Origin of the sequence: Micromonospora sp. NPDC023888 (genome assembly GCF_040639415.1) — a bacterium.
In the GTDB taxonomy this organism is placed as follows: Bacteria; Actinomycetota; Actinomycetes; order Mycobacteriales; family Micromonosporaceae; genus Micromonospora.
Genome location: NZ_JBEZZW010000001.1, coordinates 230,687 through 287,332 on the forward strand (window position 1 = coordinate 230,687; position 56,646 = coordinate 287,332).

At 72.6% G+C, this 56,646-nt stretch carries 53 protein-coding genes (2 of these 53 only partly in view); 29 read left to right on the forward strand and 24 right to left on the reverse strand.

Annotation, left to right across the window (positions count from 1 at the left end; genetic code table 11):
• The 3 genes in view from AB0F61_RS01010 to AB0F61_RS01020 are tightly spaced (at most 48 nt apart) and all read left to right on the forward strand, a layout consistent with a single transcriptional unit that may run on beyond the window.
• Window positions 1-358 carry the end of a sulfurtransferase gene (locus tag AB0F61_RS01010; protein WP_357801868.1) on the forward strand. It extends 503 nt beyond the left edge of the window, so only the last 358 of its 861 coding nucleotides appear in the window; its start codon lies off the left edge, out of view; it ends in the stop codon at window positions 356-358.
• A 48-nt stretch (window positions 359-406) separates the two neighbouring features.
• Entirely contained in the window at window positions 407-1,588 is a 1,182-nt protein-coding gene (locus AB0F61_RS01015; RefSeq protein ID WP_357801870.1) for an acetoin utilization protein AcuC, read from the forward strand.
• A 24-nt stretch (window positions 1,589-1,612) separates the two neighbouring features.
• Window positions 1,613-4,168 carry a GNAT family N-acetyltransferase gene (locus tag AB0F61_RS01020; protein WP_357801873.1) on the forward strand — a complete coding sequence of 852 codons (2,556 nt, stop codon included), beginning with the start codon at window positions 1,613-1,615 and terminating at the stop codon, window positions 4,166-4,168.
• Between the two features lie 3 nt (window positions 4,169-4,171).
• On the opposite strand, the gene AB0F61_RS01025 is transcribed toward AB0F61_RS01020, so the two are convergent.
• Both AB0F61_RS01025 and sigB read right to left on the reverse strand, forming a co-directional pair.
• Complete coding sequence (locus AB0F61_RS01025) at window positions 4,172-4,579, reverse strand: VOC family protein (protein ID WP_357801876.1); 408 nt, start codon at window positions 4,577-4,579, stop codon at window positions 4,172-4,174.
• A gap of 113 nt (window positions 4,580-4,692) precedes the next feature.
• Window positions 4,693-5,697: an RNA polymerase sigma factor SigB gene (gene sigB / locus AB0F61_RS01030; RefSeq protein WP_357801878.1), complete on the reverse strand. Its 1,005-nt coding sequence runs from the start codon at window positions 5,695-5,697 to the stop codon at window positions 4,693-4,695.
• A gap of 242 nt (window positions 5,698-5,939) precedes the next feature.
• On the opposite strand from sigB, the gene AB0F61_RS01035 reads away from it, so the two are divergent.
• Entirely contained in the window at window positions 5,940-6,728 is a 789-nt protein-coding gene (locus AB0F61_RS01035; RefSeq protein ID WP_357802091.1) for a sporulation protein, read from the forward strand.
• A 126-nt stretch (window positions 6,729-6,854) separates the two neighbouring features.
• Here the strand turns inward: AB0F61_RS01035 and dtd are convergent, their stop codons facing one another.
• Both dtd and AB0F61_RS01045 read right to left on the reverse strand, forming a co-directional pair.
• Window positions 6,855-7,277, reverse strand: coding sequence for a D-aminoacyl-tRNA deacylase (gene dtd, locus AB0F61_RS01040; RefSeq protein WP_357801881.1), 423 nt, complete (start codon window positions 7,275-7,277; stop codon window positions 6,855-6,857).
• Complete coding sequence (locus tag AB0F61_RS01045; protein ID WP_357801883.1) at window positions 7,277-8,761, reverse strand: methyltransferase; 1,485 nt, start codon at window positions 8,759-8,761, stop codon at window positions 7,277-7,279. The genes dtd and AB0F61_RS01045 overlap by 1 nt, the downstream gene beginning before the upstream one ends.
• A 95-nt stretch (window positions 8,762-8,856) precedes the next feature.
• On the opposite strand from AB0F61_RS01045, the gene AB0F61_RS01050 reads away from it, so the two are divergent.
• Window positions 8,857-9,447, forward strand: coding sequence for an HhH-GPD-type base excision DNA repair protein (locus AB0F61_RS01050; protein ID WP_357801885.1), 591 nt, complete (start codon window positions 8,857-8,859; stop codon window positions 9,445-9,447).
• Between the two features lie 9 nt (window positions 9,448-9,456).
• On the opposite strand, the gene AB0F61_RS01055 is transcribed toward AB0F61_RS01050, so the two are convergent.
• A complete protein-coding gene (locus tag AB0F61_RS01055; protein ID WP_357802094.1) occupies window positions 9,457-9,768 on the reverse strand; it encodes a hypothetical protein in 312 nt (103 codons plus the stop codon).
• Window positions 9,769-9,770: 2 nt separating this feature from the next.
• Window positions 9,771-10,070, reverse strand: a complete 300-nt coding sequence (locus tag AB0F61_RS01060) for a hypothetical protein (RefSeq protein WP_357801886.1) — start codon at window positions 10,068-10,070, stop codon at window positions 9,771-9,773.
• 104 nt (window positions 10,071-10,174) lie between these two features.
• Here AB0F61_RS01060 and AB0F61_RS01065 point away from each other — a divergent pair, with 104 nt between their 5' ends.
• Entirely contained in the window at window positions 10,175-10,534 is a 360-nt protein-coding gene (locus AB0F61_RS01065; RefSeq protein ID WP_030337423.1) for a DUF3099 domain-containing protein, read from the forward strand.
• A 27-nt stretch (window positions 10,535-10,561) separates the two neighbouring features.
• On the opposite strand, the gene AB0F61_RS01070 is transcribed toward AB0F61_RS01065, so the two are convergent.
• Together AB0F61_RS01070 and AB0F61_RS01075 are read right to left on the reverse strand one after the other, a co-directional pair.
• Entirely contained in the window at window positions 10,562-11,461 is a 900-nt protein-coding gene (locus AB0F61_RS01070) for a PfkB family carbohydrate kinase (protein ID WP_357801888.1), read from the reverse strand.
• Window positions 11,458-12,393 (reverse strand): pseudouridine-5'-phosphate glycosidase, encoded by a 936-nt coding sequence (locus AB0F61_RS01075; protein ID WP_357801890.1) that lies wholly within the window; start codon window positions 12,391-12,393, stop codon window positions 11,458-11,460. Before AB0F61_RS01075 ends, AB0F61_RS01070 begins: the two co-directional genes overlap by 4 nt.
• An 88-nt stretch (window positions 12,394-12,481) precedes the next feature.
• On the opposite strand from AB0F61_RS01075, the gene AB0F61_RS01080 reads away from it, so the two are divergent.
• From AB0F61_RS01080 to AB0F61_RS01090, 3 genes are all read left to right on the forward strand, one after another.
• Complete coding sequence (locus AB0F61_RS01080; protein WP_007456912.1) at window positions 12,482-12,700, forward strand: DUF3039 domain-containing protein; 219 nt, start codon at window positions 12,482-12,484, stop codon at window positions 12,698-12,700.
• 40 nt (window positions 12,701-12,740) lie between these two features.
• Complete coding sequence (locus AB0F61_RS01085; protein ID WP_357801893.1) at window positions 12,741-13,403, forward strand: trimeric intracellular cation channel family protein; 663 nt, start codon at window positions 12,741-12,743, stop codon at window positions 13,401-13,403.
• Window positions 13,404-13,592: 189 nt separating this feature from the next.
• Window positions 13,593-15,326: a DEAD/DEAH box helicase gene (locus tag AB0F61_RS01090; protein WP_357801895.1), complete on the forward strand. Its 1,734-nt coding sequence runs from the start codon at window positions 13,593-13,595 to the stop codon at window positions 15,324-15,326.
• A 1,210-nt stretch (window positions 15,327-16,536) separates the two neighbouring features.
• On the opposite strand, the gene AB0F61_RS01095 is transcribed toward AB0F61_RS01090, so the two are convergent.
• Window positions 16,537-16,770, reverse strand: a complete 234-nt coding sequence (locus tag AB0F61_RS01095; RefSeq protein ID WP_030337431.1) for a hypothetical protein — start codon at window positions 16,768-16,770, stop codon at window positions 16,537-16,539.
• 245 nt (window positions 16,771-17,015) lie between these two features.
• Entirely contained in the window at window positions 17,016-18,626 is a 1,611-nt protein-coding gene (locus tag AB0F61_RS01100) for an RNA polymerase sigma factor (protein WP_357801898.1), read from the reverse strand.
• Between the two features lie 288 nt (window positions 18,627-18,914).
• Here AB0F61_RS01100 and AB0F61_RS01105 point away from each other — a divergent pair, with 288 nt between their 5' ends.
• Window positions 18,915-19,736, forward strand: a complete 822-nt coding sequence (locus AB0F61_RS01105) for an inositol monophosphatase family protein (RefSeq protein WP_357802096.1) — start codon at window positions 18,915-18,917, stop codon at window positions 19,734-19,736.
• 37 nt (window positions 19,737-19,773) lie between these two features.
• On the opposite strand, the gene AB0F61_RS01110 is transcribed toward AB0F61_RS01105, so the two are convergent.
• A complete protein-coding gene (locus AB0F61_RS01110; protein ID WP_357802097.1) occupies window positions 19,774-20,289 on the reverse strand; it encodes a LytR C-terminal domain-containing protein in 516 nt (171 codons plus the stop codon).
• A gap of 432 nt (window positions 20,290-20,721) precedes the next feature.
• On the opposite strand from AB0F61_RS01110, the gene AB0F61_RS01115 reads away from it, so the two are divergent.
• Both AB0F61_RS01115 and AB0F61_RS01120 read left to right on the forward strand, forming a co-directional pair.
• Window positions 20,722-21,018 (forward strand): DUF4193 domain-containing protein, encoded by a 297-nt coding sequence (locus tag AB0F61_RS01115; RefSeq protein ID WP_007075406.1) that lies wholly within the window; start codon window positions 20,722-20,724, stop codon window positions 21,016-21,018.
• A gap of 116 nt (window positions 21,019-21,134) precedes the next feature.
• The gene (locus AB0F61_RS01120; RefSeq protein WP_357801901.1) at window positions 21,135-21,992 is read left to right on the forward strand and encodes a hypothetical protein; all 858 of its coding nucleotides are present in this window, start codon (window positions 21,135-21,137) and stop codon (window positions 21,990-21,992) included.
• Window positions 21,993-22,010: 18 nt separating this feature from the next.
• Here the strand turns inward: AB0F61_RS01120 and AB0F61_RS01125 are convergent, their stop codons facing one another.
• Window positions 22,011-22,538, reverse strand: a complete 528-nt coding sequence (locus AB0F61_RS01125) for a DUF3093 domain-containing protein (RefSeq protein ID WP_357801902.1) — start codon at window positions 22,536-22,538, stop codon at window positions 22,011-22,013.
• A 91-nt stretch (window positions 22,539-22,629) separates the two neighbouring features.
• Here AB0F61_RS01125 and dut point away from each other — a divergent pair, with 91 nt between their 5' ends.
• The 4 genes from dut to AB0F61_RS01145 all read left to right on the forward strand — a co-directional run bounded on the left by dut (window position 22,630) and on the right by AB0F61_RS01145 (window position 25,058).
• On the forward strand, window positions 22,630-23,166 hold the full coding sequence (gene dut, locus AB0F61_RS01130) for a dUTP diphosphatase (RefSeq protein ID WP_357801905.1): 537 nt from the start codon (window positions 22,630-22,632) through the stop codon (window positions 23,164-23,166).
• Between the two features lie 25 nt (window positions 23,167-23,191).
• Window positions 23,192-23,854, forward strand: coding sequence for a DUF3710 domain-containing protein (locus AB0F61_RS01135; protein WP_357801907.1), 663 nt, complete (start codon window positions 23,192-23,194; stop codon window positions 23,852-23,854).
• A gap of 114 nt (window positions 23,855-23,968) precedes the next feature.
• Window positions 23,969-24,349, forward strand: a complete 381-nt coding sequence (locus AB0F61_RS01140) for an OB-fold nucleic acid binding domain-containing protein (RefSeq protein WP_357070298.1) — start codon at window positions 23,969-23,971, stop codon at window positions 24,347-24,349.
• 25 nt (window positions 24,350-24,374) lie between these two features.
• Window positions 24,375-25,058: a DUF3159 domain-containing protein gene (locus AB0F61_RS01145; protein ID WP_357801910.1), complete on the forward strand. Its 684-nt coding sequence runs from the start codon at window positions 24,375-24,377 to the stop codon at window positions 25,056-25,058.
• A gap of 40 nt (window positions 25,059-25,098) precedes the next feature.
• Here AB0F61_RS01145 and AB0F61_RS01150 read toward each other — a convergent pair whose 3' ends face one another.
• Both AB0F61_RS01150 and AB0F61_RS01155 read right to left on the reverse strand, forming a co-directional pair.
• Window positions 25,099-25,788 carry a TrkA family potassium uptake protein gene (locus AB0F61_RS01150; protein ID WP_357558898.1) on the reverse strand — a complete coding sequence of 230 codons (690 nt, stop codon included), beginning with the start codon at window positions 25,786-25,788 and terminating at the stop codon, window positions 25,099-25,101.
• Window positions 25,789-25,791: 3 nt separating this feature from the next.
• The gene (locus AB0F61_RS01155) at window positions 25,792-26,457 is read right to left on the reverse strand and encodes a TrkA family potassium uptake protein (protein ID WP_357801913.1); all 666 of its coding nucleotides are present in this window, start codon (window positions 26,455-26,457) and stop codon (window positions 25,792-25,794) included.
• Window positions 26,458-26,621: 164 nt separating this feature from the next.
• Here AB0F61_RS01155 and AB0F61_RS01160 point away from each other — a divergent pair, with 164 nt between their 5' ends.
• The 3 genes from AB0F61_RS01160 to dxs all read left to right on the forward strand — a co-directional run bounded on the left by AB0F61_RS01160 (window position 26,622) and on the right by dxs (window position 32,048).
• Window positions 26,622-28,700: an APC family permease gene (locus AB0F61_RS01160; protein WP_357801916.1), complete on the forward strand. Its 2,079-nt coding sequence runs from the start codon at window positions 26,622-26,624 to the stop codon at window positions 28,698-28,700.
• A gap of 43 nt (window positions 28,701-28,743) precedes the next feature.
• Complete coding sequence (locus AB0F61_RS01165) at window positions 28,744-29,967, forward strand: TRAM domain-containing protein (RefSeq protein ID WP_357802100.1); 1,224 nt, start codon at window positions 28,744-28,746, stop codon at window positions 29,965-29,967.
• A 134-nt stretch (window positions 29,968-30,101) separates the two neighbouring features.
• Entirely contained in the window at window positions 30,102-32,048 is a 1,947-nt protein-coding gene (dxs, locus tag AB0F61_RS01170; protein WP_357801919.1) for a 1-deoxy-D-xylulose-5-phosphate synthase, read from the forward strand.
• Window positions 32,049-32,126: 78 nt separating this feature from the next.
• Here the strand turns inward: dxs and AB0F61_RS01175 are convergent, their stop codons facing one another.
• Window positions 32,127-33,281 carry a hypothetical protein gene (locus tag AB0F61_RS01175; RefSeq protein WP_357802103.1) on the reverse strand — a complete coding sequence of 385 codons (1,155 nt, stop codon included), beginning with the start codon at window positions 33,279-33,281 and terminating at the stop codon, window positions 32,127-32,129.
• 194 nt (window positions 33,282-33,475) lie between these two features.
• On the opposite strand from AB0F61_RS01175, the gene AB0F61_RS01180 reads away from it, so the two are divergent.
• Complete coding sequence (locus AB0F61_RS01180; protein ID WP_357801922.1) at window positions 33,476-35,566, forward strand: hypothetical protein; 2,091 nt, start codon at window positions 33,476-33,478, stop codon at window positions 35,564-35,566.
• The gene (locus tag AB0F61_RS01185; RefSeq protein WP_357801924.1) at window positions 35,566-37,356 is read left to right on the forward strand and encodes a hypothetical protein; all 1,791 of its coding nucleotides are present in this window, start codon (window positions 35,566-35,568) and stop codon (window positions 37,354-37,356) included. Before AB0F61_RS01180 ends, AB0F61_RS01185 begins: the two co-directional genes overlap by 1 nt.
• On the opposite strand, the gene AB0F61_RS01190 is transcribed toward AB0F61_RS01185, so the two are convergent.
• Window positions 37,357-39,252 (reverse strand): hypothetical protein, encoded by a 1,896-nt coding sequence (locus AB0F61_RS01190; RefSeq protein ID WP_357802105.1) that lies wholly within the window; start codon window positions 39,250-39,252, stop codon window positions 37,357-37,359.
• A gap of 120 nt (window positions 39,253-39,372) precedes the next feature.
• Here AB0F61_RS01190 and AB0F61_RS01195 point away from each other — a divergent pair, with 120 nt between their 5' ends.
• From AB0F61_RS01195 to AB0F61_RS01215, 5 genes are all read left to right on the forward strand, one after another.
• Window positions 39,373-40,650, forward strand: coding sequence for a PQQ-binding-like beta-propeller repeat protein (locus AB0F61_RS01195; protein ID WP_357801926.1), 1,278 nt, complete (start codon window positions 39,373-39,375; stop codon window positions 40,648-40,650).
• Window positions 40,647-41,927, forward strand: a complete 1,281-nt coding sequence (locus AB0F61_RS01200) for a PQQ-binding-like beta-propeller repeat protein (RefSeq protein ID WP_357801929.1) — start codon at window positions 40,647-40,649, stop codon at window positions 41,925-41,927. Before AB0F61_RS01195 ends, AB0F61_RS01200 begins: the two co-directional genes overlap by 4 nt.
• Before the next feature lie 85 nt (window positions 41,928-42,012).
• Window positions 42,013-42,681, forward strand: coding sequence for a response regulator transcription factor (locus AB0F61_RS01205; protein WP_357801932.1), 669 nt, complete (start codon window positions 42,013-42,015; stop codon window positions 42,679-42,681).
• Window positions 42,678-43,853, forward strand: coding sequence for a HAMP domain-containing sensor histidine kinase (locus AB0F61_RS01210; protein ID WP_357801934.1), 1,176 nt, complete (start codon window positions 42,678-42,680; stop codon window positions 43,851-43,853). Before AB0F61_RS01205 ends, AB0F61_RS01210 begins: the two co-directional genes overlap by 4 nt.
• 160 nt (window positions 43,854-44,013) lie before the next feature.
• Window positions 44,014-44,409, forward strand: a complete 396-nt coding sequence (locus tag AB0F61_RS01215) for a VOC family protein (RefSeq protein WP_357801937.1) — start codon at window positions 44,014-44,016, stop codon at window positions 44,407-44,409.
• A 75-nt stretch (window positions 44,410-44,484) separates the two neighbouring features.
• On the opposite strand, the gene AB0F61_RS01220 is transcribed toward AB0F61_RS01215, so the two are convergent.
• The 5 genes from AB0F61_RS01220 to AB0F61_RS01240 form a co-directional block, all read right to left on the reverse strand.
• Window positions 44,485-45,273 carry a hypothetical protein gene (locus tag AB0F61_RS01220; RefSeq protein WP_357801940.1) on the reverse strand — a complete coding sequence of 263 codons (789 nt, stop codon included), beginning with the start codon at window positions 45,271-45,273 and terminating at the stop codon, window positions 44,485-44,487.
• Between the two features lie 170 nt (window positions 45,274-45,443).
• On the reverse strand, window positions 45,444-47,504 hold the full coding sequence (locus AB0F61_RS01225; protein ID WP_357801943.1) for a 3-hydroxyacyl-CoA dehydrogenase NAD-binding domain-containing protein: 2,061 nt from the start codon (window positions 47,502-47,504) through the stop codon (window positions 45,444-45,446).
• Window positions 47,501-48,724, reverse strand: a complete 1,224-nt coding sequence (locus tag AB0F61_RS01230; protein WP_357801946.1) for a thiolase family protein — start codon at window positions 48,722-48,724, stop codon at window positions 47,501-47,503. Before AB0F61_RS01230 ends, AB0F61_RS01225 begins: the two co-directional genes overlap by 4 nt.
• Window positions 48,725-48,882: 158 nt before the next feature.
• Complete coding sequence (locus AB0F61_RS01235; RefSeq protein WP_357801949.1) at window positions 48,883-50,202, reverse strand: ribonuclease D; 1,320 nt, start codon at window positions 50,200-50,202, stop codon at window positions 48,883-48,885.
• 175 nt (window positions 50,203-50,377) lie between these two features.
• Entirely contained in the window at window positions 50,378-50,950 is a 573-nt protein-coding gene (locus AB0F61_RS01240) for a DUF3000 domain-containing protein (RefSeq protein ID WP_357801950.1), read from the reverse strand.
• 136 nt (window positions 50,951-51,086) lie between these two features.
• On the opposite strand from AB0F61_RS01240, the gene hemE reads away from it, so the two are divergent.
• From hemE to hemQ, 3 genes are read left to right on the forward strand one after another with little or no spacing between them, the layout of a single operon-like run.
• On the forward strand, window positions 51,087-52,184 hold the full coding sequence (hemE, locus tag AB0F61_RS01245) for a uroporphyrinogen decarboxylase (protein WP_357801953.1): 1,098 nt from the start codon (window positions 51,087-51,089) through the stop codon (window positions 52,182-52,184).
• A 3-nt stretch (window positions 52,185-52,187) separates the two neighbouring features.
• Window positions 52,188-53,600 (forward strand): protoporphyrinogen oxidase, encoded by a 1,413-nt coding sequence (gene hemG, locus AB0F61_RS01250; RefSeq protein ID WP_357801956.1) that lies wholly within the window; start codon window positions 52,188-52,190, stop codon window positions 53,598-53,600.
• On the forward strand, window positions 53,597-54,298 hold the full coding sequence (gene hemQ, locus AB0F61_RS01255) for a hydrogen peroxide-dependent heme synthase (protein WP_357801958.1): 702 nt from the start codon (window positions 53,597-53,599) through the stop codon (window positions 54,296-54,298). The genes hemG and hemQ overlap by 4 nt, the downstream gene beginning before the upstream one ends.
• A gap of 63 nt (window positions 54,299-54,361) precedes the next feature.
• On the opposite strand, the gene AB0F61_RS01260 is transcribed toward hemQ, so the two are convergent.
• From AB0F61_RS01260 to AB0F61_RS01270, 3 genes are all read right to left on the reverse strand, one after another.
• On the reverse strand, window positions 54,362-55,474 hold the full coding sequence (locus AB0F61_RS01260) for a lytic polysaccharide monooxygenase (RefSeq protein ID WP_357801960.1): 1,113 nt from the start codon (window positions 55,472-55,474) through the stop codon (window positions 54,362-54,364).
• A 119-nt stretch (window positions 55,475-55,593) separates the two neighbouring features.
• Window positions 55,594-56,049: a GNAT family N-acetyltransferase gene (locus tag AB0F61_RS01265; RefSeq protein WP_357801963.1), complete on the reverse strand. Its 456-nt coding sequence runs from the start codon at window positions 56,047-56,049 to the stop codon at window positions 55,594-55,596.
• 19 nt (window positions 56,050-56,068) lie between these two features.
• On the reverse strand, window positions 56,069-56,646 hold the 3' portion of the coding sequence (locus AB0F61_RS01270) for a DMT family transporter (protein WP_357801965.1). It continues 364 nt past the right edge of the window; 578 of the gene's 942 nt are visible here — the last part of the coding sequence; its start codon lies beyond the right edge, outside the window; the stop codon is at window positions 56,069-56,071.

The following is a 56,646-nucleotide window of genomic DNA, read 5'->3' on the forward strand; positions in this document are numbered from 1 at the left end:
GGACGACGCGGTGCTGCTCGACGTGCGGGCGGCGCCCCGCTACCGGGGCGAGGTCGAGCCGATCGACCCGGTCGCCGGGCACGTGCCGGGGGCGGCGAACCTGCCCGCCGGAGAGTACGTCGGCCCGGACGGGCGCTTCCCGGCCGCCGAGGCGCTGCGTGAGCGGTTCGCCGCCGTGGGGGTGACCGGGGCGCGGGGCGTCGGGGCGTACTGCGGCTCCGGGGTGACCGCCGCGCAGGCGGTGCTCGCGCTGCACCTGGCCGGCCGCACCGATGCGGCGCTCTACGTTGGATCGTGGAGCAACTGGGTGGCCGACCCGGCGCGTCCGATCGCCTCCGGGCCGACACCTGGGCGCTGACCAGCGCGTGCGGTGGGTCGGGGATGGTCCTCGTGCGACGATGGGCTCATGTCCGACGACACGGTGGTGGTGTGGGACGAGTCGCTGCTCGCCTACGACATGGGTGACCATCCGCTCGACCCGGTCCGGGTGGAGCTGACCGTCGCGCTGGCCCGGGAGCTGGGCATCCTGGCCCGGCCCGGGGTGCGGATGGTCAAACCGGAGCCGGCCGACGACGCCCTGCTCACCCGGGTGCACGACCCTGCCTACCTGGCCGCGGTGCGGGCCGCGCCCCGCGATCCGCTCTTCGCCGGGTACGGGCTGGGCACGTCCGACAACCCGATCTTCGAGGGGATGCACGAGGCCAGCGCGCTGATCGCCGGCGCGACGGTGGCCGCCGCGGAGGCGGTCTGGCGTGGTGACGCCCGGCGAGCGGTGAACGTGGCCGGTGGCCTGCACCACGCGATGCCCGCCCGCGCGTCCGGCTTCTGTGTCTACAACGACCCCGCGGTGGCCATCGCCCGCCTGCTCGACCTGGGCGCGGAGCGGATCGCGTACGTGGACGTCGACGTGCACCACGGCGACGGTGTGCAGCAGATCTTCTGGAACGACCCCCGGGTGCTCACGGTGAGCGTGCACGAGACCCCGCTGGCGCTCTTCCCGGGCACGGGTTTCCCGGACGAGACGGGCGGGCCGGGCGCGCAGGGCACCGCGGTCAACCTGCCGTTGCCGCCGGGCGTCGACGACGCCGGCTGGCAGCGGGCGTTCCACGCGATCGTGCCGTCGGTGCTGCGCGCGTTCCGGCCGCAGGTGCTTGTCACCCAGTGCGGCGCCGACGGGCACCGACTGGATCCGCTCGCCGACCTCAACCTGACGGTGGACGGGCAGCGGGCCACCTACCTGGCGTTGCGCGCGCTCGCCGACGAGTTGTGCGACGGTCGGTGGGTGGCCACCGGCGGCGGCGGGTACGCGCTTGTCGAGGTGGTGCCCCGGGCCTGGAGTCAGCTACTGGCCGTGGCCACCGGCGACCCGATCGATCCGGCCACGCTCACCCCGCCGGCCTGGCGGGAGCTGGTCGCCTCCCGTCGTCTGGGCCGGGAGGTGCCGCTGCGGATGACCGACGACGCGGACCCGTCGTACGAGCCGTGGCAGCCGACCGGCGAGCCGAACGCGGTGGACCGGGCGGTCGCGGCGACCCGCAAGGCGGTCTTTCCGCTGCTCGGGCTCGATCCGTACGATCCGCGGGACTGAGCCGGGCGGGGGAGGGCTGCGCCGGTGACGACAGTGGACCAGCCGGTGGACGTGCTGCTCAGCGACGGCAGCACCGTCCAGTTGCGGCCGATCGAGCCGGCTGACGCGCCGGGCATCGTGGCGATGCACAGCCGGTTCTCCGAGCGCACCCGCTACCTTCGGTATTTTTCCCCGTACCCGCGCATCCCGGAACGGGACCTGATCCGGTTCGTCACCGTCGACCACCACGACCGGGAGGCGTTCGTGGTGCTGGCCGCCGACCGGATCGTCGCGGTCGGCAGGTACGAGCGGCTCGGCCCGCAGGCGCCGGACGCGGAGGTGGCCTTCGTGGTGGAGGACGCCTACCAGGGCCGGGGCATCGGTTCGGTGCTGATGGAGCACCTGGCCGACACCGCCCGCCGCAACGACATCATGAGCTTCGTCGCCGAGGTGTTGCCGACCAACGGGACGATGTTGCGGGTCTTCGCCGACTTCGGTTACCAGGTCCAGCGCGAGTACGCCGACGGTGTGGTGCACCTGAGCTTCCCGATCGCGCCCACCGACGCCACGCTTGAGGTGCAGCGTGGCCGGGAGCACCGCACCGAGGCCCGCTCGATCGCCCGGCTGCTCGCCCCGCGTGGCATCGTCGTCTACGGTGCCAGCGCCACCGGCCAGGGCGTCGGCGCGGCGGTGCTCGGGCATCTGCGCGACGGCGGTTTCACCGGCACGGTGGTGCCGGTGCATCCGAGCGCGTCGACAGTGGCGGGCCTGCCCGCGTACCGGTCGGCGGTCGACGCGGGCACGCCTGTGGACCTGGCGGTGGTGGCGGTCCCGCCGGAGGCGGCGACCGCTGTGGTCGCCGACGCCGCCGCCGCGGGGGTGCACGGTCTGGTGGTCATCTCGGCCGGCTTCGCCGAGGCCGGGGCCGAGGGCGCGGCCACGCAGCGGGCGCTGGTCCGCGCGGCGCACGCCGCCGGCATGCGGGTGGTCGGCCCGAACTGTCTCGGCGTGGCGAACACCGACCCGACGGTACGCCTCAACGCCACCCTCGCCCCGGCGTTACCGCCGGCGGGCCGGGTGGGCATCTTCAGTCAGTCCGGCGCGTTCGGGGTGGCGCTGCTCGCCGAGGCGGACCGGCGTGGCCTCGGCTTGTCCAGCTTCGTCTCGGCCGGCAACCGGGCCGACGTCTCCGGCAACGACCTTCTGCAGTACTGGCAGGACGATCCCGGCACCGACGTGATCATGTTGTATCTGGAGACCTTCGGCAACCCGCGCAAGTTCGCCCGGCTGGCCCGGCGGATCGGCCGGGCCAAACCTGTCGTCGCGCTCGCCTCGCCGGCCCGCCCGGTGGGGGTCGGTGACACCGCCGGGCCGGACGAGGTGGCGGTGGCCGCGCTCTTCGCCCAGTCCGGGGTGATCCGGGTGGATACCGTGCCGGAACTGCTCGACGTGGGTGTGCTGCTGGCCGACCAGCCGTTGCCGGTCGGCGGCCGGGTCGGTGTGGTGGGCAACTCCTCGGCCCTGACCGGCCTGGCCGCCACCGCCTGCGTCGGGCATGGCCTCACGGTGGCCGACGGTTATCCCCGCGACGTCGGGCCGAGCGCCGGTGCCGCCGAGTTCGCCGCCGCTCTCGCCGAGACGGCCCGCGACGACCAGGTGGACGCCCTGGTGGTGGTCTTCGCCCCGCCGCTGCCCGGCCAGCGGACCGATGTGGACGCGGACGTGACCGCCGCCCTACCGGCGGCCCTCGCGCTGGGCAAGCCGACAGTGGCGACGTCTCTGGCCGGGCGGCTGTCGCCGGGGGTGCCCGCGTACGGGGGAGTGGAGGAGTCGGTGCGGGCTCTCGCCCTGGTGCACCGGTACGCCGAGTGGCTACGCCGCCCGCCCGGGGTCGTACCCGAGTTGTCAGGTATCGACCGGGTCGCCGCGTCTGCCGCGTTCCGTCCCGACGCCACCGACCCCGGGGCGCTGCTGGCCGCGTACGGGATCGACGTGGTGGCGTCGGTGCCCGTCGACTCGGTCGACGCTGCGGTCGACGCGGCGGCACTGCTGGGCTACCCGGTGGCGCTCAAGGCGGCTGCCCCCGGGCTGCGGCACCGGCTCGACCTCGGCGCGGTCCGGCTCGACCTGCCCGACGAGCCGGCTCTGCGCCGGGCGTACGCCGAACTGGCCGCTGCCTTCGGCGCGGACGCGCTGATCCAGCCGATGGTCCCGCCCGGGGTGGCCTGCGTGGTGGAGCTGGTGGAGGATCCGGCGTTCGGGCCGGTGGTCGGCTTCGGTCTCGGTGGGGTCGCCACCGAGCTGCTGGGCGATCGGGCCTGGCGGGCGGTGCCGCTCACCGACACCGACGCGGCCGAACTGGTCGACGAGCCGCGGGCGGCGCCGCTGCTGCGCGGGCACCGGGGTGCCGCGCCGGTCGACCGCAAGGCCCTGGCCGACCTGTTGCTGCGGGTGGGTCAGCTCGCCGACGAGCAGCCCCGCGTGCGGTCGTTGACCCTCAACCCGGTGCTCGCCCGTCCGGACGGCATCGCGGTCCTGCACGCCCAGCTCCAGGTGGGCGGCGTTGCCGCCCGCCCGGACACCGGCCCCCGCCGCCTCTGAGAGTCAGGGCCGGCTGGAAATCTGTTGGACGCCCCACGAGTTGCCGTCCGGGTCGGTGAAGAAGACGAAACCGACGTTGTCCAGCGGGTCCGGCACCGACCGGGGATTCTGACCCACCACCTGGATCTCGCTCACCGGCACACCTCGCTCGACCAGTTCCTCGCGGGCCCGCCTCAGGTCGGGCACCACCAGTTGCAGGCCCTTGAGTGAGCCCGGTGGCATGTCCGGGACGACACCCTTGCCGATCACGATGGAGCAGCCGGAGCCGGGCGGGGTCAACTGGATGATCCGCGCCTCGTCGCTGATCACCGTGTCGTGATCCACTGTGAAGCCGAGCTGGTCGGCGTAGAACGCCTTCGCCCGGTCCAGGTCGGAGACCGGCACGATCACCACTTCCAACGTCCAGTTCATTGTCGCTCTCCTCGTTTCGAGCACCGATGGCCGCAGTGGGGCGAGTCGCCGCACCATCACAGCACGGAAGGCCCCGGCGAACCGCCAGGACCTTCCGTGGGAACCGGGGTGCGTCAGCAGGCGTACGCCTCCAGGCGCTGCGCCCGCTCCGGGGCACGCAACTTCAGCAGCGTCACCTTCTCGATCTGCCGGATCCGCTCCCGCGACAGGCCGAACTCGCGGCCGACCTCGTCGAGCGTGCGCTGCCGGCCATCGTCCAGACCGAACCGCAACCGGATGACCGCCTGCTCCCGCTGGGACAGGGTGGCGAGCACGATGCTGACCTCGTTGCGCAGCTCGCCCTGGGCGGCGGCGTCGACCGGCTCGGTGCGCGGGTCCACCGAGGCCACGAAGTCGCCGAGCGCGCTCTCCCCGTCGTCGCCGACGGCCTGGTCCAGGCTGACCGGCTCCCGGTCGTAGGAGATCAGCTCGATGACCTGGACCTCGGGGATCTCCAGGGCGCGGGCGACCTCGGCGACTGTCGGTTCGCGGCCCAGCGTCACCGCCAGCTCGCGGCGGGCCCGGACCATCCGGTTGACCTGCTCGACCATGTGCACCGGGATGCGGATGGTGCGGGCCTGGTCGGCCATGGCCCGGGTGATCGCCTGCCGGATCCACCAGGTGGCGTACGTGGAGAACTTGTAGCCCTTGGCGTAGTCGAACTTCTCCACCGCCCGGATCAGGCCGAGGTTGCCCTCCTGGATCAGGTCGAGGAACGCCATGCCACGGCCGGTGTAGCGCTTGGCGATGCTGACCACCAGCCGCAGGTTCGCCTCCAACAGGTGGTCCTTGGCCGCCCGGCCCTCCGCGACGACGAGTTCCAGGTCGGCCCGCAACTCCTCGGAGACCGGGGTGCAGGTGCGCAGCTTCTCGTCCGCGAACAGGCCGGCCTCGATCCGCCGGGCCAGGTCGACCTCCTGGGCGGCGGTCAGCAGCTTCGTCCGGCCGATCCCGTTGAGGTACGCCCGGACCAGGTCGGTGGAGATGCCACGCTCGTCGGTGGCGTCCAGGTCGGCGAGGACCTCGGAGGTCCCGTCGGTGTCGGTCGTGGTGGCCGGGCGCATCCGGTGTTCCGTCATCTGCAGGACCATCTCTGTCTCTCCCCGTTTCCACGTCTGTGCCGTGTCTCCGGCCCAGTGGTGCCGGTGTGAGACACAGCTTGGCGGGCGGGGCGTAAAACGGGAGTGAGGCGATCGGGCACCCGACAGGAATTGGGTCGGATCGTTGGTGCGGAGTGTCGTCCCGGTCTGTGCTTGCCCGCCACGGCTACGTTGCGGACGGTCGGCCACCTCGGTCGGCACGGTCACAGTTGGAGGACGGTGTGGTCTTCAAGCGGCTCATGAAGGCGATGGGGGTCGGCGGCCCGTCGGTGGAGACGGTGCTGGCCGACCTGAACTGCCGCCCGGGCGGCCAGTTGGAGGGCCGCATCCAGGTGGTCGGCGGTGACCACCAGGTCGACATCGACCACGTCGCCCTCGGCCTGGTCACCCGGGTCGAGGTCGAGAGCGGCGACAACGACTACGACACCACCCAGGAGTTCCACCGCCAGCAGGTCACCGGCGCGTTCCGGCTGGAGCCGGGGCAGCGCCACGACATCCCGTTCCGTTTCGACGTGCCGTGGGAGACACCGGTCACCGAGCTGTACGGGCAGCACCTGCACGGCATGACGATGGGGCTGCGTACCGAGCTGGAGGTTGCCCGCGCGGTCGACAAGGGCGACCTGGACGCGGTGTCGGTGCACCCGCTGCCCGCTCAGGAACGACTACTGGACGCGTTGCTGCGGCTGGGTTTCCGGTTCGCACGCGCCGATGTGGAGCGTGGGCACATCTACGGCGTACGGCAGACGTTGCCGTTCTACCAGGAGATCGAGTTCGGCCCGGCGCCGCAGTACGCCCGCTCGATCAACCAGTTGGAGGTCACCTTCGTCGCCGACGCCCACCAGATGCAGGTGGTGCTGGAGGTCGACAAGCGCGGTGGTGTCTTCACCGAGGGTCGGGACGCCTTCGGCCGGTTCACCGTCGACCACGCCACCGCCGATCGCACCGACTGGACCGCCGAACTGGACAACTGGCTCCGCCAGTCCCTGTCCCGCCGAGGCCTCTTCTCCTGACCCCACCCCACCCCACCCCACCCCGCCCCGCCCGCCGCCTGTCCGGTGATCATGAGGTTGACCGGCGATTCGATCTTCAAAGGACCCGTCAACCTCATGATCAACCAGGGGTCAGGGGTGGGTGGGTCAGAGGTCCAGGAGGAGGGTTCGGGGGCCGATGTTGGTGCTTTCCACCAGCATGTGGGTGCGGAAGCGACCGGTCTCCACCTTCGCTCCTCGTTCGCGTAGGGCGTCGACCACCGCTGTCACCAGTGGTTCGGCCACCTCGGCGGGGGCGGCCGCCGTCCAGCTCGGCCGGCGGCCCTTGCGCGCGTCGCCGTAGAGGGTGAACTGGCTGACCACGAGGATCGGCGCGCCGGTGTCGGCGGCGGACCGTTCGTCGTCCAGGATGCGCAGCTCATGCACCTTGCGGGCCATCGTCCGAGCGGTCTCCGCGGTGTCGGTGTGGGTCACCCCGAGCAGCACCAGCAGGCCGTTCTCGATCGCGCCGACCACCTCGCCGTCCACCGTCACGCTGGCCCGCCCGACGGTCTGCACCACCGCACGCATCAGGCGGTCACCGCCTCGATGAAGCCGCGCTCCAGCAGGTGCGCCACGATCGGGCCGGCGGCCTCGGCCATCTCGTCGGGCTCGACGTCGTGCGCGGCGGCGAGCAGGGCGAGCTGGTCACGCAGCGGCAGCCGGCCGTCGGCGCCACCGACAAGCGCCAGCACCAGTGGGTCGATCTCCTCGGTCCAGCGCAGGCCGTGCGGCATCGCCAGGACCTGCCGGTCCACCGCCCAACCCTCGTCACCCATGGTGGCCTCCTGCCGTAGCTGGAGACCCTCGGCGGCCCGGTAGCGCTCGGCGAGCAACGCCTCGGTGTCGCGTACCCGGAGAAAGTCCTGGCGGTCGAACCAGGCGGCGACCTGGTCGCCCAGCGGTGGCTGCACCCGCTGGCGCAGGTCCTCCACCCGGACCACCGGGTCGGCGTGTCCGCCTCGGCGCAGGGACACGATGCCGAAGCCGATCCCCTCCACCTTGTGCGCGTCGAACCAGTCCAGCCAGGCGGCCATCCGCTGCGGGTCGGCGGTCTCGCCGACGTCGGTGAGCCACAGGTCGACGTAGGCCATCGGGTCGGCCACCTCGCGCTGGATCACCCAGGCGTCCAGGCCGGTCCCGGCGAACCAGTCGGCCACCCGCTCGTCCCACGCCTCGCCGGCGACGTGCACCCAGTTCGCCAGGTACTGCATGGTGCCGCCCTCGGTGAGCAGGCCCGGGGCGGCGGCGGCCAGTTCCGCGCCGATCGCGTCACCGACCCGACCGGAGTCGCGGTAGACGTGCGTGGTGGTGCCCGGACCGACAACGAACGGCGGGTTGCTCACCACCAGGTCGAACCGCCGGCCGGCCACCGGGGCCACCAGGTCACCGCGGAGCAGCTCCCAGTCCTGCCCATTGAGGGCGGCGGTGGTCGCGGCGAAGCGCAGCGCCCGCTCGGAGAGGTCGGTGGCGGTCACCGACCTGGCGTGGGTCGACAGGTGCAGGGCCTGCACGCCGGAGCCGGTGCCCAGGTCCAGTGCGGTGTCGACCGGCCGGCGCATGGTCGCGCCGATCAGGGTCTGGGTGGCCCCGCCGATGCCGAGGACGTGCTCGGCGTGCAACGGGCGACCCGGGCGGGCACTCGCCGACACGTCGGCGAGCACCCACCAGTCCTCGCCGTACGGCTCCAGGTCGACGCCGGCACGCAGGCCGTCGCCGTACCGCTCGACCAGCCCGCCAGCGAGGGCCTCCGCCAGGCCCAGCGGTGCCAGCGCGGCGACCACCGCCGACTCCGGCTCGGTCTGGTCGCAGATGAACATCCGGATCAGGGTGCCGAGCGGGTCGCCGTCCTCGGTGGCGCGCAGCGCGGCCCGGTAGTCGTTGCGGGCGACCGCGGCGGTCGCCTGGGCGCCCAGCCGCTCGGCGATGCCCTGGCTGGTGAATCCGGTCCGGGTCAGCGCGGTGCGCAGGGCGTCGACGCCGGCGGGGGAGAGCAGCATGTCGTGTTCGTCCACCCCGACATCCTGCCTGCCGTCGCGTCCCGGGTCAGCGTCACCCGCCGGAAGGTGTCGGAGCGTCGGTGTCCGCCCGACTCGGTACGCCAGGCAGGATGGTCCGCATGACGCTCGTGCTGCCCATCGACCCGGAGGCCAACCGGCTGCTGGAGCGCAGCCCGCTGGCGCTGCTCCTCGGCATGGTCCTTGATCAACAAGTTCCGATGGAGAAGGCGTTCTCCTCGCCGTACGTGCTGGCGCAGCGGCTCGGCCATGAGCTGGACGCGGCGGAGCTGGCCGGGTACGACCCGGAGGCCCTGGTCGCGCTCTTCGCCCAGCCGCCCGCGCTGCACCGGTTCCCGAAGGCGATGGCGGCCCGGGTGCAGGAGGTCTGCCGGGTGCTGGTGGAGCGCTACGACGGTGACGCGGCACTGCTCTGGTCGGAGGTCGCCGACGGGCCGGAGCTGCTGCGCCGGGTCTCGGCGCTGCCCGGCTTCGGCAGGCAGAAGGCGCAGATCTTCGTGGCCCTGCTCGGCAAGCGCTTCGGGGTGACCCCGCAGGACTGGCGGAAGGCGGCCGGTGACTACGGCGACCCGGGCGCGTACCGGTCGGTGGCCGACGTCACCGACGTCGACTCGCTGCGTCGGGTGCGGGAGTTCAAGCAGCAGATGAAGGCGGCGGCCAGGGCGAAGGCCACCGACGGCTGACCCGTGTGCTCAGGCGGCGGTGGGATGCGCCAGCGAGGCCAGCGCACGCCGGACGTCGGCCAGCGAGACGGTCGCCGAGTCGTCCAGGTCGGCCAGGCCGGCCTCGATCCACTGGCGCATCAGCGTGGTGACCCCGATGCCCCGGGCGTCGGCGGCGGCCCGCACCCGCTCGTAGGTGTCCAGCGGCAGCCGGACCGATCGGCTCACCATCGGCACGTCGGTGTCGGGAGTGGGAAGATCCACCCCCGGGCCCTCGTCGATCAACTCGGCGATCCGGTCGCCGCCGTTGTGGAACTGCTTGGTCGCGTCGTCACGGTGCATCGTCACGGCCTCCTCGTCTCCCGAGATCTCCGCACGGCCTCGTCGTAGCGCTTGGACTCGACGTCGCTCAACTCGCGGGCGGAGAGGATGTCCCAGTCGTTGTCGGTGCCATCGGCCTCGGCGAGCAGCACCGCCAGTCGGCGGCCCCGACGGGCAACGGCGTAGACCACCATGACGTCGTCGCCCAGGTGGCGGATGACCCGTCGGGCGCTGTGCAGCGCCTCCCAGACTTCCCCGGGCGTGACGTCGTAGACCCTCAGGTTGGACAACGCCTCGTCGGTGAAGCTGAACCTGCTGCCCACGTCGCGGAGCGTACCACGCGCGTAACACGCAATGGGATGAGTCGAATTTCGCTGATCACGGGTTTGCGGTGACAGGATGGGGCGTAATCCCCTCGAGGAGGTCCATGGTGAAGCGGCAGGCCTACCAGCCGATTCTGATCACCGACGCCTCGCGCAGCCAGGACGATCAGCTCAACAGTCGCCAGCGCCGTTATGTCCTGATGATGGGCATCCGGGTGCTGTGCATCATCGTCGGCGCGATCCTGGTCGGTGCGAACGCCCCACTGCTCTGGCTGTGGCTGCCGCTGTGCGGCCTCGGCATGGTGCTCATTCCCTGGCTGGCCGTGCTGCTCGCCAACGACCGGCCGCCCAAGGAGGAGCACCGGCTGGCCAACCGGTTCCACCCTCGGCAGCAGGACGACACCCCGCCGATGAGCCTCACCGCCGAGGAGCGCCCGCACAAGGTCATCGACGTCGAACCCTGACCCGCGAACGGGCCAGGGTCCGAGCGGTCACGGCTGCGGCCGTGCGCCAATCGTGGAGACGGCGAGCGCCCCCAGGTCGGTGGCACGGTTCAGCGCCACGGTCGGGGTGGCGCCGGCGAGCCAGGCGGTGAGCAGGCCGGCCGCGAAGGCGTCGCCCGCCCCGGTGACGTCGCGCACCGCCACCCGCCGGGCCGGAGCCACCCAGACGGCCGCGCTGCGGTCGACCCAGACCGCGCCGGCCGCCCCCCGCTTCACCACGACCCGCCAGGCCGTCGCCGACAGCGCCCGCCCCTGCGCCGCCGGGTCCAGCCCGCCGGCCAGCACCGTGGCCTCGTCCGCGTTGACAAGCAGCAGGTCGACATCGCGTACCCAACTCAGGAACGCCGCAGCGCCCACCCGCCGCAGCGGCGCCGCGGAGGCCGCGTCGACGCTCGTGGTGAGCCCGCGCTCGCGGGCGGCGGCCAACGCCCGCAGCCCGGCGTCGCGCGACCCGGCGTCCAACAGGGTGTACGCGGACAGGTGCAGATGCCCGGCGTCGGGCACCGCCGCGAGGGCCCGCTCGACGTGCGCGACGCTCAGCCGCAGGTTCGCGCCCCGCTGGCTGACCATGGTGCGCTCGTCGTCGGCGGCCAACACCATCACCGTGCCGGTCGACACGTCCTCGACCCGCTCGATCGCGCAGTCGACACCCGCCCGCTCCAGCTCGGCGACCCGGTCCCGCCCGGCGTCGTCGTCGCCGACGGCGCCGACGAGCGTGACGTCCACCCGCTGCGCGGCGACCCAGGCGGCGGTGTTGGCCGCCTGACCGCCGCCGCCGATACTGATCGCGGCTCCGGTGTCCGAGCCGGCCGCGAGCGGCCCGGACAGCACGGCGACCACATCGGTGATCACGTCCCCGACGACGACCACCCGGGCCGGTCGGGTCATACCGCGGCGGCGGTGTCGCGGGCGGCCGCGGCCACCGCGATCCGCGCGGCCAGGTCCGCGTTGCGCAGGATGATCCGGACGTTGACGGCGAGGCTCGCGCCCTCGGTGGCCGAGTGGAAGTGCGCGAGCAGGTACGGGGTGACGGCCTTGCCGGTGATCCCGTCCCGCTCCAGCAGGGCCAGACCGTCGGCGAGCGTCCGGTCGTGCAGCTCCGGGTCGAGCTGTTCGTCGACCGGCAGCGGGTTGGCGACGAGCAGCCCGCCGGTGTGCAGCGCGTGCGCGTCCCGGGCGGCGAGCACGTCGGCGACCTGCTCCGGCGAGTCCACCGACCAGTCCAGGTCGAAGCCGGCATCGGTGCGGTAGAAGCCGGGGAACCGGCGGGTGCGGTAACCGAGCACGGCGACCCCGAGGGTCTCCAGGCGCTCCAGCGTCGCACCCACGTCGAGGATCGACTTGACGCCGGCGCAGACCACCACGATCGGGGTCTGGGCCAGGGTGACCAGGTCGGCCGACTCGTCGAAGGTGTGCGCGGCCTCCCGGTGCACCCCGCCCAACCCGCCGGTGGCGAACACCCCGATCCCGGCAGCGGCGGCCACGGCGCTCGTCGCGGCAACGGTGGTGGCGCCGTCCACGCCGGTCGCCGCAGCCACCGCGAGGTCGCGCACGGAGAGCTTCGTCACTCCGTCGACCGTGGCCAGTCGGGTCAGCTGCGCGTCGTCCAGGCCGACCACCAGCTTGCCGCCGATCATGCCGATCGTCGCGGGAACGGCACCGGCGTCCCGGACCGCCCGCTCGATTTCCCTGGCCACCCGCAGGTTCTCCGGCCGGGGTAGCCCGTGCGAGACGATGGTGCTCTCCAGTGCGACGACGGGTCGGCCGTCGCGCAGGGCTTCGGCGACCTCGGTGCCGTAGCTGAGGTGAAAGTCAGTCACACGGGCACCGTACGGGGTCGGGCTCCGGCCGGCCTCAGGTGGACCCGGCCGTGATGACCTGCCAAACTTGACGGTTGGAGGTGCAGACGTGAGCACAGAGGTTCTCGAGCGTCCAGAACTGAAGGACGCCGACACCGGTCCCGAGATGTTCCACTACGTCCGCAAGGAGAAGATCGCCGAGAGTGCCGTCATGGGCACCTTCGTCGTCGCGCTCTGCGGCGAGACGTTCCCGGTCACCAAGGCGGCCAAGCCGGGTTCGCCGGTCTGCCCCAAGTGCAAGGAGATCTACGACTCGTACCGCGAGTGAACCCCGGCCGGTCTCCCGGCCGGCGACGTAGCCTGCGGCGGTGACCACCTCCACCGCCCTGCTCCTCGCCGACCTGACCGGCGTCGCGGTGTTCGCCGCCTCCGGGGCCTCGGCGGCTGTGGCCAAACGGCTCGACCTCTTCGGCGTCGCGTTCGTCGGGTTCGTGGCCGCCCTCGGCGGTGGGATCTTCCGGGACCTGGTCATCGACGAGGTGCCGCCGCTGGCCTTCGCCGACTGGCGGTACGCGGCCACCGCCGCGATCACCGCTTTGGCCGTCTTCTGGCTGCACCCACAACTGACCCGACTGCGCACCACAGTGCTGGTGCTGGACGCGGCGGGCCTCGCGCTGTTCACCGTCACCGGCACGCTCAAGGCGCTCGACGCCCGGGTGCCGGCCGTCGGCGCGTGCCTCATCGGCATGCTCACCGCGATCGGCGGCGGGCTCGCCCGCGACCTGCTCACCGCCGAGATTCCCGTCGTCCTGCGCCGGGAGATCTACGCGCTGGCCGCGCTGGCCGGGTCGGTCACCGTGGCGCTGCTGTACGTCACCGGGCAGACCGGACCGGCGCCGCTCACCGCCGCCGCCGTCCTGGTCTTCGGGCTGCGCCTGATCGCACTGCGTCGACGCTGGTCCGCGCCGGTGGCGACGCTGCGCCCGCCGCGTACCGGTGGGGCGGATCCGCGCACCGACCGGGAGTGGTGAGACGGTCGGGCCGCTGATCGGTTGGGTACGGGACTGTGACAGGCGTGGCGTCGCCTGGGCCGTGGGGCCCGCGCTGGTTATGCTGAGTCGGCCTTCGCGGCAGCTTCTGCGCGGAGGCGTTTTCATGGGCGGCGGGACTCGTGGCCCTCGCCCGGGGTCCGCCATCGTGCGGTCGGAGAGGAGCTTCGCGTGGCAGCCCGGACGCCGGTGCTCGAGACGTTCCCGGCACTACGCGCCTGGCAGCGCAAGGCGCTGGTGGAATACCTGCGTCGGCGTACCGACGACTTCACCGCGGTCGCCACGCCAGGTGCCGGCAAGACCACCTTCGCCCTGCGGATCGCGGCCGAACTGCTCGCCGACGGCACCGTCGAGGCGGTCACCGTGGTCGCACCGACCGAGCACCTGAAGAACCAGTGGTCCGACGCCGCGGCCCGGGTGGGCATCCAACTCGACGCCGCCTTCCGCAACGCCGACCTGCACTCCGCGGCCGACTTCCACGGCGCGGTGGTCACCTACGCCCAGGTGGGCATGGCCCCACAGGTGCACCGCCGGCGCACCATGACCCGGCGCACCCTGGTCATCCTCGACGAGATCCACCACGCGGGCGACTCCCGGTCCTGGGGTGACGGCGTGAAGAACGCCTTCGAACCCGCCGTACGCCGGCTGATGCTCACCGGGACACCGTTCCGCTCCGACGACAACCCCATCCCCTTCGTCAGCTACGAGCGGGGCGGAGACGGGCTGCTGCGCTCCCGCGCCGACTCCGTGTACGGCTACTCCGACGCGCTGCGCGACGGCGTGGTCCGGCCGGTGCTCTTCCTGGCGTACTCGGGAGAGACCCGGTGGCGGACGAACGCGGGGGAGGAGTTGGCCGCCCGCCTCGGCGAACCCATGACGCAGGACCTGGTGGCGCAGGCCTGGCGGACCGCCCTGGACCCGGCCGGGGACTGGATGCCACAGGTGCTGCGGGCGGCCGACGCCCGACTCACAGTGCTCCGCAACGCGGGGATGGCCGACGCCGGTGGCCTGATCATCGCCACCGACCAGCAGACCGCCCGCTCGTACGCCAAGTTGATCGAGCAGGTGACCGGCGAGAAGGCCGCCGTGGTGCTCTCCGACGACCAGGGCGCGTCCGCCCGGATCGCGACGTTCGCGGCGTCCGACCAGCGGTGGCTGGTCGCGGTGCGGATGGTGTCCGAGGGGGTGGACATCCCCCGGCTCGCGGTCGGGGTCTACGCCACAAGCGCCAGCACGCCGCTCTACTTCGCCCAGGCCATCGGCCGGTTCGTCCGGGCCCGTCGGCCCGGGGAGACCGCGTCGGTGTTCCTGCCCAGCGTGCCGCACCTGCTCGGCCTGGCCAGCGAGATGGAGACCGAGCGGGACCACGTGCTCGGCAAACCCAAGGAATCCGACGGCTTCGACGACGACCTGCTGGAACGGGCGCAGCGCGACGACCAGGCCAGCGGCGAGCTGGAGAAGCGGTTCGCCGCGCTCTCGGCCACCGCCGAGCTGGACCAGGTGATCTTCGACGGCGCGTCGTTCGGCACCGCCGCCCAGGCCGGCACCCCCGAGGAAGAGGAATACCTCGGCCTGCCCGGCCTCCTCACCGCCGACCAGGTTTCCCTGCTGCTGACCAAGCGGCAGGCCGCCCAACTCGCCGCCCAACGCCGCCGTACCGCCGACGCGGCCGCTCAGCCGGCCGCTGCGCCCACCGCGGCACCTCCGGCACCCATGAGCGCCGCCCAGCGTCGCGTGGCCCTCAGGCGCCAACTGAACGCTCTGGTGGCCGCCCGACACCACCGCACCGGCCAGCCGCACGGCAAGATCCACGCCGAGCTGCGCCGACTCTGCGGTGGCCCGCCGAGTGCCCAGGCCACCATCGAGCAGCTAGAGGAACGCATCGCCACCGTCCAGACCCTCTAGACCCGCCATTCCGTAGCAGGCTGTGTCGTGGCGCCGTGTGGCGTGCGTCCGTGCTGGCGGTGCTCTGCGCCCGCGCGTGCGCGTGGTGTCTGTTGCGTGCGGGGGTCTCCTCGGCGGTGGTCTGTGCCCGTGCGTGGGGTGGTCTGTGCCCGTGCCTGCGGGGTGCACGTGGGTGCGGTGCTCTGCGCCCGTGCGTGCGGTGGTCTGCGCCCGTGCGTGCGGTGGTCTGCGCCCGTGCGTGCGGTGCTGCGCCCGTGCGTGCGGTGGTCTGCGCCCGTGCGTGCAGGTCGGCCTGCGCCCGCGCATGTGGTTGGTCTGCGTTCGCCCAACGAGGTGTGCCCGGCTTGAGTGCAGTGCGGTCTGCGCCCGTGCGTGCAGTGCGATCTGCGTTCGCGCACGTGGTGTGGTCGGGGTCCGTGCGTGCGACGTGATCCACTCGACTTTCTTGAAAACTCGGTGTTCGAGTCAGGTCGAAGGCGCGATTTCAGTGAACCCGAGTGGATCAACGAGGCCTTGGGCGGTGCAGAGGAGGATCGCCTGCCCGAAACGGCCGGGGATGCCCCGTGCGGGCATCTCGATCTCAAGATCGCGCTGTATCCAGGTCGTGGTGGGGCTCGGCGCGTCGCTGAGACGACTACATCCTGGTTCGAGCGTGACCTTGACGGCCGGTGGAGCCCAGACCTCGCTTCCGGTGTCTCGGGGCGGTGTTCGACGTCAAGATCCGCGCAGGATCAGGGATGTTGCTGTCTCCCGCGTGTCGGAGGCAGCAACATCGGGGAAGTTGCTCGGATCTTGGCGCAGGGCGCAGGGCGCAGGGCGCAGGGCGCAGGGCGCAGGGCGCAGGGCGCAGGGCGCAGGGCGCAGGGCGCAGGGCGCAGGGCGCGCGGGGCGCAGGGCGCAGGGCGCGCGGGGCGTGCGGGGCGCAGGGCGTGCGGGGTGCGAGGCGTGCGGGGCGCAGGGCGCAGGGCGTGCGGGGTGCGAGGCGTGCGGGTGCGGGGCGTGCGGGGCGCAGGGTGTGGGGCGTGCGGTGCATAGGTCGTGCGGGGCGCGGCAGGGCGTGCGGTGCGCAGGTGGGTGCGGGGTGCGGGGCGTGCGGTGCGCAGGGCGTGCGGTGTGCAGGGCCTGCGGGGCGTGCGGGGTGCGTTGGACAGGAAAAGCCGACCGGAGGTCCCCTCGGGGGACCTCCGGTCGGCTATGTCGGTTAGCGGATTTAGTTCGCCATCAGATCGGCGCCACGCCAGCTGAAATCGGGCTCCGTTGCGAACCGCTCGGTGATCTTCACGAGATCCTCCGCGTACTTGTTCGCGTGGTGCCCGCAGAACACCAGCTCGCTCCCACCCGCCAGAGTGATCCGGAGCTTCCCGGCAGCATTGCAGCGGTCGCACCGTTCATCGGCGGCTGGGGGTGCCACCGTCTCGGGCGGCGGCGTGAGGGTCGGGGTCATCGCCTTCCTCCTCTGGTCGTCACCGATGAACAATCTCTTCGGTCGTTGCTCACCTATGGTGCAACACCCTTACTAGGCACTGCCTTCCCTGTGTGCCCGCGGGGGACCGAGGTCACACCTGGCAGGGACAGTGTGCCGTGCACCCAGGGTGCCACGTCAACGATCACATTCGTGCATCCGGACGATCACCATCTGGTGTTGCACACCAGGTGGTCAAAACGACACGTTCGGTTGACGAAACCGGCTCAGTCCAGGTAATCCCGGAGGACCTGCGACCGGGACGGGTGACGCAGCTTGGACATCGTCTTGGACTCGATCTGCCGGATCCGCTCCCGGGTCACCCCGTAGACCTGGCCGATCTCGTCCAGCGTCCGTGGCTGGCCGTCGGTCAGGCCGAAGCGCAGGCGTACCACACCCGCCTCACGCTCGGAGAGCGTCTGCAACACCTGCTGGAGCTGGTCCTGCAGGAGCGAGAACGAGACCGCGTCGACCGCGACCACTGCCTCGGAATCCTCGATGAAGTCACCGAGCTGGCTGTCGCCCTCGTCGCCGATGGTCTGGTCCAGAGAGATGGGCTCCCGAGCGTACTGCTGGATCTCCAGCACCTTCTCGGGTGTGATGTCCATCTCCTTGGCCAGCTCCTCCGGAGTGGGCTCGCGACCCAGATCCTGGAGCAGCTCGCGCTGTATGCGGCCGAGCTTGTTGATGACCTCGACCATGTGCACCGGGATGCGGATGGTGCGGGCCTGGTCGGCCATGGCCCGGGTGATCGCCTGCCGGATCCACCAGGTGGCGTACGTGGAGAACTTGTAGCCCTTGGTGTAGTCGAACTTCTCCACCGCCCGGATCAGGCCGAGGTTGCCCTCCTGGATCAGGTCGAGGAAGGCCATGCCGCGCCCGGTGTACCTCTTGGCCAGCGACACCACCAGTCGGAGGTTCGCCTCCAGGAGGTGGTTCTTGGCCCGCTCGCCGTCACGGGAGATCCAGCCCAGGTCACGGACCATGTCCCGGACGAGCTTCTCTTCGCCCTCGTCGGCGGCACGCAGTCGCTCGGCGGCGTAGAGCCCGGCCTCGATCCGCTTGGCCAGCTCCACCTCCTGCTCGGCGTTGAGCAGCGGAACCTTGCCGATCTGCTTCAGGTACGCGCGGACCGAGTCGGCCGAGGCGGTCAGCTCGGCGTCCCGCCGGGCCTGCTTGAGTGCCTCGGACTCCTCGTCGTCCCACTCGAAGTCGTTGTCGGTCGCCGAGGCGGCGGCGTCGGTCTCGGCGGCCTGGGCCAGCTCGGCCGGCTCCTCGACCACCACGTCCTCGATCGCGGCGGCCAGTTCCTCCGGGTCGATCTCGCCGTCGGCGCCCTCGCCCTTGGCCTTGCCGGCGGCCTTCGTCGGTTTGGCGCCGGCAGCCGCGGCAACCGTCGCCTTGGTGGCTCGGGTCGACTTGGTCGCCTTCGCCGAAGCCGCCGCGGCGGCCTCGGCGGAGGTGCCGGTGGCCTTGCGTGCGGCCACCTTGCGCGGGGCCGGCGCCGACGGCGCGTCGTCGGCGGCTGGCGCCTGCTTCGGGGCCGGCGGGGCGGCCTTCTTGGTGGTCTTGGCGGTGGTGGCCCGGGACGCGGGGGTCGTCGAGCGGGCCGCGGCGACCCGGCGGCGGGTGCTCGCCGAGCCGTCCACCACGACGGTCACTCCCGCCTCGGAGAGCGCCCGCAGGATCTTCTTGGCCTGGGCCGGAGTCACCTCAGCGGTCTCGACGGTGCGCGCGAGCTGGGCCGACGTGAGCTGACCACCGGCGCTCTGCGCGTGGGCGATCAGGGTGTCGGTGAGCGAGCGAACGTCGGCGCCGGGCTGGCGGGGTTCTGTCACGAATGACCTTCCGGAGGCGAAGAGCGGGCACGGCCGGGTCGTCCGGCACAGCGTGGGGCAACCGGCCGGGCGATGTGGTTGAGGGACCCTCGCGTCCCGGGCCGGCCGGTGGTCGGCGGTCCGTGGCACGTGGGCAGGGGTGAATTGTAACGCCGTCTGCGGCGATCATCCTGCGCCGCACTGCGTAACGACGGTGGGACCGCTGATTCGGCGCTGATCTGGACTTTGTAAGGATGATACCCGCGCGTGGCCCGGAACACCCCGGTCGTGCGGGAAGGGGACGTTGGGATGCACGGTTCGGCACCGTCACCTCGGGATCTTTTGGCGATCGCGCTCGACGTGGCGCGGGACGCGGCGGCCACCGCGTACCGGATGCGCGTCGAGGGGGTTTCCGTGGCCGCGACCAAGAGCACGGTCACCGACGTGGTCACCGCCGCCGACCGGGCGGTCGAGCGGCAGGTGCTCGACGCGCTGAAGCGGGCGCGACCGCACGACGCGGTGCTCGGCGAGGAGTACGGCACCGGGGACACCGGGCCGGTCGCGCCGGGCGGGGTGCGGTGGATCGTCGACCCGATCGACGGCACCGTGAACTACCTCTACGGGCTGCCGTACAGCGCGGTCTCGCTGGCCGCCGAGGTGGACGGGGTGGTGGTCGCCGGCGTGGTGCGCAACGTGAGCACCGGCGAGGAGTGGACGGCCACGGCCGGGGGCGGCGCCTGGCGCGACGGGGTCCGGGTGCGATGCTCCGCCGAGGTGGACCTGGGGCAGGCGCTGGTCGGCACCGGCTTCGGCTACGACGCCCGTCGTCGTGCGCACCAGGCCCAGGTGGTGGCCGGGTTGATCGCACACGTCCGGGACATCCGTCGGCTGGGGGCCGCCGCGCTGGACCTCTGCCTGGTCGCGGAGGGCCGGCTCGACGCGTACTTCGAGAAGGGCCTCGCGGCCTGGGACCTGGCGGCGGGTGGGCTGGTGGCCGCCGAGGCGGGTGTGCGGGTCGCCGGCCTGGCCGGCCGACCGCCGGGGCCGGACCTGGTGGTCGCCGCCCCGCCCGCGCTCTTCACGCCGCTGCACGACCGGCTCGCCGAGTTGGACGCCGCCGGCGGCCCCTGACCGCTCGACGGGACGGCGCGTGGCGGTGGTTACGCCGTCACTTGGCGGCCGGGGAGGGGCAGGAGCCCTTGGGCGCCTTCGGCGGCCCCGAGTCGCCGAGGGACTGGTTGACCTCGGTCGTGGTGGCGAGCTGCTGGAAGTTGTTGCCCAGCACGACGTCCACGGTGTCGTCGGTGCGCTTCTCGTCGTAGCCCCGCACGGCCTCGTTGAGGAAGTACGCCTCGAGCAGGTGCGCGGAACCGACGCCCTTTGGGCCGTACCGCAGCACCGCGACGCCGTCGACCTGCTTCTTCTCGTCCCCGGTCTTGGTGACCTGGAACTGGCGGTTGCGGAACTCGTCGCTGACGGTGCGGGCGAGACCGGGCCGGTCCGTGGCGTTGAATACGTTGATCTTGACGTCCTTGCGCTCGCGCAGGGTCAGATCCGCGAGTGGCCAGCCATCCGGGCAACCCGCCGCGGTGCCCGCGTTGCCCTGGCTGTCGCGGACCACGGCCACGACGACGAAGACCAGGGCGATGACCGCCAGCAGGCCGACGACGACGAGTGCTCGCACGCGCGCAAAACTCATCAGGGCACTCCCCGGACTCCAGGTGGGTGGTGACGGCCTGAGCGCTCGCTCACGCCGCCGGCCGTCGAATACGCCGCTGAGGTTAACGGTTGTCCGGCCGTCGCGTGGAAACAGCCCGACATGCCGGCGCGCCGACCGCGGACCGGGTACTAATACCCCTATCTTCGTGTCGCCTGAATCACATTGGGAACAACTTCGCGTGCGGGGGCGTACATCTCAGCCGCAAGGGCGGTATACATGCCTCGCCCAAGGGGGGGTAAGGTTCCGCGCTCGCAGGGGAGTCGCCCCAGCGAGCTCGACCCGTTCGGTCCTCGGGTCGGGTGCCCGACACAAGTGGTGGCCGGCCAGCGGAACCGAAACAGCGTCGTCCGGCGTTACAACCGGAAGCGACAACATCGATATGGGAGAGTGAAACCGATGGCCACCGACTACGACGCCCCGCGTCGCGACGAGGTCGACCTCGGCGAGGACAGCCTGGAAGAGCTCAAAGCACGGCGCGTCGACTCACAGTCGGGCGCGGTGGACGTCGACGAGGCCGAGGTGGCCGAGAGCTTCGAGCTGCCCGGTGCCGATCTGGCCGACGAGGAGCTCACGGTCAAGGTGCTTCCGATGCAGCAGGACGAGTTCCGGTGCGCCCGCTGCTTCCTGGTCCACCACCGTAGCCAGCTGGCGGTCGAGCGTAATGGCGAGCTGATCTGCCGCGAGTGCGTCTGACAACCACGACACCAGCGGCGGCCTCCTGAACGGGGCCGCCGCTGCCGGTGTAGCCATGCGGCCGTGGTGGGTACCTGCTTGACTCGTAGCGGGTAGCCACAGCACCGGGAGGTCCGATGAGCGATCGAGGCGGTACCACCGACGGCGGCACTGACAAGCCTGGCGCCACCGACGGCGGCACCGGCGACCTCGGCGCCAGCGGCGGCGGCACGGACGACCTCGGCGCCACCGTCGCGGCGTTGACCGCGGACGACATCGGGCCGGCCCGACGCCGTCAACTGCTGACCCGGATGGTCGGGCAGGCCCGTGCCCGGGGCGTCTCCGACCTGTTCAAGCCCCGTGCGGCAGTGCGATGGATGGTCGACGCGGTCGCCGACGTAGCCCCGCACATACCGGTGCGAAACCTGGACACCCTGCGCCAGCACTTCCCCGGCCTGGACGACGCCGCCCTGGCCGACCGGCTCGTCCGCAACGCGTCGCGGACCACCGCCGCGATCGGCGCGGCCGGTGGGGGAGTCGCCGCCGTCGAGTGGACGATCGCCCCGACCCTGCTCTCCGCGCCGGTGCTGCTCGCCGCCGAGACCGTCGCCGTGGTGGCGGTGGAGCTGAAGCTGGTCGGTGAGCTGCACGAGGTCCACGGGGTCGCGCTACCGGCGGGCGGCAGTCAACGGGCCGTCGCCCTGGTGCACTCCTGGGCCACCCAGCGCGGGGTCAACCCGATGGTGCCCGGCGTGGGAGTGGGCGCGGTGCTCGGCACCGCCGCCCGCAAGGAGCTGCGGGACATGCTGCTGCGGCGCTTCGGTCGCAACCTCACCACGCTCGGGCCGTTCCTGACCGGCGCGGCGGTGGCCAGCTTCCTCAACCGGCGGGCCACCCAGCAGATGGCCGACCAGCTTCAGGTGGACCTGCGTCGGCGGGGCATCGCCCGGCCCGCGCCACCGTCGGCCCTGCCGGGCCCGCCGACCGGCACCTGAGCCGGCGGTGGCGTCGGATCAGCCCGGCTCCTCCGCCGTCGCCCCGGAAACCGCGAGCGCGTCCCGCGCCGTGAGCACCGCCTCGGCCAGCTCGACCGGGTGCCGCGTGCTCACCACCCAGAACGGGGTCGGATCGGCCGGGTCGTCGAGCACCACCTGCACGGCCCCGCCGATCCACGGTCGTTGCACGACGAAGGCGAGCGGGTCCGCGCCGACGCCCAGCACCTCACGGCGACCCGCCGCGTCCAGCGGGACCACGTCGGCCACGAAACGCACCGGCAGGCGGGCGTCGTCCACCCGCAGCTCGGAGTCGGCGACCCCGACCCGGATCCGGCCCAGCCACCACAACCCGGCGGCGGTGAGCGGCAGCAGCACGGCGAACGGCAGCCAGGCGCGGACGCCGGCGGCCCCCATCCAGATCTCGACGGCCAACAGCGCGGCGGCCACCAACCCGGCCAGCCAGAGCCACCAGGGCAGATCCAGCCGTTCGGCGTACGCCGTGCGGGCGTCGACCGGCGGCTGATCGGCGGACGGAGAGGGCGACATGCTCACTCCTGCGAGGGTACGGCGCACGGCGGCTCGGCGAACCGGCAGGATGGCAGGGTCACCCCGCGAACCGGAGGAGAAGAGGGGACCCGTGACCGACGTCGTACCCGTGCCCGTGCAGCTACTCGACTCCGAGCTGCCGATGCCCACGTACGCCCATCCCGGCGACGCCGGGGCCGACCTGGTGGCGGCCGCGGACGTGGAGCTGCCGCCCGGCGGCCGTGCCCTGGTGCCCACGGGCGTTGCCATCGCGCTGCCGGAGGGGTACGTGGGCCTGGTCCATCCCCGGTCCGGTCTGGCGGCCAGGCTCGGCGTGACGGTGCTCAACGCGCCCGGTACGGTCGACGCCGGCTACCGGGGTGAGATCCTGGTCAACCTGATCAACCATGATCGGGATGTGCCGGCGAAGATCTCCCGTGGCGACCGGATCGCGCAGCTCGTGGTCCAACAGGTCGCGCGGGCGCGGTTCGAGCCGGTGGTCGAGCTGTCCGCGTCCCGGCGCGGGACCGGCGGGCACGGGTCCACCGGTGGTCACGCCGGGCTGGTGCCGTCTCCGGCGGGCCAGGACCGGGTCGAGCAGCGGCCAGACGAGCCGGGCCGCGGGCAGACGGAAGAGGTGGCAGGGTGAGTGTGAACAGCGGAGGGCGGGCGCAGTGATCTTCTCCCGAAAGCGGGCCGATGCCGAACGGCACACCCGTGACGAGCGGGCTGTCGAGGTCCCGGACCAGGGCGATGCGGCACCGGCGCTGGTGCGCGGCCCGTACGACATCTCCGAGAGCTACGCCGACGTGCAGCGGCTCGACCTGGGCAGCCTGCACATCCCGGCGATCGCCGAGGTCGAGGTGCGGGTGCAGGCCGACCCGCAGGGCGTGATCCAGCAGGTCGTGCTGGTGCATGGCGACAACGCGCTCCAACTGGGGGTCTTCGCCGCCCCCCGGTCCGAGGGGATCTGGGACGAGGTGCGCGAGGAGATCCGCCAGTCGCTGCTCAACGACGGCGCGAGCGCGCAGGAGGTCGACGGCGAGTACGGCCCGGAGCTGCACGCCCAGGTGCGTACCCCGGACGGCCCGACGAATCTGCGCTTCGTCGGCATCGACGGGCCGCGCTGGATGGTCCGCGGCGTGTTCCAGGGGCCGGTCGCCACCGACCCGGCCGCGGCCGGACCGCTTGTCGAGTGCCTGGACGGCCTGGTGGTCGACCGTGGTCAGGAGGCGAAGCCGGTCCGCGAGCCGCTGCCGCTGCGGCTGCCCCGGGAGATCTCCGACCAGACCGACGCCGAGGCGGGGGACGCCGCCGCCGAGCCGCGCCAGGTCTGACCCGCGTGCACCGGCCCGCCGGAACCAGCCCCGTCGGCGTACGCTGGCGGCACGGTTCCGGCGCCGCCGGGGCCGGCCGGGGACGGCGAGCGTGGAGAGGGTGACGCGGAGGTCATGACGACCGACGAGGGCCGGGTGTCGCTGCGGCGCATCCTGCAACGGTTCACCGCCAGCGAGGCCGAGATCGACGCGCAGGAACTGCGTCGGGAGAGCGCCCAGTGCGGCGGGATCCCCGCCCAGCAGTGCTCGCGGGGCCAACTGGTCTCGGTCGCTGGTCGGCTGCGCACGGTGGTCTACACGCCGCGCACCAACCTGCCCACCCTGGAGGCCGACCTGTACGACGGCACCGACGTGGTCACCCTTGTCTGGTTGGGTCGACGGCACATCGCCGGGATCGAGCCGGGCCGGCACCTGACCGCCCGGGGCCGGGTGGCGGTGCGCGACGACCGCAAGGTCATCTACAACCCCTATTACGAGCTGGACTCGCCGAAGTGACGGCGCTGCGGACGGAAGGCCGGCGATGACGACGGGACAGCACCGGGCGGCGCAGCCGGAGACCGGCCCTCCGGACGAGGAGCCACTGCCGACGATCGCCGAGCAGATGGCCGACCAGCTCGGCGGTTGGCGGGGGTTGGTCGAGTCCAGCATCCCGGTCGTCGTCTTCGTTCTCGCCAATGTCATCGGTGAGCTGCGCCCGGCGGTGATCGCCTCGATCGCGGTCGCGTTGTTGATCGCCGGGTTGCGGCTGGCCCAGCGCCGGCCGATCCGGCACGCCGTCAACGGCCTGTTCGGTGTCGGAATCGGCGCCGCCATCGCCTGGCGCACCGGCGACGAGCGCGACTTCTACCTCCCCGGCATCCTCTACGGCATCGGGTACGGCATCGCCCTGCTGATCTCGGCGGCCGTCCGGCAGCCGCTGGTGGGCTGGATCTGGTCGGTGCTCGTCGCCAAGGGCCGCTCGGAATGGCGGGACGACCCGAAGCTGGTGCGGACCTTCACCCAGCTCACCGTGCTGTGGGGCGTGGTGTGGTTGGCCAAGGTGGGCGTGCAGGCCGGGCTCTACCTGGCTCACCAGGACACCGCGCTGGGCGTGGCCCGGCTGGCGCTGGGCTACCCGCCGTACGCGCTGCTGCTGCTGATCACGGTCTGGACGGTGCGCCGGGTCACCCGGGAGCCGCAGCCGACCCCGCTGCCCGGCGCCTGAAGCAGAGGGCCCGGCAACCCGGGCCGCCCCGCCCGTCCGCTCAGCGCGAGCCGCGGGTCCGCTCGACGCTGTCCGGCCCGAGGATCACCGCACGGACCTGGTCCTCCACCTCGGCGGTGCAGACGAAGACCAACTCGTCGCCGGCCTCGATCGGGTCGTCCGGGCTGGGCACCAGGACTCGCTTGCCACGCAGGATCGCCACCAGCGCGGAGTCGCGGGGCAGCGGCACGGCGTGGATCGGCTGACCGACATAGGGCGCGGTCGGTGGCAGGGTGATCTCGACCAGGTTCGCCTCGCCCTGCCGGAAGGTCATCAGCCGGACCAGGTCGCCGACGGTGACCGCCTCCTCGACCAGGGCGGCCATCACCCGCGGCTTACTCACCGCGACGTCCACCCCCCACTGCTCGGTGAACAGCCACTCGTTCTCGGCCCGGTTGACCCGGGCGACCACGCGAGGCACCGCGAACTCGGTCTTGGCCAGCAGCGACAGCACCAGGTTGGTCTTGTCGTCGCCGGTCGCCGCGACCACCACGTCGCACCCGGCAACGTTTGCCTCCTCCAGGCTGGTCAGCTCGCACGCGTCCGCCAGCACCCACTCGGCGGCCGGCACCCGGTCCGGGCGCAGCATCTTGGGTTGACGTTCGATGAGCATCACCTGGTGGCCGTTGTCGATCAGCTCCTGGGCGATCGAGCGGCCCACGTTGCCCGCGCCCGCGATGGCGACCCGCATGGCTCAGTGCCCCCCTTCCGGCGGCGTCGCCGCCACCGACGTGACAGTCGCCACGATGTCATCGCTGACCAGCATGAACACCTGGTCGCCCTCCTGCACGACGGTAGAGCCGGTAGCCAGCGTGCCGATGCCGAAGCGGATCAGATAGGCCACCCGCGCCCCGGCCGCGTCCTCCAGCGCGCGTACCGGCCGACCGATCCAGTCCTTGTGCACCGGCACCTCGACGATCGACACGGTGCTTGTGGGGTCGCGGAAGATCTCCACGTTGCCCTCCGGCACCAGGTGCCGCAGCATCCGGTCGGCCGTCCAGCGCACTGTCGCCACGGTGGGGATGCCCAGCCGCTCGTAGACCTGCGCCCGGCGCTGGTCGTAGATGCGGGCGGCGACCCGAGACACGCCGAACGTCTCGCGGGCCAGCCGGGCCGAGATGATGTTGGAGTTGTCGCCGCTCGAGACCGCCGCGAAGGCGTCCGCGCGCTCGATGCCGGCCTGGCGCAGCACCTCACCGTCGAAGCCGGCTCCGGTCACCGTGATTCCGGCGAAGTCGGGGCCGAGCCGGCGGAAGGCGTCGGCGTCCTGATCGATCACCGCCACCGAGTGCCCCCGGGACTCCAGGCTGTGGGCGAGGGTCGACCCGACCCGGCCACATCCCATGATCACGACGTGCACGCTGTCCCTCCCAAGGTGCGTACCACTGCGGCTGCCGGTGACCTGACGAGTGCGAGCCTGCCACGTCCCGGTGCGAAGCGGGGACCGACCGTACCCCGTCGTGCCGAACGGCCACGCTCGCCCACCCCCGCGCTCCCACTGTGGTGGTCGTACTCTTGGCGTTCGTGGCCAGTCCCACCTCGCTGCTGAAGCGGCTTCTCCTCGGTCGACCGTTCCGGTCCGACCGACTTCAGCACACCCTCCTGCCCAAGCGCATCGCGCTGCCCGTATTCGCCTCCGACGCCCTGTCCAGCGTCGCGTACGCGCCCGACGAGATCCTGCTCACCCTCTCCATCGCCGGCACCTCGGCGTACTTCTTCTCTCCGTGGATCGCGCTTGCCGTCGTCGTGGTGATGCTCACCGTGGTGGCGAGCTACCGGCAGAACGTGTACGCGTACCCCTCCGGCGGCGGCGACTACGAGGTGGCCACTGTCAACCTGGGTCCGAAGTTCGGAGTCGGGGTGGCCAGCGCGCTGCTTGTTGACTACGTGCTCACGGTGGCGGTGTCCGTCTCGTCCGGGGTGGCCAACCTCGGCTCGGTGGTGCCGTTCGTGGCCACCCACAAGGTCATGATCGCGGTGATCGCGGTGGTCCTGCTGACCGCTGTCAACCTGCGCGGCCTGCGGGAGTCCGGCACCGCGTTCGCCATCCCCACCTACGGCTTCGTCATCGTGATGGGCGGGATGCTGCTCACCGGGCTGTTCCGGGTCTTCGTGCTGGGCGACGACCTGCGGGCGCCCAGCGCCGACCTGGTCATCCAGGCCGAGCACAGTGTGACCGGTTTCGCGCTGGTCTTCCTGCTGCTGCGGACGTTCAGCTCGGGCGCCGCCGCGCTCACCGGCGTCGAGGCGATCTCCAACGGCGTGCCGGCGTTCAAGGCCCCGAAGAGCCGCAACGCCGCGACCACGCTGCTGCTGCTGGGTGCGATAGCGGTGAGCCTGCTGGTCGGGATCATCTGGCTGGCCCGGCTCACCCACCTGCAGTTCGTCGAGGACCCGGCCCTCCAGATCGTGGCCGGCCCGGACGGCTACGTGCAGAAGACGGTCACCACCCAGCTCGGCGAGACGGTCTTCGGCTCCGGGTCGGTCCTGCTCTACGTGGTGGCCGGGATGACCGCGCTCATCCTGTTCCTGGCCGCGAACACCGCGTTCAACGGCTTCCCGGTGCTCGGCTCGATCCTCGCCCAGGACCGCTACCTGCCCCGCCAGTTCCACACCCGGGGTGACCGGCTGGCCTTCTCCAACGGCATCACCTTCCTGGCCCTGTTCGCGATCGTGCTGATCGTCGGCTTCCAGGCCGAGGTGACCCGGCTCATCCAGCTCTACATCGTCGGGGTCTTCGTCTCGTTCACGGTCTCCCAGGCCGGCATGATCCGGCACTGGAACCGGCGCCTGCGCACCGAGCGGGACCCGGAGGCGCGGCGCCGGATGCACCGATCCCGGGCCATCAACACGTTCGGCATGGGCCTGACCGGCACGGTGCTGGTGATCGTGCTGATCACCAAGTTCCTGCTCGGGGCCTGGATCGCGATCGCCGCCATGGCGGTGATCTACCTGCTGATGCTCGCCATCCGCCGACACTACGACCGGGTGGCGGCCGAGCTGACCCCGCCGGACGAGGGCCGAGCCGTGCTGCCCGCCCGCAACCACGCGATCGTGCTGGTCAGCAAACTGCACCAGCCGACGCTGCGGGCCATCGCCTACGCCCGAGCCACCCGACCGGACACGCTCACCGCCGTGACCGTCAACGTGGACGACCAGGACACCCGGGAGCTGCAGGCCGACTGGGAGCGGCGGGAGATGGCCATTCCGCTCACGGTGATCGACTCGCCGTACCGGGAGATCACCCGGCCGATCCTTGACTTCGTCGCGTCCACCCGCCGTAAGTCACCCCGGGACGTGGTCACCGTCTTCATCCCCGAGTACGTGGTGGGGCGCTGGTGGGAGAACCTGCTGCACAACCAGAGCGCGCTGCGCCTCAAGGGCCGGCTGCTCTTCGAACCGGGGGTGATGGTGGTCAGCGTGCCGTGGCAGCTCGCGTCGACGGCGAGCAAGAACCTGGACCGGCTGGACGCGACGCTGTCCCGGACCCCGGCGCGTGGGCCGCGCGGCACCCTGCCGCCGGAGGGCCTGCCGGTCGCCTCCACCCCGGCGCCCGAGAGCCGCCCGATCGACGGCGGCCCGGTCGGGACCGGCCGTGACTGAGCGCGACGTGCGCCCGGCCGCGACCTCCGCGTCGCCGCCGTCGCTGCCCGAGCGTGGGCTGGCCGAGGCGGAACGGGTGGAGCTGACAGTCGACGCGGTCGCCCCCGGCGGGCACTGCGTGGCACGGGTGGACGGGCAGGTGGTCTTCGTCCGGCACACGCTGCCCGGTGAACGGGTCATCGCCGAGGTCACCGAGGTGCACCGGGGGTTCGTCCGGGCCGACGCGGTGACCGTGCTGGACGCCTCACCGGACCGGGTCGAGCCGCCCTGCCCGTACGCGAAGCCAGGTGCGTGCGGTGGCTGCGACCTGCAACACGTCGCCCCGGAGGCGCAACTGGCCTGGAAGACGGCAGTGGTGCGCGAGCAGCTCGTCCGCCTGGGCGGGCTGACCGACGTCGAGCTGGACCAGCTCGGCGTCCGGGTCGAGGCGCTGCCCGGCGGGCTGCTCGGCTGGCGTTCCCGGGTCCGCTACGCCGTGGACGCCACGGACCGGGCCGGCCTGCTCAAGCACCGTTCGCACGAGGTGGTGCCGATCGACCGTTGCCGGATCGCCCACCCGGCCATCCAGGAGCTGCCGGTGCTCACCGAACGCTGGCCGGCCGCCGAGGCGGTCGAGACCGTCGCCAGCACCGGCGGGGACGTGACCGTCACCGAGATCCGCGACGGGGTGCCCACCCCGGTGAGTGGCCCGACCGAGGTCCGTGAGGTGGCCGCCGGACGGGACTGGGCGCTGCCCGCGTCCGGGTTCTGGCAGGTGCACCCGGCCGCGGCGGACACCCTCTGCACGGCGGTGCTGGACCTGCTCGACCCGCAGCCGGGCGAGACCGCGTGGGACCTCTACGGCGGCGCGGGGCTGTTCGCCGCGGCCCTCGCCGGCCGGGTCGGCGACGCCCGGGTCACCCTTGTCGAAGCGAGCCGGGACGGGGTGGACGCGGCCCGGGTCAACCTGGCCGACCTGCCCCGGATCGAGGTGGTCGCCGCCCGGGTGGAGACCGCGCTGACCCGCCGACGGATCACCGGCCCGGTCGACGTGGTGGTGCTCGACCCGCCGCGCTCCGGCGCGGGCGCCCAGGTGGTGCGGGACATCGTCGCCGCTGGCCCGCGGGCGGTCGCGTACGTGGCCTGCGACCCGGCGGCCTTCGCCCGGGACGTCCGCACCTTCACCGAGCTGGGTTGGCGGCTGGCGGCGCTGCGGGCCTTCGACCTGTTCCCGATGACGCAGCACGTGGAGCAGGTCGGGCTGCTGCTGCCCCCGGCCGAGCGGTGACCGGAGATTTTCGTACCCCGGCCCTCCGGCGGTGGGCTCGGATCCGGCTCTGACCAGGCGCTCAGCCGGCCCGCGCGGCCCGGGCGACTCGGCCCGGGCTGCGGAGTGCCGGGCGGCCGATAGACTCTCCGGTCATGAGTGTTGAAGAGGACACGGCCAACCACGGCCGGTTGCTGAGGACGGTCCGCGGTCCGCAGGACGTCAAGCGGATGTCGGGTGAGGAACTGGACGTCCTCGCCGCCGAGATCCGGGACTTCCTGATCGCCAAGGTCTCTCGCACCGGCGGGCACGTCGGGCCCAACCTCGGTGTGGTCGAGCTGACGCTGGCCATGCATCGCGTCTTCGACTCCCCCCGCGACCGGCTCCTGTTCGACACCGGTCACCAGTCGTACGTGCACAAGATCCTCACCGGGCGCCAGGACGGCTTCGACAAGCTCCGCCAGCGCGGTGGCCTCTCCGGCTACCCCAGCCAGGCGGAGAGCGAGCACGACCTCATCGAGAACTCGCACGCCTCGACCGCGCTCTCCTACGCCGACGGCCTGGCCAAGGCGTACGCCCTGCGGGGTGAGGCCCGCAGCGTCGTGGCCGTGGTCGGCGACGGCGCGCTGACCGGCGGCATGTGCTGGGAGGCGCTCAACAACATCGCCACCGCCGGCAACTCCCTGGTCATCGTGGTCAACGACAACGGCCGGTCCTACTCGCCGACCATCGGCGGGCTGGCCGACCACCTCTCCTCGCTGCGGCTCAACCCCGGCTACGAGAAGGTCCTCGACACCGTCAAGGACGCCCTCGGCTCCACGCCACTGGTCGGCAAGCCGATGTACGAGGTGCTGCACGCGGTCAAGAAGGGCATCAAGGACGCGGTCGCCCCGCAGGCCATGTTCGAGGACCTCGGCATCAAGTACGTGGGCCCGGTGGACGGGCACGACGTCACGGCGGTCGAGGCGGCGCTGCGCGCGGCGAAGAACTTCGGCGGCCCGGTGATCGTGCACGCGGTCACCCGCAAGGGCTACGGCTACCGCCCGGCCGAGGAGGACGAGGCGGACTGCCTGCACGGCCCCGGCAGCGCCTTCGACGTGGAGACCGGCGCGCTGCTGGCCGCCCCGTCGGTGAAGTGGACGCACGTCTTCGCCGACGAGCTGCTGGCCATCGCCGACGAGCGCCCGGACGTGGTGGGCATCACCGCCGCGATGGCCGAGCCGACCGGCATCGCCAAGCTGGCCCGCAAGTACCCCGAGCGGGTGTACGACGTGGGCATCGCCGAGCAGCACGCCGCCACCTCGGCGGCCGGGTTGGCGCTCGGCGGTCTGCACCCGGTGGTCGCCGTCTACGCCACCTTCCTCAACCGCGCCTTCGACCAGGTCCTGCTGGACGTGGCGATGCACAAGCTGCCCGTGACCTTCGTGCTGGACCGGGCGGGCATCACCGGCCCGGACGGCCCCAGCCACTACGGCATCTGGGACATGTCCGTCTTCGGGGTGGTGCCCGGCCTGCGGATCGCCGCTCCCCGGGACGCCGCCACGCTGCGCGAGGAGCTGCGTGAGGCGCTCGCCGTCGACGACGGCCCGACAGTGGTGCGCTTCCCGACCGGCGCGGTCGCCGCGGACCTGCCGGCGCTGCGCCGGGTCGGCCCGGTGGACGTGCTGGCCGAGTCGGCGCGTACCGACGTGCTGCTGGTCGCCGTCGGCTCCTTCGGCCAGTTGGGCATGGAGGTCGCCGCCCGGGTCGCCGAGCAGGGCTACGGGGTCACCGTCGTCGACCCCCGCTGGGTGCGCCCGGTTCCGGCGGAGCTTGTCGACCTGGCCGCCCGCCACCGACTCGTGGTAAGCGTCGAGGACGGTGTCCGGGTCGGCGGGGTGGGCGACGCGCTCGGCCAGGCGATGCGCGACGCCGACGTCCGGGTGCCGCTCAAGGACCTGGGCGTACCGGCCGACTGGCACCCGCACGGCACGCGCGCGCAGATCCTCGCCGACCTGGGCCTGACCGCCCAGGACGTGGCCCGCGACGTCACCGGCTGGATCTCCGGCCTGGACGCCACCCCGGACCGCCTGACAGCCAGCGACGCGGCTGCGCAGAACTGACCAACCGGCGACACGACGACGGCGGGCGGCCCTGGGAGGGGCCGCCCGCCGTCGCGCATCCGGACCGCGCGGTGCCGACTAGCGCGGCTTCACCGAGCGGTAGTGGGTCTTGTCGGAGTTGGCGAGGCTGTACGTCTGGGAGCGGGACGGGCTGGGGATGACCGCCAGCCCGGGGCGCTCGACAAGCAGCGGAGTGCCCGGGGGGACGGACAGGGAGCTGTCCCGGGTGGCCCGCCAGCTGAGCACCACCAGCGGCTGACCGGGCACGGGCAGTTGGTACGCCTGCAACGGGGTGGCCCGGTCCGCGGGCGAGACGACTGGTGCGCCGCCGTCGGCCGGTCGGTAGACCACAGCGGTCATCGCGCCGGCGTCGGTGTCCCAGCTCAGTTGCTGCAACTCCGCCGCCGCGCCGCCGCCGAGGGCGACCTCGCCGAGCGAGCGGACAGTGAGTTTCGCCATCGGCCAGGACGTCGGCACCGAGCGCGGCGCGTCCCGGTCGCCGATCCGGCGCGGGATGCTGCCGAACGGACCCCGGTCGCCGGCCAGCACACAGGTGTCCAGGCCGGCCAGCGCCCGCCGTCCCGTGCCGGACTCGTCCCGCACCAGGGGATAGCGCGGATCGACGGTGCCGGTGCCCAGGTCGAGCAGCCGGTCGGCGGCCCGCCCACGGGGCAACGACTCGGTGGTTCGGAGCGTCGCGGTCACGGCGACAGCCGTGCAGGCCGGCACGTCGACAGGTGCGCTGAGGCCGTCCGCGATTGTCAACGTCCGATCCTGCGGCCCGACGAGGGTCTGCACCCGAGCGGAGATCAGGTAGCGCCGGCCGCCGGGGGTTTGCACCGGCAGCACGTCGGAGTAGACGAGGTAACCCGGGTCGGTGTACTCGGTGGCGCGGGTGACCGCGTACCGGGCGCCGTCGCGGGTGAGTTGCAGCAGCCAGGAGGCGCTCTCGCCGGGCACGTCGGCGGCCACGATCGCCATCGGCACGCCGTCGACCCGGCCGGAGAAGAGGATGCCGGACGTGGGCAGGTGCGCCCGGTCATCGGCCGGCGACCGCCAGTCACGAACCGCGTCGGTGACCGCTGCCGTCGACGTTGCGTCCCCCGAGAGGTCGCCGCGCGGCGGCCACACCGCGAGCGTCCCGTCCAGGCTGTCGTACCCGACCCGCAGGTCCTGCGGTTTCCGATCGGCGACCGGGCCGCATGCCGTGCTGGCCAGCAGCGCACTCAGCAGGACGGCGAGCGCCCCGCCGTACCGACGGCCTGGAGTCACCTGGCCCGCCCCCGATCGCCTCGCCGTCGCTGTCGGAAAGCGCCATAGTACGAGATGTCCGATGCCGGACCTCAGGTGGTCGTCGTCCGACCAGCCACAGTGGACGTCACCGGGGCTTTAGGGCGTTTTCGTTGCTCCGGTAGACTCCGCCGACTGTGACGCCTGCCGAGTCCCGCGCCCTGCCCGCGCCGCGCCCGGAGTCGGCAGCCGGCTCCGACGAGATGGTGAGCTATCGCACTCCGGCTGGCCTCTTCGTCGGCCCCGCCGCGTTGACCAGCACCTCCACCGCGCCGGCCGAGGCCCCGCGCCAGTCCGGCCCCACCCTCACCGCCCCGGCCGAGACCGCTGCGCCGGCTCCGGCCGAGACCGCTCCGGCTGAGACTGCTCCGGCTGAGACTGCTCCCGCCGAGACGGCTCCGGCCGAGACGGCTGCGCCGGCCCAGACCGAGGCGCCGGCCGAGTCCGCGGAGAGCGCGGCGGCCGTACCGTCGCGGGCGTGGTGGCGTCGGTGGACGCGGCGGCGGCAGCACCTGGCGGTGGGCGGGCTGTTCCTGCTCGCCGCGCTCTGGGTGACCAGCCGGATCTGGCTCGACCCGTCCGGTCGGGTGGCGTCGCTCTACACCGGTGACCCGGCCCAGGTGCAGTTCTTCCTCGCCCACTCGGTACGCGTGGTGCTGCACGGCGAGTACCCGTTCTACACCGAGCAGTTCAACTACCCCGACGGCGTCAACCTGATGGCCAACACGGCAGTGCTGGCGCTGGGCATCCCGATGGTCCCGGTGACGCTGCTGTTCGGGCCGGCGGTCTCCTTCGTGGTGCTGGTGACGCTCGGCCTCGCCGGCACCGCCATGGCCTGGTACCTCATGCTCTCCCGGCACCTGGTGCGCACCCCGCTCGCGGCGGCGGCCGGCGGCTGGTTCTGCGGCTTCTCGCCCGCCATGCTCTCGCACGCCAGTTGGCACCCCAACATCATCAGCCAGTTCCTGCTGCCGTTCATCGTCTGGCGGGTGCTGGTGCTCACCCGGTCGACCCGGCCGGTCCGCGACGGCGCGCTGCTCGCCCTGCTGGTCGCCGTGCAGGCGTTCATCAACGAGGAGATCCTGCTCTTCACGGCGCTGGCCTGCGGCGTCTTCCTGCTGGCGGTGCTCGTGCAGGAGCCGGCCCGCTGGCGGGCCGCGTGGCGGCCCCTGGGCGCCGGTGTGGTGACCTGCGCGGTGCTGGCCGGGGCGCTGCTGGCGTACCCCCTGTACGTGCAGTTCGCCGGGCCGATGGCCTACCACGGGCTCAGCGACGCGGTGAAGGACTACGGCAACGACATCGCCGCCTTCTTCGCGCCGGGCTCGCCCACCCTCGGCGGCAACCAGCGGGCCAACATCAATCTCGCGCCGAACTACTCCGAGGAGAACGCCTTCTTCGGCTGGAGCCTGTCGCTGATCGCCATCGGCATCGTGGTCTGGCTGCGCCGGGAGCTGATCGTCCGGGCGCTCGCGGCGACGGGCCTGCTCTTCGCCGTGCTCTCCCTCGGCGAGCGGGTCTCCTGGTGGGATCGGGAGCTGGTCACCGGGCCGTGGCAGGTGCTTGTCCACCTGCCGCTGCTGGACGCGGTGGTGCCGACCCGGTTCGGTCTGATCACCAGCGTGGTGGTCGGTCTGCTGCTCGCGCTCGCCGTCGAACGGGCCTGGGCGTTGCGGCCGGCCGAGCAACGTACCGTGCGGACGCTCACCGCGGCGGGCCTGGCGTTCGCCCTGCTGCCGATCGCCCCGATGCCGCTGCGGATGGTCTCCCGGCCGCCGGTGCCGGACTTCATCACCGCCGACCGTTGGCGGGCGTACGTCGGGCCCGACCAGACGCTGGTGCCGATCCCGGTGCCCAGCATGGGCAACACGCACGGTATGCGCTGGGCGGCTGCCACCAACCTCGACTTCAAGATCCCCGGCGGCTACTTCCTCGCCCCGAGAAACGGCAACACCGGTGACGCCGGCCGGTTCGGCGGCCGACCCAGCGGGGTGGGCCAGATGCTGGAGGAGGTGGCGACCACCGGCCGTACGCCGAAGCTCGACGACCGGCAGCGCCGTCGGTTCGCCGACGAGCTGCGGCACTGGCGGGCGGCGATCCTCGTGCTGCCGTTGCGGCAGCAGAACGCCGAGCCGCTGCGACGGACGGTCGAGGAGCTTGTCGGTCCGGGCCGCCAGGAGCTGGACGTCTGGGTCTGGGACGTCCGGGCGCTCACCGACCGTTCGGTCTGATGACCACCGGGACGACGTCGGAGACCACGTCGCCCCCGGCGGCGGCCGGCGCGCCCCGGCCGGCCCGGCTCCGGGACCTGCTGGTGGTGGCCGGCTACCTGGGCCTGGCCGTGCTGCTGACCAGCGCGCAGTGGGGGCGCCCGTGGTCGCTGTTCCACCAGGCGGGTGACCAGATCCTCTTCGAGTGGATGCTGGCCAACGCGGCGGACGCCGTGGTCGCGGGGGAGAACCCGCTGCACAGCGCCGCGTTGAACGCGCCCGACGGGGTCAACCTGATGGCGAACACGTCGGTGCTCGGCCTGGGCGTTCCGCTGACCCCGGTCACAGTGCTCTTCGGGTCACAGGTGGCGTTCTGCGTGGCGGTCGTCTGCTGCCTGGCCGGCACGGCAGCCGCCTGGTACGCGCTGCTGCGCCGCCGGCTGGTCACCAGCCGGTCCGCAGCCGCGGTCGGCGGGCTGATCTGCGGCTTCGCCCCGGGCATGATCGCCCAGGCGAGCGCCCACCTGCACATCGCCGCGCAGTTCCTGGTGCCCGCGATCCTCGCCCTGCTGTTCCGGCCCGCCTCGGCCGCGGTGCACCGGCCCGGCGACGCGTGGTGGTCCGGCCTCGGCCTCGGCCTGCTGCTCGTCTGGCAGGTCTTCATCGGTGAGGAGGTGCTCGTCTTCCTCGCGCTCGCGGTCGGGGTGTTCGCGGTGGGCTACGCGCTCGCCGACTCCGACGCCGCCCGACGGCTCGCACCGGCCCTCTTCGGCCGGCTCGCGGTGGCGGCCGGGGTGGCGGCGGCGCTGCTGGCGTACCCGCTGTGGTTCCAGTTCCACGGCCCGCAGCACTACTCGGGAATGGCGTTCGACACGCACGGCTTCCAGTTGGACGCCGCGTCGTTCACCGCGTCGGCCCGGCAGACCGTCCTCGGCGACGACTGGCTGCCGGGGTTGCTGTCACCGAACCCGACCGAGGAGAACTCGTTCTTCGGCCCGGGACTGTTGGTGCTCGCCGTGGTGATCGTGATCTGGCAGTGGCGACGACCACTGGTCCGGGCGCTCGGCGGTTGCGGCGTGGTCTTCGCCCTGCTCTCGCTCGGCACCGAGGTACGGGTGGACGGCGCCGCCACCGGCATCCCCGGGCCGTACCGGCTGGTCGCCGGGCTGCCGCTGCTGGACCTCGCCGTGCCGGCCCGGTTCGCGCTGATCTGCGTACCGGTGCTTGGTGTGCTGGTGGCGCTCTCTCTGGACCGGGTCCGCACCGCGCGCGGGCCGGGCCTGCCGGTCCGGTTGTTGTGGGCCGGCGCGGTCGCCGCCGCGTTGCTGCCCCTGGTCCCGACGCCGATCCGGGTGGTGCCGGTCGCGCCGGTGCCGGCCTTCGTCGCCGACGGCGGCTGGCGTGCGCTGGTGCCCCCCGGCCGCACAGTGGTCGCGGTGCCCCCGGTCACCGGTGCCGGACGCAGCGCGGTGATGCTCTGGTCGGCCCGTACCGGTCTGGCGTTCCCGGCGCCGGGCGGTTACTTCATCGGCCCCAGCGGCCCGGACGACCCGGCGGCCCGCTGGGGCGCACCGGACCGGCCCACGTCCGTGCTGTTGCGCCGGGTGGCCGAGACCGGCATGGTGCCGGTGCTCACCGACGCCGACCGCCGCCAGGCCGTCGACGACCTGCGGCACTGGCGTGCCGCGGTGGTCGTCCTGGGCCTGCTGGAGCACGGTGACCCGGTCCGCCGGACCGTCGACGACCTGCTCGGGCCGGGCCGACCGGTGGACGGCGGGTGGCTGTGGGACGTCCGGGGCCAGGTCGGCTGATCAACCCACCAGGGCGCGGACGTCCCAGACCCACACGTCGTCGACCCGCTGCGGCGGCCCGATCAGGCCGGTGACCAGCTCGCGCAGCACCGCCTCGCGCGGGTGTGCCCCGAGCACCACCACCGACGCCCGCCAGAACCGCAGGTCCTCGACGGCCTGGCGGCGGTTCTCGTCGGTGAGCACCGGGACCGCGCCCTTGTCCATGGTGGAGTAGATGAGGCTGCTGGTGGGCCGGTTCGGCGCGCCGAAGACCCCCTCGCCCAGCTCGTTCGGGCCGATGAAGTAACCGCCGGGGACGGGGAACTCCTGCCCGGTCAGGGCACTCCAGCGCAGTGTCGGCAGACCGTGCACGTTGCTCGGGATCGGCACCGGCACCAGGGTCCGGCCCGCCGGCACGTACGGTCGCCAGCCACCCGCGGTGATGAAGTGCGGTGGCGGGTCGATCTGCTGGGCGGGCAGCGGCCGGGGCAGCAGCGGCAGCACGGCGAGGGTGACCGCCGCGTACCCCACCGGGCGCAGCCACCGGCGGCGCGCCACGACCGGCGCGGGTGCGCCCGGCTCGTCGGACGTCGCCGGGGTCGGCTCGTCGACGCGCTGGGCGGGCACCCGCGCGAGGCCGGCCACCGCGCGCCCCTGGCGGTGCGCGGCGTCCCAGGTCAACGCGAGCAGTACGCCCACCGCGGCGGCGACCACGAGCGTCAACCGGGTCGGCATCATCATCTCGACAAGCGGCAGGTCGTCCGGTATGTACGACCACGGGCCGCGCACCGCGGTCTCGACCCCGTCGAAACGAACCATCGGCCCGATCGCGGCCACGGTGAACACCACGATCAGCACCGCGACGATCCGCGTGGCAAGCGACCGGCGCACGAGCAGCACCAGAGACACGAGCGAGAGCAGCACCAGCGGCCAGCCGAACCAGGTGTTCTGCTCGGTCAGCCCGATCGTCTGCTCCACCGCCGGGTCACCGGCCCAGGTGTCCCGGGCGAAGGTGACGAAGGCCATCAGGTCCTCGCCCCAGTTGTGGAAGACACCACCCTGCAGGCCCCGGTAGGACTGCGGGCCGTTGAACTGGAACCAGATCGGATACGCGGCGAGCACCAGGGTCAGCCCGCCGGCGACACCGAGCCCGGCCACGAACGTGCCGGCGGCGGCCCAGGCGGCCCGCGGGCGCTGCACGGCGTACGCCAGCACGACGACCAGGCAGGCCAGCGCGGTGAGCAGCAGCATCTCCTCGTTGATGAAGATCTGGTACGTCACCAGCGCGCCGAGCACCAGCCCGTTGCGTCGCCACCGGCCCGGCTCACCGAGGCGCAGCACCCGCACCACGATCAGCGGCAGGAGGAAGTTGGACACGAAGTTGGGCTGACCGTTGGCGTGGTGGATGATCCCCGGCGCGAAGCCGAGGAACGCGCCGCCGACGAAGGCCGCCGCGCGGGAGCGCACCAGGTGGCGGGAGAGCATCCAGTACCCGGTGCCGGCGGTGGCCGCAAGCGCCGCACCCAGATAGAGCGCGTACATCACCTGGGGGCCGAGCAGCAGGGTCAGCGGGGCCAGCGGCAGGGTCACCCCGAGCAGCGAGGTGTTGGCGATCATGTTCACCCCGTCCGGGGCGTTCTGCCGCTCGGTGAAGAGCGGGTTCTCCAGGTGCCGCACCGAGTACGCGCCGTGCGCGAACAACCACTCGAACCAGCTGTGGTCGGTGGGCAGGTGCGAGGAGACCCGGCCGGTGACGTCACCCCAGTAGTTGAGGCAGACGAAGATGCCGAGCAGCACATAGGCTCCGAGGGCCAACAGGTCGGCTCGGGCCGGGCGGCGTCGAGGCCGCCGTGTCGGCTCGACCTCGGCCGGGTCGGCATCGGTAACGGGATTCAGCGAAGGGTCTACCACCGGCACAGCCACGACGCGCCATCGTACAGGCGCGGGTCCGTCGCTTTTGCCGGGCCGGTGCGCTCACGGTCGGTTTGCCGGACATCACCTCGGCGGCAACATGGCGCGATCACGGAAGGACGGTCGTTGTCGATCATCGAGTTGGGTGAGATCCGGGACGAGCCCGCGTCGTCGCCCGCGGTCCGCACCCCGCGCGCCGTTGGCCGCCCGTTGCGCAGCGCCGCCGTGCTGCTGCTCGCCCTGGTGCTGCTGGCCGGCGCGACACCGCCGCCGGAACGGACGATGAGCGCCGTGCCGGCGTCGCCCGCCTCCACCGCCTACCTTGCCCCGGACACCGTCCTCGTGTTCGACCCGCCGACACCCGACCAGGACCGGTACCTGACCGCGTACGCCCAGCCGGCACCGGGCGACGCCGGTCTGCGGCCGCGGTGGCGGGCACCGCTGCCCGGTCAGGGCGACTACCTCGGCGTCCGGGTCGAGCGGGGGCTGGTGCTGGCCATGGGTGTCGAAGCCGGGGACGGGGTGTTCGAGACCACCGCCTTCGATGCCGTGACGGGCCAGCAGCGGTGGCGGCATCCGGGGACCCCCGTGCCGATCGCCGACGGCGGGCTGCTGCTGACTGACGTCCGACAGAGCGCCACGGACGGGATGAGTCGGCTCGATCCCGAGACCGGTCGGGTGCTCTGGTCGGTGTCACTGCTGTCGCCGACCGGCCCGAGCTTCCACCTGACCGACGGTCGGATCGACAGGTTCGTGCTGGTGCAGCCGACCGGCGAGGTGCAGGTGCACGACGCCATCACCGGTCGCCTGCTGCACAGCCTGGACACGCTGCCCGGCGACCGGAAGGCCGTGCAGCGGGTGCAGGTCGCCGGGGATCTGCTGGTGGTGATCCCCGCCGACGACGGCCCGGTGGTGGGCTACGGGCTGGCCGGGCTGGAGCCCCGGTGGACGGCCCAGGTGTCTCTGGTGTCCTTCGTGGCCGGTTGCGGCGACCTGCTCTGCGCGTCGCTGCAGGACGGTAGCCTCCGGGTCCTCGATCCGGCCACCGGCGTGGTGCGCTGGTCGGGGCCGGTAGAGGAACTGCTTGTCGACGTTCGCGGCGACCGGCTGCTGATGGGCGGGCCCGGCCACCAGTACGTGGCGCGCGACGCGGCGACCGGGCGGACGCGGACCGAGCTGGGCGACTGGGACCTGGTGCCGGCGCTCCGGCCGGACGATCCGCTGGTCGGGCTGCGGCGCGGGGACGACGGCCGGATGGTCGTCGCCGAACTGGACCTGGCGGCCGACCGGGCCCGGATCCTGGACGCGCTGCCGGACGTCGCCGGGAGTTGCCAGGCGTCCCTGCCGGTCCTGCTCTGCCAGCGCCTCGACGGCTCGGCCACCCTGTGGCGGTTGCGACGGTGAGCGGCCCGGTGATCGACCTCGGCGAACTCCGGCACGGCCCGGATCCGCAGCCGCTGCCCCGACCACCCCGCGCCAACGGCCGGCCGCTGCGCGGCGCGTTGGTCCTGCTGCTCGTGCTTGTCACCCTCGCCGCCGCCGCGCCGCCGTCGCCGGGGCGGGCCGTGGTGACACTGCCCGCCCAGGCGGGCGCCGACGTGCTTGTCGACGACGACCTGGCCCTGGTGATCAACCCGGTCACCGTCCAGGCGCCGCAGTGGCGGCTGGCCGCCTTCCGACTGTCCGACGGCGAACCGGTCTGGGACACTCCGCTGCCCGGGCAGGCCGGCTTCTGGGGAATCCGGCCGAGGGAGGGCCTGCTGCTGGTCACCGGGTACGAGATGGGCGCGGACGCGCGGGACACCCTCACCGTGGCGCTGGACCGCGCGACCGGGGCGTACCGCTGGCAGCAGCCGGGCATCTCCGTCGAGCTGACCGACGGCAACCTGCTGCTGCGGTCCGGCGGCGGGGACCAGCCGGTCAGCCTGCGCGCGGTCGACCCCTGCTGCGGCACGGTGCGCTGGCAGTTGACCACCCCGACCGGCGTCGACGCGCAGCCCGTCGGGGAGAAGGCGGACCGGGTGGTGCTCACCGACCTGGGCGGGCCGGTCGAGGTACGCGACGCGCTGACCGGCACGGTGCTGGCCCGCGCCGACCTGCGCGCACCCGACGGTGGGCCACTCAAGTCCGTGCAGGTGGCCGGTGGCCTGCTGGTGACCATCGAGGCACAACAGAATGCGATCACCGCGTACGGGCTGGACCGGCTGGACCGGCGCTGGAGCACCCCGACCGCCGAGATCGACTTCATGCACGACTGCGGCGCCTTGCTGTGTGTGCGCACCCGCTCCGCCGGGCTCTGGGCGGTCGATGCCGCGACCGGCGAGGTGCGCTGGCGCAGCGACCGCTGGGCGTGGGCCTGGCCGTCCGGCGGCCAGTTGATGGCAAACGTGAGCAGCAACGAACCGTTGGGGAGGTACGTCGTCGTCGATGCGTGGACCGGTCAGGAGGTGGCCGACCTGGGCCGGTGGGAGCTGTACCAGTTCGACAGCGGTGGCCGGCTGCTCGGCGTCCGCCCGCAGCCCGACGGCGGGGTGCTGGTCGGGGAGTTGGACGTCCGCGCCAGAAAGACGCGCATCGTGGACCTGCTGCCGGAGGCCACCGGGCAGTGCCAGGCGATCGTGGGCCACCTGCTGTGCGCGGGCACGGGCGGCTCGTACCGGATCTGGCGGTTGCGCGACTGACCACCGGTCGGCCCGGGCGAACGGCGACTGACGATTGTTGCCGGCTGGCACTAGGTTGTCGGTGGTCAGCAGCGAGGAGGCCGGGATGCGGGTACTGGTGGTCGAGGACGAGCGCAACCTCGCCGACGCGATCGCGCGCGGGTTGCGCAAGCGGGGGATGGCGGTCGACGTGGCGTACGACGGCGACGCCGGCCACGAGGCGGCGTTCGTCACCCGGTACGACGTGGTGGTGCTGGACCGCGACCTGCCCGGCGTGCACGGTGACCAGATCTGCGCGGACCTGGCCGCCTCCGGCGCGCTGACCAGGGTGCTGATGCTCACCGCGAGCGGCACGGTGGCCGACCGGGTGGAGGGGTTGCAGCTCGGCGCGGACGACTACCTGTCCAAACCGTTCGCCTTCGACGAGCTGGTCGCCCGGGTGCAGGCGCTGGGCCGGCGGGCAACCCCGGCCGCACCGCCGGTGCTCGAACTGGCCGACCTGGTGCTCGACCCGGCCCGTCGGGTGGCCACCCGGGCCGGGGTGCCTGTCGACCTGACCAACAAGGAGTTCGGGGTGCTCTGCGAGCTGCTCAAGGCCCGCGGCGCTGTGGTTTCCAGCGAGGAGTTGCTGGAACGGGTCTGGGACGCGAACACCGACCCGTTCACCACGATCGTCCGCGTCACCGTGATGACGCTGCGCAAGAAGCTCGGTGACCCGCCCTTGATCGAGACCGTGGTGGGCGCGGGCTACCGCACGGCCGAGGTGGGCGCATGAGCCGCAGGGTGCGGCCCACCCTGCGGTTGCGACTGACCCTGCTCAACGGGGTGCTGCTGGTCGGCGCGGGGGCGATCCTGGTGCTGCTGGCCTGGCTGCTGGTCCGCGACGCGCTGCGCCCCACCGACGAGCTGCTGCCCGGCACGACGGTGCTGCTCTCCGACGGCGGGCGGATGGACGCCGCCGAGTGGCAGCGGCGTCTGGTCGACGCCGCGTCCGGTGAGCTGCTGGCCAAGGGCCTGGTCGCGCTGTTGGCGATAAGCGTGGTCGGGGTGGCCGGCGCGTACGCGGTGGCGGGCCGGGCGCTGCGCCCACTGCACCAGGTCACCGCGACCGCGCAGCGCCTCGGCGAGGCCACCCTGGACCAGCGGATCGGCTACTCGGGCGCCGACGACGAGGTGGCCGAGCTGGCGAAGACGTTCGACGCCATGCTGGACCGGATCGCGTCCGCGTTCGAGGCGCAGAAGCGCTTCGTGGCGAACGCCTCGCACGAGCTGCGTACCCCGTTGGCAGTGATGCGGACCGAGATCGACGTGACGCTCAGCGACGACGACGCGGATGCCGCCGAGTACCGCCGGATGGCGACTGTGGTCCGGGACGCGTCCGAGCGGGCGAACAGCCTGGTGGACGCGCTGCTGGTGTTGGCCCGCAGCGAGGCGCAGGCCGGGCGGCAGTTGGGCCGGCGTACCGAGTGCGATCTCTCGGCGGGCACCGCCAACGCGTTGTCGGCGATGCGCCGCGAGGTGGAGCGGATCGGCCTGCGGGTGCAGACGTCGTTGGAGCCCGCGCCGGTCGTCGGTGACCCGGGGCTGCTGGACCGGTTGGCCGGCAACCTCATCGAGAACGCGGTTCGCTACAACCACCTGCACGGCCGGCTCTGGGTGCGCACCGGCACCGACGGCGAGCGGTCCTGGCTGGTCGTGGGCAACACGGGGTTCGAGGTGGACCAGGCCGACGTGCCGGGGCTGTTCGAGCCGTTCCGGCGCGGTGGCCGGGAACGCACCGGGGCCCGCGGCTCCGGCCTGGGCCTGTCCATCGTCCGCGCGGTCTGCACGGCGCACGGCGGCACGGTACGGGTGATCGCGCAGTCCGGCGGCGGCCTGGAGGTGACGGTCACCCTGCCGACGGCGGACGCCCCGGCGGTCAACGGTGCGGTGCCTGGCCCCGGCTGAACGGGGTTGCGGAGGAGACTCGGCCGATGGCAAGATCGCCGCGTCAGCCCGAGAAGCGAAGGGGGTGCGTCGATGTCCACCGATCATGACTCCGCACCCCGGGTCTGCACCGGCTGACTCCCGGAAGCGGAGCGTCCCATCCCGCACGGAGGGAACACCCGTGTATCCACGGATCCGCAACATCAGTTTTGACTGTCACGACACGTACGCCCTGGCTGGCTTCTGGGCCGCCGTGCTCGGGTACGCCCGACACTCCGAGGACGCCCCGGGTGACCCGGAGGCGGCCCTGCTGCCGCCGGACGACGCCACCCCGAACCTGTTCTTCCAGGAGGTGCCGGAGGAGAAGGTGACAAAGAACCGGCTCCACATCTGCCTGGAACCTGTCGACCGGACCAGGGACGAGGAGGTCGAGCGGGTGCTCGGCCTCGGTGCCACAGTGGTCGCCGACCGTCGGAACGCCGACGGCACGGGCTGGGCGGTGCTCGCCGACCCGGAGGGCAACGAGTTCTGCGTGGTCCGCAGCGCGGCCGAGCGGGCCGCGACACCGGCGGCCTGAGCCTGCGCGGTCCGGTGGAGTACGGCAGGGGCCCCGGCCACCTCAGGGTGGCCGGGGCCCCGGTCGTCACACGGCTCAGGAGCGCTGCTCGACCTGACCCCGGATGGTGACGAACTCGGCCTCCACCTGCTTGGCGGTCTTGAAGTAGATCACCACCATGCCCACGCTGCCCCGGTCGGCCCAGAGGCAGACACCGAGCGGCACGCCCTCGGCCTTGCCGTCGCCGCAGCGCGCGTCACCGCCCAGCGGGCCCGCCTCGACCACCGCCATGTTGGTCACCGACAGTTCGCTGGAGAGTCCGGTGACGGCAACGTCCAGTTCCTTCTTCGGGTCGGCCATCACGCCGGACACCGCCGTGACCATGATGAGGTCCTGCTTGGCCGGGTCGCCGTAGAACGCCCCGATCGTGCTGGTCTCGTTCTGCACCTCGGCCTTCATCTCGCTGACCGCCTGGTCGGCGACTGTCTGCAACTGCGGGTCGGTGAGCTTCGGCCGGCCGGCGAGGGTCGCCGGCGCGACCACCCGGGTCCTGGTGGCGTCGACGACGTCGCTCACGTCGTCCTTGAGGGTGAACCAGGCGATCGCCACGCCGCCGAGGCAGAGCACCAGCACCACCGCCAGCACGATCAGCACGATCTTGCCGACGTTCGACTTCTTCGCCGGGGGCGGGCCGGCGGGCAGGTAGGGGCTGCCGTACGGCTGACCCGGCTGCGCGGGCGGGAACCCCTGCTGCTGCGGCGGCGGCCACCCCCCGGGCTGCTGCGGCTGGCCCGGCTGCTGCGGCTGCTGCGGCTGGCCCGGCTGCTGCGGCGGGGTGGGGGAATCGTGCGGCGGGCCGTACGGGGTGGCCGGCGGCTGAGACATCAGTTAGCTCCAAGTCAGGGGTGCAAAGCGCGTGATCCTAACCCGGTGCCGCTACCGGTGACGTCCCCGCGTAGGTCCCCTCGGACGACCGGGGTGATCACAAACGGTCGCGGTGGTCGGCCGTCCACGAGGGACGGTCCGACCACCGCGACGGTGGCGCTGCGATCTTCTCAGGCGGGCAGGCTCGCCGCCCCCGGCGGCAGGAACCGCTTACCGGTGACCCGCTCGGAGGTGCCGGTCCGATCCAGGTACGGGGTGACACCACCCAGGTGGAACGGCCACCCGGCGCCCAGGATCATGCACAGGTCGATGTCCTGCGCCTCGGCGACCACGCCCTCGTCCAGCATCAGCCGGATCTCCTGCGCGAGCGCGTCGAGCGCGTTCTGGCGTACCTGCTCGGCGGTCAACGGCTGGTCACCGACGACGAGGAGCTTGGCCACCTCGTCGTTGACCTGGTCGTCGACCACGATCGGCTGACCGGAGTCGGCGATGCGCTTGAGGTTGTCGCTGACCCCGAACCGGTCCGGGTACGCCGCGTGCAGGGTGCCGCCCACGTGGTACGCGACAGCCGGCCCGACCAACTGGAGCAGGGCGAGCGGGCGCATCGGCAGGCCCAGCGGGTCCAGTGCGCTGTTCGCCACGTCCAGCGGGGTGCCGGCGTCGACGGCGGCGAAGACGGTGCCCAGGAAACGGGTGAGCAGCCGGTTCACCACGAACGCCGGAGCGTCCTTGACCAGCACGCTCGACTTCTTGAGCTGCTTGCCGACCGCGAACGCGGTGGCCAGGGTGACGTCGTCGGTGCGCTCGCCCCGGACGATCTCCAGCAGCGGCAGCACCGCCACCGGGTTGAAGAAGTGGAAGCCGACCACCCGCTCCGGGTGCTCCAGCTCCGCGGCCATCTCGGTGATCGACAGCGAGCTGGTGTTGGTGGCGAGCACCGCCTCCGGGGAGACGATCTTCTCCAGCTCGGCCCAGACCTGCTTCTTGACGCCCAGGTCCTCGAAGACCGCCTCGATGACGAAGTCGGCGTCCGCGAAGGCGCTCTTGTCGACAGTGCCCGAGACCAGGCCGTACAGCTTGGCGGCGGTGCGCTTGTCCATCCGGCCCTTGGTGACGGCCTTCTCGATCTGGGTGTGCACGTAGCCGACGCCCTTGTCCACCCGGGACTGGTCCAGGTCGCTCATGACGACAGGCACCTGGAGGCGGCGGGCGAACAGCAGCGCCAACTGGCTGGCCATCAGGCCGGCGCCGACGATGCCGACCTTGGTGATCGTGCGGGCCAGACCCTTGTCCGGTGCGCCGGCCGGTCGCTTGGCCCGCCGCTGCACCAGGTCGAAGGCGTACAGGCCGCTGCGCAGCTCCTCGGAGAAGATCAGGTCCGCGAGGGCCTCGTCCTCGGCGGCGGTGCCGGCGGCGAAGTCGCCGTCCTTCGCCGTCTCCAGCAGGTCGAGGGCCTTGTACGCGGCCGGGACCGCGCCGTGCAGCCGCTGGTTGAGCGTCTCCCGGGCGAAGTAGAGCACGCCCGCCCACATGTCCTTGTCGACCTCGGGACGGGTGACGGTCACCCGACCGCGCACCACGTCGGCGGCCCACTCCAGGGAACGCTCCAGGAAGTCGGCCGGCTCCAGCAGCACGTCCGCGATGCCCAGCTCGGCGGCCTGCTTCGGCTTGAGCATCTTGTTCTGCATCAGCGGGTTCTGGATGATCACTTGGGTGGCCGCGGGGATGCCGATCAGGTTCGGCAGCAGTTGGGTGCCGCCCCAGCCGGGCACGAGACCGAGGGAGACCTCGGGCAGCGCGAGGGCCGCCGCGCCACCGGAGAGCGTCCGGTAGTGGCAGTGCAGCGCCAGCTCCAGGCCGCCGCCCATCGCCGCCCCGTTGACGAACGCGAAGGTGGGGACGGTGCTGTCCTTGAGCCGGGCGAACACCCGGTGACCGAGCCGGCCGATCTCCAGCGCCTGCGCGCGGTCGGCGAGCTGCGGCAGGCCGAGGATGTCCGCGCCCACGCAGAAGATGTACGGCTTGCCGGTGACCGCGATGAACGCCGGGTCGGCGGCGAGCGCGGCGGTGATCGCCTCGTCCAGGCTGGCCAGCCCACCCGGACCGAAGGTGTTCGGCTTGGTGTGGTCGAGCCCGTTGTCCAACGTGATCAGGGCGGCGGGTCGGTCCAGACCCGGTACGTTCACCTGTCGCAGCAGCGCCCGGGTGACGACCTCGTTCGGCGCCTTCACTTGTCGCCCTCCGTCCCCTGAGCCGGCTTGCTGGACCCCGTCCAGTGTGGGTTCTCCCAGATGACCGTGCCGCCCATGCCGATGCCGATGCACATGGCGGTGAGGCCGTAGCGGACCTCGGGGTGCTCGGCGAACTGGCGGGCCAACTGCGTCATCAGCCGTACGCCGGAGGAGGCCAGCGGGTGGCCGATGGCGATCGCGCCGCCCCACGGGTTGACCCGCGCGTCGTCGTCGGCGATGCCGAAGTGGTCGAGGAAGGCGAGCACCTGCACGGCGAACGCCTCGTTCAGCTCGAACAGGCCGATGTCGTCGATGCTGAGCCCGGCGAGGCGCAGCGCCTTCTCCGTCGACGGGATCGGGCCGACGCCCATCACCTCCGGTTCCACGCCGACGAACCCGAACGACACCAGCCGCATGGCGACCGGCAGGCCCAGCTCGCGGGCGGTTGCCTCGTCGGCGAGCAGGCTCGCGGTGGCACCGTCGTTCAGGCCGGCCGCGTTGCCCGCGGTGACCTTGCCGTGCGGGCGGAACGGGGTCTTCAGGGTGGCGAGCTTCTCCAGCGAGGTGTCCCGCGGGGCCTCGTCGACGGTGGCCAGGCCCCAGCCGCCCTCCGCGTCGCGGACGGACATCGGCACCAGGTCGTCCTGGAGCTTGCCGTTGGCGTACGCCTTCGCGGTCTTCTGTTGCGACGCGAGCGCGAACGCGTCGGTGCGCGCCTTGGTGATGTGCGGGACCAGGTCGTGCAGGTTCTCCGCGGTGGCACCCATGACCAGCGCGGACGGGTCGACAAGCTTCTCCGCGATGATGCGCGGGTTGGGGTCGACGCCCTCGCCCATCGGGTGGTGGCCCATGTGCTCGACGCCGCCGGCGATGGCGATGTCGTACGCGCCCATGGCGATGCCGCTGGCGACGGTGGTCACCGCGGTCATGGCGCCGGCGCACATCCGGTCGATGGCGAAGCCGGGAACGGTCTTGGGCAGCCCGGCCAGCAGGGCGGCGGTACGGCCGATGGTGAGGCCCTGGTCGCCGATCTGGGTGGTGGCCGCGATGGCGACCTCCTCGACCCGCTCCGGGGGGAGCTGCGGGTTGCGGCGCAGCAGTTCACGGATGCAGCGGATCACCAGGTCGTCGGCGCGGGTGTTGGCGTACATGCCACCCGCCTTGCCGAACGGGGTACGGACACCGTCGACAAAGACGACATCCCGAACTTCACGGGGCACTTGAGCCTCCTATTCGACCATGATTCGGCCTCGGTGCGAGCGGCACTCCGGACCGGACAAGGGTCGCCGACACGGGCACGTTCCCCCGAATGCTACTCGCCAGTAACCAACCCCGCGTCAACCCCCACCTGTGGCCCACCCCACACCCCGCCCCCCGGTCAGGGGGTGGGGTTCAGGGCCTGGGTCAGGTCGGCGGCGAGCAGCCCGATCTGCCACTCGCGGGCGTTGAGGCCGCGCAGGGTCTCCGCGACTGCCTCCTCGGTCAGCTCCTCCGGCGGGGTCCAGGCCAGCCGGCGCACCGAATCCGGCGTGATCAGGTTCTCCGGCGGCAGGTTGTGCTCACCGGCGATGCGGATCACCACCTCCCGGCAACGGGCCAACCGGCCAGCCGCCACCGGGTCGCGTTCGGCCCAGCGGTGCGGCGGGGGTGGGCCCTCCACCGTCGGGGAGACCGGCAACGAGTCGTCCGGCAACTGCCGGGCGTCGTCGAGGGCGGCGAGCCAGGTGCGGGCCAACCGACGGACCGACCGACCGCCGAAACCGGGCAGGGTCAGCAGGGTCTTCTCGTCCTTCGGGTCCAACTCGGCGGCGGCGATGATCGCCGAGTCGGGCAGCACCCGGCCGGGCGCGGCGTCCCGCCGGGAAGCGATCTGGTCCCGGGCGTACCACATCGAGCGGACGCGGGCCTGGGCCCGCGCCCCGCGCAGCCGGTGGATGCCGGAGGTACGCCGCCAGGGCTCCGCCCGCACCCGCGGCGGGCGCGCCCCGGTGCGGACCAGCGCGGCGAACTCCTCCGCCGCCCAGGCCGACTTGCCCTGTCGGCTCAGCTCGGCGTCGAGCGCGTCGCGCAGGTCGGTGAGCAGCTCCACGTCGAGGGCCGCGTACGTCAGCCACGACTCGGGCAGCGGTCGGCTCGACCAGTCGGCTGCCGAGTGGTGCTTCTCCAGGGTGAACCCGAGCAACTGCTCGGTCAGCGCGGCAAGCCCGACCCGCTCGAACCCCGCCAGCCGGGCAGCCAGCTCCGTGTCGAACAACCGGCGCGGGCGCAGCCCCACCTCGGCCAGACAGGGCAGATCCTGGCTGGCCGCGTGGAGCACCCACTCGGCGTCCCCGATCGCGGCGTCCAGCGCACTGAGGTCGGGCAGGGGCAGCGGGTCGATCAGCGCCGTGCCCGCGCCGGCCCGGCGCAGTTGCACCAGGTATGCGCGCTGGCTGTAGCGGTAGCCGGAGGCGCGCTCGGCGTCCAGGGCGACGGGGCCGCTGCCCGCCGCGAAGCGGGCCACGACCTCGGCCAGCTCGGCCGGAGCGGCCACCGGGTCGGGGGTGCCGTCACGCGGGGCGATCAGCGGAACGGGCCCACCGTCGGTCGGGTCGACCCCGTCGCCCGCCGGCTGCGGCTGGGCCGACGGCGGGTGCTGGGGTGCGTTTCCCGGAAGTTCTTCGGCGGGCCGACGGCGCAGGGGTGGTTCGTCGGTCACCTGCCAACCCTAGTGCGCGCGGTGAATCGGCGGGTGCAGCCGGTCCGGCGTGTGTCGGTCAGGTGTCCGCGAGGTGTCCCCGCGCATGCCGGACGCTGAGGCCGACAACGCCCGTTCGTGCTGGTACGTGCCATTGAACCGCCCTCCCGCAGCCGCCCGCCCCGGACCGGCGAGGTCAGGCCGCGCCGGCCGCCCGGCGGTCGGACAGGGCGGTGACCCCCGGTGGTGGCAGGCCGGCCGTGGAGGCGAGCAGCGCACACCAGCCGAGCAGGTGCGGGGTCAGCTCGTCGTCGACAGGCGTCCAGGAGGCGCGGATCTCGATGTCGCCGACGGTCGGCGGGCCGGCGAGGTCACCGAACCGGGTCGACATGGTCTGCGTCACCGTGCCGCCGATCGCCCGGTGGCCCGCGTCCTGGGCGTCCAACGCATCGGTCAGCCACGTCCAGCCGACCCCGGGCAGCAGCGGGTCGGCGGCCAGGTCGACCTCCAATTCGGCCGTCACGTAGGTGACCAACCGCAGGGTGCCCTGCCACGCCTCGTGGCCCACCGGGTCGTGCAGCAGGATCAACCGGCCGGTCGCCACCTCGTCGCCGTCGCGCAGCACCGTCGCGGAGAGCGCGAACGCGTACGGGGCCAACCGCTGGGGGGCGCCGACCTCCTCAAGCGTGATCTCCGGCCGGGGGGTCGCCGATCGCAGCCCGGCGACCGCGCGGGCGAACGTCTCCGGGAGCGCGATCGGGGGGGCCATGTCGGCAGCCTATGCCGCCGTCGGCCCCCGGCTTCGACGGCGCGCCGACACCCGTGCGCCGCCGGGGACCCGCAGAAGTCGCTCTTCCTTTCACCCCAGGTGGGGTGGGGTTGGTGGGCGTGGCACGATTGCGGCGATGACCACGGACACCACGGGCACTGTCGCCCGAGACGGAGAACCCCGCCCCGGCGGACCGGCCGACTCGCCCTTCGTCAGGGCCTGCCGGCGACGGTCCGGCCCGCACACCCCGGTCTGGTTCATGCGCCAGGCCGGTCGCTCGCTGCCGGAATACCGGGAGATCCGGGCGGGCGTGCCGATGCTGGAGTCCTGCCGTCGCCCGGAGATGGTCACCGAGATCACGCTCCAGCCGGTGCGCCGGCACGGAGTGGACGCGGCGGTCCTGTACAGCGACATCGTGGTGCCGGTCGCGGCGGCCGGCGTCGATCTGGACATCGTGCCGGGCACCGGCCCGGTGGTCGCCGAGCCGGTCCGCACCCTCGCCGATGTCGAGCGGATCCGCCCGATCACCCGCGACGACGTCCCGTACGTGGACGAGGCCGTCCGGCAGTTGGTGGTCGAGCTGGGCGACACCCCGCTCATCGGTTTCGCCGGCGCGCCGTTCACCCTGGCCAGCTACCTGGTCGAGGGTGGGCCGTCGCGGACCCACGTGAAGACCAAGGCCCTGATGTACGGCAACCCGGAGCTGTGGCACGCGCTCTGCGGCCGGCTGGCCGAGGTGACGCTCGCCTTCCTGCGGGTGCAGATCGAGGCTGGCGTGTCCGCAGTGCAGCTCTTCGACTCGTGGGCGGGCACGCTGTCCGAGGCCGACTACCGCCGTTACGTGCTGCCGCACTCCACAGCCGTGCTGAGTGGGTTGGTCAACGCCGGGGTGCCGCGGATCCACTTCGGGGTGGGCACCGCCGAGCTGCTCGGCGCGATGGGCGAGGCCGGCGCGGACGTGGTCGGCGTCGACTGGCGTACCCCGCTGGACGTCGCCACCCACCGGATCGGCCCGGACAAGGCGGTGCAGGGCAACCTGGACCCGGCTGTGCTGTTCGCGCCGTGGCCCGTGGTGGAGGCCGAGGTGCGCCGCATCCTGGAGCAGGGCCGGGCGGCACCCGGGCACGTGTTCAACCTCGGCCACGGGGTGCCGCCGGAGACCGACCCGGAGGTGTTGACCCGGGTGGTCGCGCTCGTGCACGAGCTGTCCAGCCGCCGGGCCGACCAGGGCTGACCGGTGACGCGGCAGCCCTGGCGGGTGGCGGTGGTCGGCGGCGGGATCGCCGGGCTGGCCGCCGCGGTCCGCCTGCGCGACCACGCACCGCCCGGCACCGAGATCACGGTGTACGAGCAGTCCGGCGCACTGGGCGGCAAACTGCGTACCGGGGAGTTGGCCGGCCAGCCGGTGGAGTTCGGCGCCGAGTCGTTCCTGATGCGTGACCCGACCGGGGCGGAGTCCGCCGCGGTGGCCCTGATCCGGCGGCTCGGGCTGGCCGAGAAGATCGTGCACCCCACGGTGGGGCAGGCCGCGCTTGTCGTCGACGGTGGGCTGCGCCCCATCCCGGGCGGCACCCTGGTGGGCGTACCCGGGGATCTGGACCGGGTGACCTCGGTCGCCCGCCCGGCGGCGGACGCCGACACCGACGACGGGCGGCCGCTGGTCGGGCCGGACGCGGACGTCTCGGTGGGCGCGCTGGTCCGGTCCCGCTTCGGCGACGAGGTGGTCGAGCGGCTTGTCGACCCGATGCTGGGCGGCGTGTACGCGGGCCGCGCCGACGATCTCTCCCTGGTCACGACGATGCCGGCGTTGGCCCGCGCGGCCCGGGTGGAGCACACCCTGGTCGGCGCGGTCCGGGCCGCGCAGGCCGCCGCGCCGCGCGCCCCCGGCGCCCCGGTCTTCGGCACCCTCGCCGGCGGGCTGCGCACCCTGGTCGAGGCGGCGGTGACGGCAAGCGGCGCGACGGTACGGCGAGAGGCCGCCGTGCGCGAGTTGACCCCTGTCGACACGGGTTGGCGGCTCACCGTCGGCCCGACGCGCGACCCCGCGCTTGTCGACGTGGACGCCGTGGTGCTTGCGGTGCCGGCGCGACCGGCGGCCCGGCTGCTCGCGGGCCCCGCCCCGGCGGCCGCGGCGGGTGTCGGTGAGCTGGACTACGCGAGCGTCGCGCTGGTCACGCTGGCGCTGCCGCAACCGCAACTGCCCGAGTTGTCCGGCTTCCTGGTGCCCAGCACCGAGGGTCTGCTGATCAAGGCCGCGACCTTCTTCACCACCAAGTGGGGGCACCTGCGCCGCCCGGACGGCCTGGCGTTGGTGCGCGCGTCGGTGGGCCGGTACGGCGAGGAGGCGCACCTCCAGCGCCCCGACGCGGACCTGGCGACCACCGTGCACCGAGAGCTGTCGGCGGTGCTCGGCACCCCGTTGCCCGCCCCGGTCGACGGGCACGTGCAGCGGTGGGGCGGCGCGCTGCCGCAGTACGCCCCGGGGCACGCCGACCGGGTCGCCACCGCGCGGGCGGCGTTGCGGGAGGCGTACCCGACAGTGGTCCTCGCCGGCGCCGGTTACGACGGGGTCGGCATCCCGGTCTGCGTCCGTTCCGGCGAGACGGCGGCCGACGAGATCATCACAGCACTGGGAGGATCGGCGAGATGACCGAGCAGACCAACGCGGCCCGGTTGCGGGAGCTGAACGACAGCATCCGCTACACCATGTGGTCGGTGTTCCGGGCCAGCGCCCCGCTGCCGTCGCTGCGGGACAACGTCACCGGCGAGGTCGTGGCCCTCTTCGACGAGCTGGCCGGCAAGGACGTGGTGGTCCGCGGCGTGTACGACGTCGCCGGTCTGCGCGCCGACGCGGACGTGATGATCTGGTGGCACTCCGCGTCGAGCGACGCGCTCCAGGACGCGTACCTGCGGTTCCGCCGCACCACGCTGGGACGGTCGCTGACGCCGGTCTGGTCGCAGATGGCGTTGCACAGGCCGGCCGAGTTCAACAAGAGCCACATCCCGGCGTTCCTGGCCGGCGAGGAGGCCCGCCCCTACATCTGCGTGTACCCGTTCATCCGCTCCTACGAGTGGTACCTGCTGCCCGACGCCGAGCGGCGCGAGATGCTTGCCGAGCACGGCAAGATGGCCCGCGGCTACCCGGACGTACGCGCCAACACGGTGGCCTCGTTCGCGTTGGGTGACTACGAGTGGATGCTCGCCTTCGAGGCGGACGAGCTGCACCGGATCGTCGACCTCATGCGGGACCTGCGCGCCTCCGGCGCCCGCCGGCACGTCCGCGAAGAGGTCCCGTTCTACACCGGGCGCCGCCGCTCGGTCGCCGAGATCGTCAACTGCCTGGTCTGATTCCCACGCCCCAGCCCGCCGGCCGGTGCCGCACCCCCGCCCGGGTGCGGCACCGGTCGGAGGTCAACTGGTCGTCGTGCAGGAGACCAGCGGAACCGGGTTGCTGCCGTTCCACGAGCCGAGGAAACCGAACGTGGTGCTCGCGCCGGCGGCGAGGGTGCCGTTGTGATTGGCGTTGCGTGCTGTGACAAGCGAGCCGTTGGTGCTGACCGTCGCGTTCCACGACGAGGTGACCTGCTGGCCGTTGTTGTAGTTCCAGCTCACCGACCAACCTCGGGTGGGTGAGCCGCCCGCGGTCACCTTCACCTCGGCCTGGAAGCCGCCGGACCACTGGCCGGTGACCTGGTACGTCGCCGTGCAGGCCCCAGCCGGCGGCGGGGTGCTCGGCGGCGGGGTGGTGGGCGGCGGGGTGGTCGGCGGAGGAGTGGTGGGCGGCGGGGTCGTCGGCGGCGGCGTGGTCGGCGGCGGGGTGCTCGTGCCCCCGAAGGTGACGTCGCTGCACAGGTAGTACGACTGGTCCAGGTGGCTGGCCTGCCAGACGGTGTAGACGATGTGCCGGCCGGTACGCCCGGACGCGTTCACCGGGATCTGGATGGAGACACCACCGGTGTCCGGGTTCCACTGGGAGGCCGGAGTGTTGCCGATCTGACCGGCCAACTCCAGGTCGTCCCAGCCGAGCGGCTCGGTGAGCGCGTCGAAGCCCTGCTTGGTCACGTACACCCGGATGTAGTCGGCGCCGTGACTTGCCTGGTCGAAGAAGCGGAGCCGGAAGTTGTTCGACACCGCTGTGGTCTTCCACGCGCCGATGGTGTCCAGCGAGTTGTAGCGCGGGCTCTGGGTGCGCCCGCCGCTGCACAGTTGGCCGTTGGGGACGGCGGCCTGGTGGTTACCGCCCACGCCTTCGCGGAACAGGCCGTTCCAGTTCCACATGGCGGCCGGGTCGGCCTGCCAGGCCTGCCAGCACATGGGGTCTTCGGTGGCCATCCGGGGGTTCTGGAAGTCGCCACCCCACCGTTGCCAACAGCTGTAGTTGCGCGAGGGCGGGTCGACGACCGATCCGTGCGCGGAGGCGGGCTGGACCTGCATGGTGTTCAGCGCGGTCGTCAACAGGAGCGTGGTGGTCGCCGCGATGGCGAACAACCAGAGCACGCGTCGTGATCGGGTGGAAGTGGACATGGAGCCCCCGGGGGGATGAGGTCGGACGACGACACCCGGATCGACGGGAGTTGCCCACTCCCGCGCCTAATCGCTGGCTCCCGCGACGGCTCTACCCCGAAACCATGCCAGCTCGATCGTCAGTCGTCAATGACATCGCGGCGCATCGGGGTGTGCGGGATGCCGTCCTCGACGTACTCCGGGCCGCTGACCGCGAAGCCGCGCCGGGTGTAGAACGCCACCAGGTGCGACTGGGCGTCCAGCACGCAGGGCCGGTTGCCCACCACCTCCAGCGCCGCGCTCATCAGCCGGCCGGCGTGCCCGCCGCCGCGCGCCTGCGGGGCCACCACCACCCGACCGATCCGGGCGGTGCCGTCCGGGTCGGCCAGGATCCGCAGGTACGCCAGCGGCGCGCCGCCGTCGGTCAGCCAGAGGTGCCGGGTGCCCGGCTCGACGTCGCGCCCGTCGAGTTCCGGGTAGGGGCACTGCTGTTCCACGACGAACACGTCGATGCGCAGCTTGAGCAGGTCGTGGAAGGTGCGGGCGTTCAGGTCGGCGAAGGACGCCGTCCGGATTTCGGTGGTCTGCTGGGGCACCCACCGATGGTAGGCCCACTCAGCGGATGTCCGGTCGAGGTGCCAGGTAGGTGGCGGCCACGGCGGTGAGCAGCAGGACGCCGCCGACGACGACCGGCAACGGGAGCGGCTCGTGCAGCAGCGCCACCGCCAGCGCCGCGGCGGTGAGCGGTTCCAGCAGGGTGAGCACGGCGGCGACGCTGCCCGGGGTGGTGCGCAGCCCCGCGTAGAACAACGCGTACGCCAGCGCGGTGGTGACCACGCCCAGGTGCAGCAGCAGTGCCACGGTGTCCAGGCGGAGCGGCACGCTGACCCCGGCGACCACTGCGAACGGCGCGAGGGCCAGCGCACCGACCACTGTGGAGACGGTGGTCAGCGTCATCGGCGCGGTGTGCTGCGACAGGTTCCGGCTGATCAGGGTGGTCACCGCGTACCCCAGGCCGGAGCCGGTCGCCGCGAGCAGGCCGAGCAGTGGCGCGGGCGCCGCGGCGGTGGGATCTGCCGTCGCCCCGGTGATCAGGGCGAGACCGAGCACGGCGGCGACAAGGGTGGCGAGGCGCAGCGGGCCGGGGAGGCGTCGGGCGCGCACCGACTCCCAGGCCGCGGCGAGCACCGGGG

Excerpts from the sequence above, each read along its gene's own strand:
- AB0F61_RS01205 (WP_357801932.1), top strand. The coding sequence starts at position 42,013 with ATGCGGGTACTGGTGGTCGAGGACGAGCGCAACCTCGCCGACGCGATC.
- AB0F61_RS01120 (WP_357801901.1), top strand. The coding sequence starts at position 21,135 with ATGAGCGATCGAGGCGGTACCACCGACGGCGGCACTGACAAGCCTGGC.
- sigB (WP_357801878.1), bottom strand. The coding sequence starts at position 5,697 with ATGACGGAACACCGGATGCGCCCGGCCACCACGACCGACACCGACGGG.
- AB0F61_RS01025 (WP_357801876.1), bottom strand. The coding sequence starts at position 4,579 with ATGAACTGGACGTTGGAAGTGGTGATCGTGCCGGTCTCCGACCTGGAC.
- AB0F61_RS01145 (WP_357801910.1), top strand. The coding sequence starts at position 24,375 with ATGACGACGGGACAGCACCGGGCGGCGCAGCCGGAGACCGGCCCTCCG.
- AB0F61_RS01220 (WP_357801940.1), bottom strand. The coding sequence starts at position 45,273 with ATGTCTCAGCCGCCGGCCACCCCGTACGGCCCGCCGCACGATTCCCCC.
- AB0F61_RS01015 (WP_357801870.1), top strand. The coding sequence starts at position 407 with ATGTCCGACGACACGGTGGTGGTGTGGGACGAGTCGCTGCTCGCCTAC.
- AB0F61_RS01095 (WP_030337431.1), bottom strand. The coding sequence starts at position 16,770 with ATGACCCCGACCCTCACGCCGCCGCCCGAGACGGTGGCACCCCCAGCC.
- AB0F61_RS01140 (WP_357070298.1), top strand. The coding sequence starts at position 23,969 with ATGACGACCGACGAGGGCCGGGTGTCGCTGCGGCGCATCCTGCAACGG.
- AB0F61_RS01185 (WP_357801924.1), top strand. The coding sequence starts at position 35,566 with ATGACCACCGGGACGACGTCGGAGACCACGTCGCCCCCGGCGGCGGCC.
- AB0F61_RS01070 (WP_357801888.1), bottom strand. The coding sequence starts at position 11,461 with ATGACCCGACCGGCCCGGGTGGTCGTCGTCGGGGACGTGATCACCGAT.
- hemQ (WP_357801958.1), top strand. The coding sequence starts at position 53,597 with ATGACCGAGCAGACCAACGCGGCCCGGTTGCGGGAGCTGAACGACAGC.
- AB0F61_RS01210 (WP_357801934.1), top strand. The coding sequence starts at position 42,678 with ATGAGCCGCAGGGTGCGGCCCACCCTGCGGTTGCGACTGACCCTGCTC.
- hemE (WP_357801953.1), top strand. The coding sequence starts at position 51,087 with ATGACCACGGACACCACGGGCACTGTCGCCCGAGACGGAGAACCCCGC.
- AB0F61_RS01115 (WP_007075406.1), top strand. The coding sequence starts at position 20,722 with ATGGCCACCGACTACGACGCCCCGCGTCGCGACGAGGTCGACCTCGGC.
- dxs (WP_357801919.1), top strand. The coding sequence starts at position 30,102 with ATGAGTGTTGAAGAGGACACGGCCAACCACGGCCGGTTGCTGAGGACG.
- AB0F61_RS01050 (WP_357801885.1), top strand. The coding sequence starts at position 8,857 with ATGGTCCGCATGACGCTCGTGCTGCCCATCGACCCGGAGGCCAACCGG.
- AB0F61_RS01105 (WP_357802096.1), top strand. The coding sequence starts at position 18,915 with ATGCACGGTTCGGCACCGTCACCTCGGGATCTTTTGGCGATCGCGCTC.
- AB0F61_RS01125 (WP_357801902.1), bottom strand. The coding sequence starts at position 22,538 with ATGTCGCCCTCTCCGTCCGCCGATCAGCCGCCGGTCGACGCCCGCACG.
- AB0F61_RS01065 (WP_030337423.1), top strand. The coding sequence starts at position 10,175 with ATGGTGAAGCGGCAGGCCTACCAGCCGATTCTGATCACCGACGCCTCG.
- AB0F61_RS01150 (WP_357558898.1), bottom strand. The coding sequence starts at position 25,788 with ATGCGGGTCGCCATCGCGGGCGCGGGCAACGTGGGCCGCTCGATCGCC.
- dtd (WP_357801881.1), bottom strand. The coding sequence starts at position 7,277 with ATGCGTGCGGTGGTGCAGACCGTCGGGCGGGCCAGCGTGACGGTGGAC.
- AB0F61_RS01055 (WP_357802094.1), bottom strand. The coding sequence starts at position 9,768 with ATGCACCGTGACGACGCGACCAAGCAGTTCCACAACGGCGGCGACCGG.
- AB0F61_RS01260 (WP_357801960.1), bottom strand. The coding sequence starts at position 55,474 with ATGTCCACTTCCACCCGATCACGACGCGTGCTCTGGTTGTTCGCCATC.
- AB0F61_RS01240 (WP_357801950.1), bottom strand. The coding sequence starts at position 50,950 with ATGGCCCCCCCGATCGCGCTCCCGGAGACGTTCGCCCGCGCGGTCGCC.